The sequence below is a fragment of the Streptomyces sp. Qhu_M48 genome, assembly GCF_051305195.1.
Lineage (GTDB): Bacteria > Actinomycetota > Actinomycetes > Streptomycetales > Streptomycetaceae > Streptomyces.
The window spans coordinates 1,351,049-1,407,411 of record NZ_CP195432.1 but is presented as its reverse complement, the minus strand read 5'-3'; the positions used below and the strand labels follow the sequence as shown (position 1 = coordinate 1,407,411).

Below are 56,363 nucleotides of genomic sequence, written 5' to 3'. Positions count from 1 at the left end.
GACTCGCGCCCACGATCGCGACGGCTGAGGGAAGACTAACGGGTCACCGAGACGATCATCTTTCCGGTGTTGTCGCCGCGGAGCAGTCCGAGGAAGGCGTCGACTCCGTTCTCGATGCCGTCGACGAAGGTCTCGCGGTGCTTCAGCTCGCCGGAGGCGAGCCAGCCGCCGACCTCCTGGACGAACTGCTGCTGCAGCCCGTAGTGGTCGCCGACGAGGACGCCCTGGAGGCGCAGCCGCTTGCCGATGATCATCGCCATGTTGCGCGGACCGGGGACCGGCTCGGTGTCGTTGTACTGGGCGATCATGCCGCAGATGGTGGCGCGGCCGTGCACGTTGAGCGAGGAGATCGCGGCTTCGAGGTGCTCGCCGCCGACGTTGTCGAAGTAGACGTCGATGCCGTCCGGGGCGGCCTCGCGGAGCTGGTCCTTGACCGGGCCGTTCTTGTAGTTGAAGGCGGCGTCGAAGCCGAGCTCCTCGACGAGGAACTTCACCTTCTCGTCGGAGCCCGCCGAGCCGATGACGCGCGAGGCGCCCTTGAGGCGCGCCATCTGGCCGACCTGGCTGCCGACGGCCCCGGCGGCGCCGGAGACGAAGACCGCGTCGCCCTCCTTGAAGGAGGCGACGTCGAAGAGGCCGGCGTAGGCCGTGAGGCCGGTCATGCCGAGCACGCCGAGGTAGGCGGAGAGGGGGGCGAGCGCCGGGTCGACCTTGGTGGCGTGCTGGGCCGGGACGTCGGCGTACTCGCGCCAGCCGAGGCCGTGCAGGACGTGGTCGCCGACGGCGAAGCCCTCGGCGCCGGAGGCGATGACCTCGCCGACGGCGCCGCCGTCCATGGGGTGGTCGAGCTTGAACGGGGGGATGTAGGACTTCACGTCGTTCATGCGGCCGCGCATGTACGGGTCGACGGAGAAGTGCAGGTTGCGCACGAGGACGCGGCCCTCGGCCGGCTCGGTGACCGGGGTCTCGCGCAGGGCGAAGTCGGCAGGGGTCGGCCAGCCGTGCGGACGGGCGACGAGGTGCCACTCACGGCTGGACGCGGGAAGAACGGACATGAGCACGGCCTCCAGGGAAAGCTTGAGAAAGCGAAAGGTTCACTGACTCAAACAACCATGCGCATCGATATTTCATGTTGTCAAGTATTTGGGTAGGATGAACCCCATGGCCACCTCACGCACGGACCCCCTGACCCTCGAAGTCGTCGAGCTGATCGGCACGGTCGTCGCGCGCTACTACGAGGAGTACGAGCAGGCGGCCGCGCAGCACGCGCTGACCGGCGCCCAGGCCAGGGTCCTCGGCCTGCTCTCGCTCGACCCGCTGCCGATGCGCCGCATCGCCCAGAAGCTGAAGTGCGAGCCGTCCAACATCACGGGGATAGTCGACCGGCTGGAGGCCCGCGGCCTGGTCGAGCGCCGCCCCGACCCGGCCGACCGCCGCGTCAAGCTGGCCGTCCCCACGGACGAGGGCCGCGCCACGGCCCGCCGCCTCCGCGAGTCCCTGGACTTCGCCCGCGAGCCCCTCGGCGAACTGTCCGAGACGGAGCGCACCCTCCTGCGTGACCTCCTCAAGCGCATGCTCGGCGAGGACGTGACCGGCGGGCGCGTCTAGCCCCCCGGCGGCACGATCCTGAGGACGGACAGGCCCTGCTAGACGCACCACCAGAGGAAGCGGGTGCAGGTCGGGCTGGGCGTCGGGACGGGGGTCGCGCTCGGCGTGGGGCCCGTGGTCGACGGCGCGGGGCCGGTGGGCGTCGCCGTGGGGGTCTCGGTCGCCCCGCCGTCCGTGGCGGACGGGCTCGCGGTGGGTTCCGGGGGCCGCGTCTCCGGGTCGGTGGGCGCCGGCGGGTCCTGAGGGGCGTCCCCGCCGCCTTCGCCCGCGCCGGCGCCCGTGCCCTGCCCCGTATCGGATCCGGAGCCCGTTCCGGCGCCCGTACCCGAGCCCGTTCCGGGACCCGGGCCGCCGGCCTTGCCCGCGCCCGCCCCCCCTGCCCGCCTCCGCGCTCACCTGGCGGGACCGGGGCGGTGCCGACGCGACCGGGGACGGGTCCGTGCCGTCCGGTGCGGCCTCGGTCGTCTCCACCGGGTCGGGGTCGGGGTCGGCGTCCAGCGGGGCCGCGGTGACCTGCTGCTCCTCCACGACCGAGGCGGCGCCCAGCTTCTCCGGGTTCTCCAGGGCCAGGCGCGCCAGGCTCAGCATCCCGGCGGCGAGCACCAGGCCGAGGGTGCCCACCAGGACCGTACGGCCCCGGCGGCTCCGCGCCCGCCTGCCCTTGCGCGCGGCGGATCGGCCGCGGGCGGCGCGGCGCCCGCCGGCGGCCGGGCGTGGCCGCTCGACGACGTCGAGTTCGTAGACGTGCTCGGGCGCTTCGGGTGCGCGCTCGGGCCCGCGGGGGTCCTCGCTTCCGGCAGGCAGGACCGGCTCGTGAGCCTGGACCGGCTCGTAGGCCTGGACGGGCCGGGCGGGTATGTGGGGGGTCTCGTACCGCAGTTCCTCCACGGGAGTCCCGCACCCGGCACAGGCGAGGGCCCCGTTGAGATGCCGCCGGCACGCGTGGCAGTAGTCCATGGGGCCCGCAGGCTATGCGGCCGGGTACGGCCACAGGTAGGCGCGGAAGTGAGGATCCTGTGAGGAAACCGCAGGTCGGCGGCGGTGCGTCGCGATTCGCCCGCTTCGGGGTGTCCTGGCCGGCCCCCCGGACCGGGCCCCGGGCGGCTCAGCCCAACGCGCGCCGCGCCCCGGACGGCCGGACGATGCCAACAGGACCGCGAAACACCTCGCCCGTGCCAGCACCGCACTCCGGAGGATCCGCCATGACCGTCAGCCTTGAGCAGCTGCGTCGTTGCCATGTCGCCGTCGACCTGGGTGCCGCCCGCACCCGGGTCTTCGTCAAGGGCGCCGGACTCGTCGTCGACGAGCCGAGCGTCGCCGCCGTCAACACCCGCACCGGAGCGCTGATCGCCGTCGGCGCGCTGGCCGAGAAGATGACCGGCCGCACCCCCGACTACATCCGGGTCGTCCGCCCGGTCTCGGGTGGCACGGTCGTCGACATCGAGATGGCGCAGCGGATGCTCCGTCACCTCCTCGGCGAGAAGCTGCGCCGTCAGCTGCGCCGCAAGCCCCGGCTGCGCGCCGCCGCCTGCACCCCGCACGACAGCGACCCGCTCGCCCAGCGCGCCGCCGTGGAGACCCTCGTCGGTCTCGGGGCCCGCCGGGTCGAGCTGGTGGACACGCTGATCGCGGCGGCCGTGGGCTGCGGACTGCCGGTCGAGCAGCCGACCGCGACCATGATCCTGGTGTGCGGGGCGGCGACGACGCAGGTCGCGGTCCTGTCGCTCGGTTCGATCGTCACGGCGGAGCGGATGCCGGTCGGCGGGAACGCCATCGACCACGCCGTCATCCAGCACCTGCGCCACCACCACGAGCTGATGCTGCCGAGCCAGTCGGTGCGCCCGCTGCAACTGGCCCTCAGCGGGAACGGCCTGACGCCCCACGGACCGGCGTGGACCGAGATCCACGGCCGTGACGTCGCGACGGGGCTGGCCCGTTCGGTGACAGTCGACACCGCCGCCGTGCGGGAGGCGATCCACACCCCGCTGACGGCGGTCCTCGACGGCATCGGGAAGGTGCTGCGGGACTGCCCGCCGGATCTGGTGGCCGACCTCGCGGACCGCGGGATCATGATGGTGGGCGGCAGCGCCCTGCTGCCGGGGCTCGACCAGATGCTGCGCGAGGCGACCGGCATGCCGGTGCACATCGCCGAACGGCCCGACGTGTGCGCGGTCCTGGGCCTCGGCGCGATGCTGGAGGGCAAGGTCCAGCCGATGGTCCTCGACCCGCTGTCGGAGCGGAACCCGCTCGACGACGAGGACTGAGGCGCGGTGGGGCTGCGACCGGTCCCGGCCGACGCCCGACCCGACCCCCGACCGACTCCCGGCCACCCCCCGACCGACTCCCGGCCACCCCCCGGCCACCCCAAGCCGGCCCCCGGCCGACCCCCGGCCGGGAGCAAAAAGACGAAACAGCCTGATTCGTACGACAATGAGACCATGACGATCATGGACGAGGACGCTCCCCGCCTGCCCGCGCTGCTCGAAGCGGTCCTCGGCGTCGGCACGGACCTCGAACTCCGCACCACCCTCCAGCACCTGGTGGAGTCCGCCACCGCGCTGACCGGGGCCCGCTACGGCGCGCTCGGGGTCGTCGACCCCGAGCGCCACCGCGTCACCGAGTTCTTCACCTCGGGCATGACGGACGAGCAGCGGCGGCGGGCCGGCCGTCTCGCCGACGGCCGCGGCGGGCTGCCCGGCGTCCCGGCCGAGGACCCGCGCCCGCTGCCGCCCGACGCCCCGCCGGCCGGCCCCCGCTCCTCCGGCGTGCCCGAGGGGCTCCCGGGGACGCGCACGTACCTGGGCGTCCCGATCCGGGTCCACACCGAGGTCTTCGGCCATCTGCACCTCACCGAGAAGCGCGCGGGCGGCTTCACCGAGGAGGACCTCTCCCTGCTGCGGGTCCTCGCCTCGCAGGCCGGGATCGCCATCGGCAACGCCCGCCTGTACGAGACGGCCCGGCAACGGGAGCGCTGGATCGAGGGCGCGGCCGCGGTGACCACGGCCCTGCTGACCGGCGCGTCCGCCGAGAACGCGCTGATGACCGTCGCCGAGCAGGCCCGCATCCTCTCCGGTGCCTCGGCCGGGGTGGTGCTCCAGCCCACCGCGGAGGGCGGCATGGAGATCGTCGCCGCCTCGACCACGGACGACCCGGGCGATCTGGTCGGCACGACGATCGCGCCCGGCTCCCCCGTCCTCGTCCAGCTCCTCGGCGGGGAGCCGGTGTTCGTGGAGGACTCGGCGACCGATCCCCGGATGACCACCCATGTCCGGTCCCGTTTCGGCCCGTCGATGATGCTGCCGCTGCAGAGCGGCGGGAAGCTCATCGGCACCCTCGCCCTCCCCCGGCGGCGCGGCGACGAGCCGTACTCGGCGGTCGACCGGCTCCTCGCCTCGCAGTTCGCCTCGCAGGCGGCGCTCGCGCTGGTCCTCGCGGACGCACGGCACGACAGGGAGCGGCTCGCGGTGTACGAGGACCGGGACCGGATCGCGCGGGACCTGCACGACCTGGTCGTCCAGCGGCTCTTCGCCACCGAGATGATGCTGGAGTCCACCCGGCGGCGGGCGGCCGGCTCCTGCGCCGAGGACGCGTTGCTCGGGCGGGCGGTGGACGAGCTGGACTCGACGATCCAGGAGGTCCGTACGACCATCTTCGCGCTCCAGCAGCCGCCCGCGGACGCGCCGACCTCCTTCCGGGGGAAGGTGCTGCGGGAGACCGGCGGGGCGGCGGTCCTGCTCGGCTTCCAGCCGTCCGTGCACTTCGCCGGCGCCGTCGACACCCTCGTCGAGGAGGAGACGGCCGACAGGCTCCTCGCCACCCTGCGCGGGGCGCTCGCGGCGGCGCACCGGCGGTCCGGGATCGGCGCGATCACGGTCGAGGTGTCGGCGGGGGACGGGGGCGTCCGGCTGCGGGTCACGGACGACGGGACCCCGCCGACGACGGTGACCTGGCCGTAGGGGGCGGGGGCACGGACGGCGCCCCTCCCCGTACGGAGCAGCCCGGCGCGCCGCGTACCGCTCCCCGATCTTGACTGGAGGCGTGGACACCGAGACCAAGCCCCCGACAGCGGCGGCCTACCGCAATCTGGTGATGGCCACCATCGGCTTCACGCTCACCTTCTGGGCGTGGGACCTGATCGCGCCGATCGCGAGCTGGTACGGCGACCGGCTCGGGCTCAGCTCCTTCGAACAGTCCCTGCTGGTGGCGGTGCCCGTGCTGGTCGGCTCGCTGGGCCGCATCCCGGCCGGCGCGCTGACCGACCGGTACGGAGCGAAGCTGATGTTCCCGCTCGTCTCGGCGCTGACGATCATCCCCGTGCTGCTGCTCATCGTGGTCAAGGACAGTTACGGCCTGATGCTGGTCGTCGCCTTCTTCCTCGGTCTCGGCGGCACGACGTTCGCCATCGGCGTCCCGCTGGTCAACTCCTGGTTCCCGCCCGCCAAGCGCGGTCTGGCGCTCGGGGTGTTCGGCATGGGCATGGGCGGCGTCGCGCTCTCCGGCTACTTCACGCCCCGGATCGCGGAGCACGGCGAGAACCTGCCGTTCATCGTGGTGGCGGTCGCGCTGGCCGCGTACGCGGTGCTCGCCACGTTCCTCATCACGGACCGCCCCGACCGGCCCGTGCCGACCGAGTCCCTGGCGACGCGGCTCGGTGCGGCGGGCCGGCTGCGGGTGACCTGGGAGCTGTCGGCGCTGTACGCGATCGGCTTCGGCGGCATCGTCGCGTTCGGTGTCTACCTGCCGACGTACCTGAAGACCTGGTACGAGCTCGACCCGACGGACGCGGGCACCAAGGCGGCCGGGTTCGCGCTGGTCACCGTGGTCTTCCGGCCGATCGGCGGCTGGCTCTCGGACCGGGTCCACCCGGCGCTCGTGACGGCCGTCGCGCTCGGCGTGGTCGCCCTCCTGGCGATCGTGCAGGCCTTCGACCCGCCCCTGTACCCGGGCGGCACGACCGCGCTGCTCATCATGGCGGCCGGGCTCGGCACAGCGAGCGGTTCCGTCTTCGCCCTGGTCTCCCAGGTCACCCCGCAGGCGAAGGTCGGCAGCGTGACCGGCATCGTCGGCGCGATGGGCGGGCTCGGCGGCTTCCTCCCGCCGCTGGTGATGGGCGCGATCTACAGCGCCAAGGGCTCGTACTCGATCGGCTTCATGCTCCTCTCCGACCTGGCGCTCGCGGGCTGTGTGTACGCGTACGGGCGGATGCGCGGGATCCGCCCGGACGGCGAGGAGCCGGCGCCGGAGGCGACGAAGGTCACGGCGGGCCGTCCCTGACGGACCGGCAGAATGCCTCCCGGCGACCCTCGCCCTCGACGACCCGAGGAGTACGACCGGTGAGTGCCTTCTTCCCGGCCCTGGCGGCCGGATCCGATGCGGGGCGGCCCGCGCTGCGCTGCGGCGCGGACACCCTGACGTACGGCGCGCTGGCCCGGGCCGCCGGGGCCGTGGCGGCCCGGATCGGCGGCGCGCGGCGGGTCGCCGTCTGGGCCACGCCGAGCGCGCACACGGCCGTCGCGGTGGTGGGGGCCCTGCTCGCGGGCGTGCCCGTGGTACCGGTCAATCCGCGGACGGGCGAGCGGGAGCTGGCGCACATCCTGGGTGACAGCGGGCCCGACGCGGTGCTCGCCGGGCCCGGGGACGCGCTGCCCGCCGGGCCGGCCGGGCTCCCCCGGATCGACGTCGACCTCGCGGCGAGCGGCCCGGCGGTCGTGGAGCCGGGACCGGAGGCCGCGGAGTCCCCCGCCCTGATCGTCTACACCTCCGGCACCACCGGGCCCCCGAAGGGCGTCGTGCTCTCCCGCCGGGCGGTCGCCGCCTCGCTGGACGCGCTGGCCGGGGCCTGGTCCTGGACGGCGGACGACGTCCTCGTGCACGCGCTGCCGCTGTTCCACGTCCACGGGCTGGTCCTGGGGATCCTGGGCCCGCTGCGGCGGGGCGGCGAGGTCCGGCACCTGGGCACGTTCTCGGTGGAGGGCGTGGCGCGGGAGCTAGGTGCCGGGGGCGGCACGATGCTGTTCGGCGTACCGACGATGTACCACCGGCTCGCGGACGCGCTCGGCCGGGACACGGCCCTGGTCCGGGCGATGGCCGGGGCACGGCTCCTGGTGTCCGGTTCGGCGGCGCTGCCGGTCCACGACCACGAGCGGATCGCGGCGGCGACGGGCCGGACGGTCGTCGAGCGGTACGGGATGACGGAGACGCTGATGAACACGAGCGTCCTGCCGGGTGCGGGGCCGCGCCCGGGGACGGTCGGGCTGCCGCTGCCGGGGGTGGGGCTGCGCCTGGTCGAGGAGGACGGCTCGGTGCTCGGGGCGTACGACGGGGAGACGGTCGGCGAGGTGCAGGTGCGCGGCCCGAACCTGTTCTCCGGCTATCTGGGCCGGCCGGAGGCGACTGCGGCGGCCTTCGACGGCGACTGGTTCCGCACCGGCGACATGGCGGTGCGGGAGGCGGACGGCGCGGTGCGTCTGGTGGGCCGCAGGGCGACCGACCTGATCAAGAGCGGTGGCTACAAGATCGGGGCGGGCGAGATCGAGAACGCGCTCCTCGACCACCCCGGGGTGCGGGAGGCGGCCGTCACCGGCGAGCCGGACCCGGATCTGGGCGAGCGGATCGTGGCCTGGGTGGTGCCGGTGGACGCCGCGAAGCCCCCGACGGAGGCGGAGCTCGGCGATCACGTGGCGGGGCTGCTGGCGCCGCACAAGCGGCCCCGTGTGGTGCGCCATCTCGACGCGCTCCCCCGCAACGACATGGGGAAGGTCCTGAAGAAGGCGCTGCCCGGGGCGGGGTGAGCCGTACGGAGCCGGGCCCCCTCCGATCCGACGGAGGGGGCCCGGTCCCGTGCGGTGCCGGCCGCTACCTCACACCCACCGCGCGGATCAGTTCCTGGGTGACCGAGCCGCCCCGGTCGTCGCTCGCCCCGGCCCGCAGCGAGACGGAGGCCGCGCCGCGCGGGACGCGCAGTTCGCCGTTCCAGGCGGCGCCGTGCCGGTCCTTCCTGAGAGTGACCTTGCTCCAGGTCCTGCCCTCGTCGTAGGAGACCTCCAGGGTGCCGCCGGTGATGGTGCCGGTGCCGGTCGCGCCCTTCACGTACTCGGCGAAGATCCCGACGGGCAGCTTGTGTCCGGCGCGGACGTCACCGTCGAGGTCGGTGTCCAGGTCGAAGCCGAGGTTGAGCATCGGCAGGTAGGTGGTCCGGTCGGACGGGGTCTCGGCGGAGCGGAAGGTCCACTCGCTGTGGCCCCGGCCGGCCAGCCGCCAGCGCGCCGGGTCGAGCGCGGTGTCGGTGACGACCTTGTAGGTGGCCTCCTCGGCCGGGGCGTCCCAGGCGTAGGCGCCGGAGCTCATCTTGCGGTCGACGCGGGTCCCGTTGACGTACACCTCGGTGTACTGGGTCATCGTGTCGTCGCTCCACACGTTGCCGAAGCCGGTGTGGTCGGTGCCGGAGTCGCCCCAGCCGGGGGTGTTGAAGCGCAGGTCGTTGCCGCTGCGCTCCTGGCCCCAGCCGAGGCCGGTGCCCAGCCACGGGTGCCAGACGGGGCCGAACCAGTCGAGGTCGACGCGGCTGCCGCCCCGGTAGACGGACTGGCCGCCGCGCTCCTCCAGGGATTCGCCGAGGTCGACGGACTCGTGCCAGCGCTGGCCGGTGCCGGTGGAGACGTACTCGGTGCGCTCGGTCGGGAAGGCGATCCACTCCTTGAAGCCGAAGCCGATCCGGAAGGTGTCGGTGATCGAGAAGCGGAACTCGCCGCCCAGTTCCGGGCGCTTGGTGGGCGCGTGGAAGGTGGACGAGACGGTGGCCAGTTCGTCCCGGGCGGGGCGGAAGACCAGGTCCTTGCCGATGGCGCCGGGGTGCCCCTCGGAGAGGTCGTAGGTGAACGGGGTGAAGCGGGTGCCGGTCAGCTCCACGCGCTTGCCGCGGGCCGCGCCGGCGGCGAGCCGCCGGGCGTCGGCGGTGTTGACGGTGGCGACGGCGAGCGGCCGGTCCTCGTAGTCGGCGGTGCCGAACCACTTCATCAGCCGGCCGGGCCGGTCGTCGGTGACGAACAGGGCCTTGGCGCCCGCGTCCTGGGCGGTCTGGGCGAGCAGCGCCGGGTCGGCGCCCTCGGTCAGCCGGACCAGGACGGCCTTGCCCTTGGCGTCGCGGCCCGTGTACTCGGCGGGGGTTCCGGTGCCCGCGTCGAGGAGGCCGAGCCGGTGGTCGCCCTCCAGGAGGGTGCCGCCGGCCTGCGGGGTGGCGTCGGTGAGACGGGTGCCGTCGACGCCCGCTTCGAGCATCGGCTTGCCGAGGCGCCAGACGGTCCGGTACTCGAAGGTGCCGGTGGCGGGCTCGCGGGTGGGCGCCGCGAAGATCGAGTCGTACAGGGGCGGGACCTGGACGGCCCCGCCGTAGGAGGCGCCGTTCGCCTTGCGGTCGAACTCCATCAGGAGCTGGCGGGTCTCGGTCCGCTTCTCGACCTCGGCGCGGATCTCACGCAGCCGCCGCCCGTCGAGGGTGATCTCACGGTCGCGGTCGAGGGTGATCTCCGGCTCGGTGAGGAAGCCGAGGCCGAGGGAGTCCCCGCCCTTGGAGCCGCGCACGTCGAGGAAGCTGTCGACGGTGTACGTGCCGGGCTTGAGGCGCAGTTCGAGGGTGCCGGACTCGCCGACCGTGGCCGGGAAGGGGTCCGCTCCCCGGGTGAGCTGCTGGACGCCCAGGTAGGCGGGGGCGGGGGCGCCGTCGCGGTCCTTGACGTGGACGGTGAGGGTGTAGCGCTCCTCCTCCTTCACCAGGCCGAGCGCGGTGTGCGCGACGGGCGCGCCGCCGGCGGTGGCGGTGATCCGGCCGGAGGACTGGCCGACGGGGGCCTTGGTGCCGTCGCCGGTCACCGTGGTGCTCGCGGAGCCGTGGGCGGGGACGGTGAGGGCGGTGTCGGCGAGGGCGGCGACCCCGGCCGGCATGCCCTCGACGGCGAGGTCCAACGCGACCGGCGCGTCGGAGGAGTTGGTGTAGGTGACGGTCCTGGTGACCGGCCTGCCCGTCTCGTACGGCCAGGCGACGTAGCCGAGGTCGGCGGAGCCGGTCGCGGTGATGTTCGCGGCGATCGCGGCGGCGACGTCGACCCGTCCGGAGCCGAGCGCGTACGACGAGGCGTCGAGCGTCCTGGACGAGGACATCAGCGCGTCCTTGAGCCGCGCGCCGGTCCAGTCGGGGTGCTTCTCGGCGAGCAGGGCGGCGACACCGGCGATGTGCGGGGTCGCCATCGACGTACCGCTCATGGAGGTGTAGAGGCCGCTGCCGGGGGCGAGCTGGGAGCGGGCGGCGAGGATGTCCACGCCGGGCGCCGACAGGTCGGGCTTGAGGGCCTGGTCGCCGTGGCGGGGGCCCTGGCTGGTGAAGTACGCGGCGCGGTCGTCGGAGTCGACGGCGCCGACGGTGAGCGCGGAGTCGGCGGCGCCGGGCGAGCCGATGGAGCCGGGGGCGCCGGCGTTGCCGGCGGCGATGACGAAGAGGGCGCCGGTCTCGGCGGTGAGGGCGTTGACGGCCTGGGCCATCGGGTCGGTGCCGTCGCCGGGTTCGCCGGAGCCGAGGCTCATCGAGACGATCTTCGCGTCGATGTCCTTGGCGGCCCACTCCATGCCCGCGATGATCTCCGACTCCGAACCGGAGCCCGCGTCGCTGAGGACCTTGCCGACGGCGAGGGTGGCGCCGGGGGCGACACCCTTCTCCCTGCCCTCGGAGCCTGCGCCGCTGCCGCCGACGGTGGAGGCGACGTGGGTGCCGTGGCCGTTGCGGTCGGCGACCTCCTCGCCCGCGATGAAGGACCTGGACTCGGTGACGCGGCCCGCGAGGTCGGGGTGGGCGAGGTCGGCGCCGGTGTCGAGGACGGCGACCTTCACGCCCTTGCCGGTGAGCCCGGCCTCCCAGGCCTTCGGGGTGCCGATCTGGGCGTTGGAGTCGGCCATGCCGGCCTTGACGCGGCCGTCGAGCCAGACCTTGGCGGGGGCGGCCGCGCGGGAGTTCGGGGCGGTGCGCGCGGTGAAGTCCCGCCAGAAGGCGGCCGGGTCGGTGGCCGTGACGGCCGCGCCGCCGATGCTGGGCAGCGGGCGGACGGTCTCGGCGCCGCGCGGGGTCGCCGCCGCGGCGGCCCGCGCGCCCTTGCCGCCGTACGTGACGATCAGCGGCAGCTCGCCGGTGACGCCCTGCTCCACGAGGCCCGTGACGTCGAAGAGGCGCGGGTCGAGCGCGCCGGAGGCCAGGTGGGGGCGGGCCTCGTCGGGGATCACGGTGACCCGGCCGTCGGCGATCCGGCTCCGTATCGCGCCGGTGGCGCCCTCGGCCCGGTCGACGGTGACGGTCCGCTGTCCGCCCCCGAGGTCGGTGAGGGTGACGCGGTCGCCGGTGACGAGGGTGACGGTGCTGCTCGCCGCCGCGCCCTTGAAGGTGTCGGGTACGGCGGGGGCGGTGGTCCCGGCGGCGGCGGTCTGCCCGGCCGAGAGCATCACGAGGGAGACGCCCGCGGCGAGCAGCGCGATCCTCCCTCTGCCGAAGGGTGTGGTCCTCGACGTCATCGTTCGGACTCCTCGCGGACCCGGGGTCGGGGGGTGTTTCCGGGTGCCGCGAGGAGTCTTGGCCCTGGGGACGGTCGTTGACTCCCGTTGCTCCTGGCGGTTATGCGCCGTGGCGGTCAACCGCCAGAACAGGACGTGCCGTTCGGGGAGAATTGCTCACGGAGTCGGGTCGAGCGCGTCGTACCGGCGGAAACCGCGCCCGTACACGGCGAGGGCGCCGACCGCGAGGACGCAGGCGATTCCGCCGCCCGTGACGGCGACGGCGGGCGTGGTCAGGTCGGCCACCGATCCGGCGAGGAAGTCCCCGAGCCGGGGGCCGCCCGCGACCACCACGATGAAGACCCCCTGGAGCCGGCCGCGCATCTCGTCCGGGGCCGCGACCTGCATCATCGTGTTACGGAAGATCATCGAGACGGTGTCGGAGTACCCGGCGAGGGCGAGCAGGAGCAGCCCGAGCCAGAGGTTCCGGGTGAGCCCGAAGACGGCGATGGCGGTGCCCCAGCAGGCGACGGCGATCAGGATCGCCTGCCCGTGGTGGCGGATACGGCCCTGCCAGCCGGAGAGCACGCCCCCGAGCAGCGCCCCGAACGCGGGGGCGGCGACGAGGAGTCCGGTGGTCTTGGCGTCCCCTCCGTACCAGAGGACGGCGACGGCGGGGAACAGGGCACGGGGGTGGGCGAGGATCATCGCGCAGAAGTCCGAGAGGAACGTCATGCGCAGGTTGGGACGGGTGGTGAGGAAACGCAGCCCGTCGAGGACCGAGGCGCGTTTCCTCCCGGTCCGTTCCGGGAGCATGGACGGCAGCCGCCACATCGCGTAGAGGCTCGCGGAGAAGGCGACGGCGTCGACGAGGTACGCGGTCTGGTAGCCGGCGAGTCCGACGATCAGGCCGCCGAGGCTGGGCCCGACGAGGGTGCCGAAGGTCATGACCATCGAGTTCAGCGCGTTGGCGGCGCGCAGCTGCTCGGGCTGCAGGAGCCGGGGGATCATCGCGGTGCGGGCGGGCGAGTTGAGCGCGGTGCACGCCGACTGCAGGGCGACGATCCCGTACAGGAACCAGACCCGGTGGAAGCCGGCGAACGCGGCGGCGGCGAGCGCGATCGACAGGACGGCGGAGCCGCAGGCGCTGTAGAGCCCGAGCTTGCGGCGGTCGACGGTGTCGGCGATCGCGCCGCCGTACAGCCCGAAGACGACGAGCGGAACGAGGGAGAACAGGCCGACGAGCCCGACGGAGAAGGGCGATCCGGTGATGTCGTACACCTGGAGGGAGATCGCCAGGGCCGTCATGCCCTGCCCGACCCAGGAGACGGTGCCGCCGAACCAGAGGCGGCGGTAGTGCGCGGAGGTCCGCAGCGGGGTGAGGTCGGCGAAGAGCCTGCGGCGTTCGGGGGCCGGGGGTGCGGTCTCCGGCCGGGACGCGGGCTGGGGCTGGGGCTGGGGCTGGGGCTGGGGCTGGGGCTCGGTGGCGGTCACGCGATGTCGTACCGGAGCTCGGGGCGGGCCCAGTGGATGTGCCCGGTGGGCGGCACGGTCCCGGTGCGGACGGCGCCGGTCCGCAGGTAGAACTCCTCGGCGGGCGGATGCGCGACGACCCGCACGGCCTTGAGCCCGGCGGCCCGGGCCTGCCCGGTCATGTGCTCCATGAGCAGCCGTCCGACGCCCTGCCCCTGCGCGCTGTCGGCGACGAACGCGAGGTCGAGTTCGGCGTCGTCGACGAGGAGCGCGTAGAAGCCGAGCACGCGGTCGCTCGCGTCGACGGCGACGAAGACGGGATGGTGCTCGATGTACGCTCCACCGACCTGGTACCCCTCGACCATGGCGGCGTAGTCCCCCCGGTAGGCACGGGAGGTCCGGACGAGCCGGGTGAGCCGCTTGGCATCCTCGGCGGTGGCACGCCGGACGGTGAACTCGGACATGGGGCGAGTATAGGGGCGATCGGGGATATCGATCCTTACGTTTTCGTGAACGGGTGCGGGAGCGGGAGCGGCCCCGGCCCCGGCTGCGGCTGCGGCTGCGGCTGTGACTGCGGCTGCGGCTGCGGCTGTCGTTCCCGCGCCCGCACCGGCCCACCCCGCCCGTTCGGCCTCCGCCACCGCCGCCTCGCGGGTCGGCGAGGTGCCGTGGGGATGGGCCGCCGCGGAGGAGGGGCGCCCACCGCCGCCCCGGACGCCCTCCCCTTCAGCCGTCCGCCCCGCCCACCGCGAGGCGGGCGGGGCGCGTCGGGAGGTCGGCGACCCGGCGCGCGTGTCCGCCCTCCCCGGCCCGTCGTTCGGCCTCCGTCAGGGCCGTGAGCCACGCCTCCGCCAGTCGTTCGGCACCGGCGAGGGCGCTGTCGGTGAGGAAGGTGACGTGGAGGCGGCGGCGCTCACCGTGCTGTCGATCGAGGGGGAGGACCGAGAGGGAGGGAGGGCGGGTCGCGTCAGCGGCAGACGTCCAGGTCGTCCGGGTCGACGGCGTCGAGCCGGACGGCCAGGGCGTCGAGCCGTTCGCGCAGGTCACGGATGTCTTCGAGGGCGAGCCCGGTCGCGGCCGCGATCCGTCGCGGCACCGCGCGGGCCCGCTCCTTCAGCGCGGCCCCGTCGGCGGTGGGCCGCACGGTGACGGACCGCTCGTCCTCGGGGCTGCGGCGCCGCTCGACGTGTCCGGCCGCTTCCAGCCGCTTGAGCAGCGGGGAGAGGGTGCCGGAGTCGAGCCGCAGCCGCTCCCCGATCCCCTTCACGGGCAGTTCGCCGTGTTCCCAGAGGACGAGCATCACGAGGTACTGGGGATAGGTAAGCCCGAGCTCCTTGAGGGCCTCGCGGTAGACGCCGTTGAAGGCGCGGGTCGCCGCGTGCAGCGAGAAGCAGATCTGGTGGTCGAGCCGGAGGAAGTCCTCGTCCGGAACCGTGTCGAGCGTCTCCATGGCTCCAGGATACGCGAGGGCTCCTCACGCACGATTAAGTTGTGCACAACTGAATAGTGCGCTATTAATTGGAGGCGCCACCGCACCAAGGCCCAGAGCCCACAGCCCAAGCCCCACCGCGGCGCCCCCGCCCCTCCCGAGGACAGGAACGGAAACCATGGACGCGATCTACACCGCCGTCGCCACCGCCAACGGCCGCGAGGGCCGCGCCGTCAGCTCCGACGGCCACATCGACCTCCCCCTCGCCCACCCCCAGGCCCTCGGCGGCAACGGTCAGGGCACCAACCCCGAGCAGCTCTTCGCCGCCGGGTACGCGGCCTGCTTCGCCAGCGCCATGAACCTGGTCGCCCGCCAGGAGAAGATCGACATCTCCGACGCCTCGATCACCGCCGAGGTCTCCATCGGCAAGGACCCCGCGGACGGCGGCTTCGGCCTCGCGGTGATCATGCGCGCCGAGTTCCCGGACCACCTCCAGGGCGAGGCCGGCCGGACCCTCCTGGAGAAGACCCACGCCTTCTGCCCGTACTCCAAGGCGACCCGCGGCAACATCAAGGTCGACCTCGTCGTCGAGTAGTCACGGGACTCCTCCTGTGGGAAAGCCCCGGTGCGCCCGTGCGCACCGGGGCTTTCCCACAGCGGCACGAGGGGTTCGTCCGCCGTACGGCGGGCAGCCATGGGACGGCTGCCGGGCGGTGACCCGCGGGCGCTGTCCTTGGGGCGCTCGCCGGAAGGCCCGGCCGCTGCACGCGCACCCCCACCGTGCCCGTACCCACCCGGAGGAGAACTCCCCCCATGGTCGACATCGATCGCCGCCGGTTCCTTCAACTGACCGGCGGCGCCGCCGCGTTCACGCTGCTCTCGGAGAGCATCGCGCGCGCCGCCGCCATCCCGGCGCAAGGCGCCACCGGCACCATCCAGGACATCGAGCACATCGTCGTCCTGATGCAGGAGAATCGTTCGTTCGATCACTACTTCGGATCGTTGAAGGGCGTACGGGGCTTCGGCGACCCGCGCCCGGTGACCCTGCCCAGCGGGAAGCCGGTCTGGAACCAGTCGGACGGCTCCAAGGAGACCCTGCCCTTCCGGCCGACCAGCGCCAAGCTGGGCATGGAGTTCCTCCAGGGCCTCAACCACGACTGGGCGGGCGGCCAGAAGGCCTTCAACAAGGGCAGGTACGACCAGTGGGTGCCGGCCAAGACCAAGGCCACGATGGCGTACCTCACCCGTGAGGACATCCCGTTCCACTACGCGCTCGCCGACGCCTTCACGATCTGCGACGCGTACCACTGCTCGTTCATCGGCTCGACCGACCCGAACCGCTACTACCTGTGGAGCGGTCACACCGGCAACGACGGCACCGGCGGCGGACCGGTCCTCAACAACGCCGAGGCGGGGTACGGCTGGAAGACCTACCCCGAGCGTCTGGAGGCGGCCGGGGTCTCCTGGAAGGTCTACCAGGACATCGGCGACGGACTGAACGCGGCCGGTTCCTGGGGCTGGATCAACGACGCCTACCGCGGCAACTACGGCGACAACTCCCTGCTGTACTTCAACACCTACCGCAACGCCCAGCCGGGCAACCCGTTGTACGACAAGGCCCGCACGGGGACGAACGCCAAGGCGGGCGACGCCTACCTCGCCGACCTGCGCGCCGACGTCCAGGCCGGTCGGCTGCCCGCGATCTCCTGGATAGCCGCCCCCGAGGCCTTCACCGAGCACTCCAACTGGCCCTCCAACTACGGCGCCTGGTACATCGCGCAGGTCCTCGACGCGCTGACCGCGAACCCGGACGTGTGGGCCCGTACCGCCCTGTTCATCACGTACGACGAGAACGACGGCTTCTTCGACCACGTCGTCCCGCCGTACGTCCCCGCGTCCGCCGCGCAGGGCCTGTCCACCGTCGCGACCGCGCTCGACCACTTCCCGGGGAAGACCGGATACGTCGCAGGCCCCTACGGCCTCGGCCCCCGCGTCCCGATGCTCGTCGTCTCGCCCTGGTCCAAGGGCGGCTACACCTGCTCCGAGACCTTCGACCACACCTCGGTCATCCGCTTCATGGAGCAGCGCTTCGGGGTGACCGAGCCCCAGATCTCGCCCTGGCGGCGGGCCGTCTGCGGCGACCTGACCTCGGCCTTCGACTTCACGCGTACGGACACCTCGGCGGCGACGCTGCCGCCGACCGCCGGCTACTACCCGCCGGACCGCAACCGTCACCCCGACTTCCTCGCCACCGCCCCGGCGGCCGGCACGATGCCCCGCCAGGAGCCGGGCGGCAAGCGCACCCGCCCGCTGAAGTACGCGCCCCACGTGGACGGCGCCGCCGACACCGCGGCGGGCACGTTCCGCCTCACCTTCGCCGGCGGCCCCTCGGCGGGCGCCCAGTTCTACGTGACCTCGGCGAACCGCACCGACGCCCCGTGGACGTACACGACGGGCGCCGGCGCCTCGGTCTCCGACACCTGGAACACGACGTACTCGAAGGGCCTCACCGACCTCACGGTGCACGGCCCCAACGGCTTCGTCCGCCGCTTCCGCTCCCCCGGCAAGACGGCGACGCCCGAGGTCAGGGCCCGCCACAACGGCACCACGGGCAACCTGGACCTGACCTTCACCAACGCCACCGCGGCGGCCGTCACCCTGACGGTCACCAACGCCTACGCGGGCACCCCGCAGTCGGTGCAGGTCCCGAAGGGGGGAACGGTCACCCACACCGTCGCCCTGACGTCCTCGGCCCGCTGGTACGACGTGACGGTCACGACCCCGTCCGCCCCGGACTTCCTGCGCCGCCTCGCCGGCCACGTGGAGACGGGCGCCCCGGGCGTCTCGGACCCGGCGATCCTGACGTACTGAGGGCCGGGGACCGTCGTCAGGGGCGGGAGGGCGTCGACCCCGGGCCGGCGGCCCGGGGTCGAGGGACCTCGGTGCCGCCGGGAGGACGGGCCACCGGGCAAGCGGAGCGACGGTCAGGAACGGGCCTCGGCCGGGTGCTCGGCCGGGCGGTTCTCCACGGCGGGCGTGTCCCGCTTGCCGCCGGTGAGGCCGGCGGCCCGGGCGACGCCCGCCAGGAGCAGGGCGAGGGCGACGAGCGCGGCGCTCACCAGCAACGGCGAGCGGTAGCCGAACCGGGCGCTCAGGGCGAGGCCGCCCAGAGCGGGCCCGACCGCGGCGCCGACGTTCAGCGCGGCGGTGGCGAAGCCGCCGCCCAGGGTGGGGGCGTCGGACGCGGTGTACAGGGCCTGTGCGATCAGGGTGGAGCCCACGCAGAAGGAGAGCGCGCCCTGGAGGAAGACGAGGACCAGCGCCACGACCGGGTTCGCGGCGGTGAGGGCGAAGAGCAGCCAGCCCGCCAGCAGCGCCGCACCGCCGAACGCCAGCACCTGACCGGGCCGCGTGTCCGCCAGCCGGCCGCCGATGTTGACGCCGACGAAGGACCCGATGCCGACCAGCGCGAGCGCGGCGGGCACCCAGCCGGAACCGAGGTCCGTCACGTTGGTGATGACGGGAGTGAGGTACGTGAACGAGCAGAACGTCGCTCCGTTGACCAGCGCCCCGAGCATCAGGGTCACGATCAGCCGGGGGGTGCGCAGCGCGCCCAGTTCGTGGCGGACGCTGGGGGCAGCGGGGTCGACCGGCGCCGACGGCACGGACATCAGTACCGCGAAGACCGCGGGGGCGGAGATGATCGCGACGCCCCAGAAGGCGGAGCGCCAGCCCCAGGCCTCGCTCAGCACGGCGCCGAGGGGGACGCCCGCGATGCACGCGAGGGTGACTCCGCTCAGGAGCACCGAGGTCGCCCGGCCCTTGGCCTGGGGCCCGGCCATGCTCGCGGCGGTCGCGAGGCCGACGGCGAGGAAGCCGGCGTTGGCCAGGGCGGCGATCACCCGGGTCACGAAGAGGACTTCGAAGCTGTGGGTGAGCGCGCCCACGACGTGCGCGAGGAGGAAGGTGATCAGGAAGGCGAGCAGGGCGCGCCGACGGGGCCACCGGAGGCTCAGCATCGCGACCAGCGGTGCGCCGACGACCATGCCGACGGCGAAGGCCGAGGTGAGCGAGCCGACGGCCTGGAGGGAGACGCCGAAGTCGGCGGCCATGTCCTCCACGAGCCCGGAGAGCATGAATTCCGACGTTCCCTGGGCGAAGACGGCCAGCCCGAGAACGTAGATGGCGAATGGCATGAGGAAGCTCCAACTACATCGCAGAAAGGGGAGACGCGACGCATGGACGGCAGAGGTCATGCGGTCGCGTGGGAGCCGTCCCGGAGATGACCGGGGACGTGTTCCCGCGACGCGGTTGATCCGTGGCGGACGCGCGACACACCGCTCGGCCCGGGGGCCGTGGAGGAGCGGGGTCGCCGGAGGGCTACGCGATCAGCCACCGGATCACCGGTGGCTCGCCTCTCTCCGCCTCGGGGCTCGACATGCCTGCCACCATAGCAACGCCCGGATCGCCGTGTCTCACGCCTGGTACGGCCCCGGCGCCCCGGCTTCGAGCCGTCCCCGAACGGGACGGCACGGCCGCCGCGGATCCGACGATCCGCAGGACAAGGAGCGTTCATGACCACCCATCAGACAGGCATGATCATGGTCGGTCTGGCATCGATCCTCGCGCTCGCGCACGTGCTCGGGCGCCTCGCGCGACGGTGCGGCCAGCCGGCCGTCGTGGGCGAGATCCTCGCCGGCGTCCTGCTCGGTCCGACACTGTTCCACGGCGCCCTCTCGGACACGGTCTTCCCCGCGGACGTCCGGCCGATGCTCAGCGCCCTCGGCAACCTCGGCGTCGCGCTCTTCATGTTCCTCGTCGGGCTGGAACTCGACCGGCGGCTGCTGCGCGGGACCGGGCGCGCCGCGGCGGGGGTGTCCCTGGGGTCGGTCCTCTGCTCGTTCGGGCTCGGCGCGCTGTTGGCGCTGTGGCTGTGGAACGACCACGCGAGCGGCGACCGGCTCGCCTTCGTGCTCTTCATCGGCGCGGCCATGTCGATCACCGCCTTCCCGGTGCTGGCCCGCATCCTCACCGACCAGGGGATCCAGCGGACCAGGGTCGGGGCGCTGGCGATGGCGAGCGCGGCCGTCGGTGACGTGATCGCCTGGCTGCTGCTCGCGGCCGTCCTGACGTTCACCGGCAGCCGGAGTTCCTGGCAGGTGCTGCTGGTCGTGCCGTACGCCGTGGTCATGATCATGGTGGTGCGCCCGCTGCTCGGCCGGTTCCTGGCGGCTCGCGAGCCCCGGGGGGGGCGGACGGCGGCGAGCGGCACTCCGCGCCCCTGGGCGTGCTGGCGGTGCTGCTGCTCGTCTCGGGTGCGCTGAGCGAGTGGTTCGGACTGCACTTCGTCTTCGGCGCGTTCCTCGCCGGGGCGATCGTCCCGCGCCAGGGCACGGAGCGGCTGCGCGCGGCGGTCGTCGCCCGCTTCGAGTCGATCACCTGGATGCTGCTGCCCGCGTACTTCACGGTGGCCGGGCTGAAGGTGGACCTGAGCACCGTGGACGGGGACGCGTTCGGCCGGCTGGGCCTGATCCTGCTGGTGGCGGTCGCCGGGAAGTTCGGGGGCGCCTACCTCGGGGCGCGGGCCGCCGGTCAGTCCGGGCGGTCGGCGACGACGCTGGGCGTCCTGATGAACACCCGCGGCCTCACCGAACTCATCATCCTGGGCGTGGGACTGCAGGCGGGGCTGCTCGACGCCGACCTGTACTCGCTCATGGTGGTCATGGCCCTCGTCACCACCGCGATGACCGCGCCCCTGCTGCGCTGGGCGTACCCACGCCGGAGGGTCGACGCGGACCTGCGGGACCTGGCCGCGGAGTGGGAGGCGGCGGTCCGGCACACCGAGCCCGCCCGGCGCGGGGAGCGGAAGCCGTCGGAGGCGAAGCGCTGATGACCACGCTGCTGAGCGGTCCGATGCCTGTAGCGGAACATCGCGGGCTGTGGCCGGCCGTGCCACGGCGGGTCCGGCGATGACGCTCGCCCTTCCCGCCGTCACTGGTACGCCACCCTTCTCCTCGGCACCCGTCACACCGTCGGCATGAGGGTCCTCGGCCTCTCCGCACCGGCGCACACCGGCCATTCGGTGATCGCCGCCGGGGGCCGTCGCCGTCCTCCGCGTACGGGCTGACGCTCAGCTCCGTCGCCCCTCGCCCGGTCCGCCCGAAGGCGACCGGTTCGCCCCGCCGCCGTCATCCCCGGCGGCTCGGTCGTACAACTTTTCGACCTCCTCATGGGTCTGGCGGGTGTGACGGAACATCCGTCACACCGGCATCTTCTTTCACCGGACCCGTCCACGAGGACCACGCCATGACTCTCCCCCTCCGTCCGACCCGTCGCGCGCTCGCCGTCGCGGCCGGAACGGTGCTCGCCGTCACCGCCGGCATCGCCCTGACGCCACCGGCCGTCGCCGCCCCGACCGCCGCCTCCGCCCCGACCGCCACCGAGGCGACCGGGCAGTTCCTGCCGCTGCCGGGCATCCTCGCGGGGACGGGGACGAGCGGGTACCTGACCCGCGAGGACCTGGGACCCGAGGGCGTCCACTTCCGCTGGGTCCGCTACTCCGACGGCGCGGCGACCCTGATCCCCCACGACAACACCGTTTGGCACGTCAACGGCTCGGACAGCGTCGTCTCCGAGGACCGCGCGACCACGACGATCCGGGACATGACGACGGGCACGGTCCTCCGAACCTTCCCCCGCACCGCGCTGTACCAGGAGAACGTCCTGGGAGCCGTCGGCTCCACCCTCCTGTCCGTCTCCACGGACGGAACGACGGGCTTCCAGAAACTGCACGTGTACCGGCCCGACGCGACCACCCTCGCGATCGGCCTGCCCTCCGACGCGAAGAGGGTCGCGGTCGGGACAGCCCAGGGCGGCACCATCGCCGTCGGCTACGAGGTCGACCGCGTGCGGTACAAGGCCGTACTCGACCTCGCGACGAGCACGCTCAGCGGCGCCGAGCCCTCCCCGCTCCAGCTCGACGCCTGGGCCGGTGACCAGTCGGAGACCACCCGCGCCTGGCAGGCGGGCAACGACACGCCTCTCGTCATCCAGGACCTGAAGAGCGGCGCCCGGTCCTCCGTCGACCTCGGGACCACCTACCGCCCTGTGATCCGCGTCCTGAGTGACTGGGTGCTCTTCGCCGACGCGCGGAACTTCCACGAGCCGTCCCCGGTCCAGGCGCTCCGCGCGCGGACCGTGTCCGGCGAGGAGGTCCGCCTCCTCGACACCGTCACGAAGGCCGTCGACGAGCCCGACGGCTCGCTCCTCGTCCAGGGCGGCACCCTGGCCGACGGCCAGGGCCTCTACCGGATCCGCGTCGGCGCCGACGGCAGGCCCGCGGCGACCAGGATCGCCTCCAACGACAAGCCGGTGAAGCTCACCGTCGGACCGTCGAAGATCCCGGCGGTGCTCGACCTCGACAAGAACCGCACCGGGGTGAACCTCGACTGGCCGCTGTCCCGGCTCAACGCCGAGGTCACCGTCACCCTCCGCCACCAGCGCACCGGCAAGACGCGCACCACGGTCCTCCAGCCGTCGAGCAACGACTACGCCGCCGAGAACCTGCTCCGCTTCGCCTGGGACGGCACCCTCGACAGCGGCGAGCGCGCGTTCAACGGGGCCTACGACTGGACGCTGACCGCCACCCCGCAGGACGGGCTCGGTCCGGCGGCCACCGCCTCCGGCTCGTTCACCGTCGCCCGCAAGGCGAACGCGAGCGACCTGACGGACAACGGGTCCCCCGACCTGATCGTCCGGAACAACGGCAACCTCGACCGCCTGGACCTCACCCACTCCTCGGCGCTGCCGGGCTTCGGTGCCGTCCGCACCGAGATCGGCTACGGCTGGGACATCTACGACCGCGTCGAGACCACCCGGAACATCGCCGGCTCGGCGCTGCCCGACCTCGTCGCCCGCGACAAGAAGGGCGGCCTCTGGCTCTACCAGGGCAACAGCGCGGGCGGGTACGACGGCCGCGGCTGGATCGGCGGCGGCTGGCAGGTCTACGACCAGATCGCGGCCGGCTCCGACCTGAACCGCGACGGGCGCCCCGACCTCGTCGCCACCGACAGGACCGGCGCCCTCTGGCTCTACAAGGGCACCGGCGTCACCAAGGCCCCCTTCGCTCCCCGCACGAGGATCGGACACGGCTGGAACACCTATGACCGGATCGCCGCGACCGGGAACATCGGCGGCGACCCGTCCGGCGACCTCGTCGCCCGCGACCGGTCCGGCGTCCTCTGGCTGTACCTGGGCAGGGGAGACGGCACCTTCGCGGCTCGGACCAAGATCGGCGGCGGCTGGAACGCCTACGCCGACCTCACCTCGGTGGCGGACGCGAACGGCAACGGCGTCGACGACCTCGTCGGCATCAACAGCCTCGGCGACGCCAAGCTCTACCTCGGCACGGGCTACTGGACCGGGCCGTACACCCGTCCGCAGGAGCTCCGCGGCGGGGACTACGACGACTCACTGCTGGGCTGACCGTCCCGGCGCCGGCGCGGCCCCCGGGCCGCCCCGGCGCCGGCTCCTCCACCCGGACCCGGATGCCCCGGCCGTACGACTCGACGAGCCGGAGACGGATGCTCAGGGTTGACGCTCTACCTGGTCGGGTGGCGGCGTGGCTGCCGAGCACTTCCAGGACGTCCTGGTCGCCATCGCGCCCATGAGGGGCACCGCCGTCACCGATGCCGAGTTCCAGATCGAGGCGCAGGGCTGAGAACGGACGCCCACCCGGCATCGCTCGGCAAAGAGGCCCGGCGCAGCATGCTGCGATCATGACATCTGACCTGGCCGGCACCTCGCGCTCAGGACTCGATGCCCCACTGTGCTGAAACGCGCACATGTTGGACTTCCGTCTCCTCGCCTCATCGGAGAGACAGTTGATGTTCGACATCAACGACTTCGACGAAACCCTTCCGGGTCCCTGGGAGTGGGACGTGAAACGACTTTCGGCGAGTTTCGTGATCGCCGCCCGGGCGAATGGCTTCGACGACAAGGAGCGCGCCCGGATCGTCAGCTCGACAGTCCGTTCGTACCGCGAGGCGGTGATCCGCTTCGCGGGTATGCGCACCATCGACGTCTGGTACGCGAAGATCGGCGCGGGCCTCCTCGAGTCCCTGGCGCAGGCCGGCTCCACGCGACGAAGCACGGTCGGAGGAACCTGGCCCGCGCGATGGCGAAGGCCCGTACCCGCGACAGCCTGCGGGCTTTCGACAGGCTCACCGAGACGGTCGACCGAGCTGGTCTGCCGCCGTGCGGTGGCCGCCGTGCGGTGGCCGCCGTGGACGGCGGGCAGGTGGTTCCCCACCCCCGCGGGCCGCTGAACGGGGTGAGCCCACAGAAGGAGTGCGCCGAAGCCCTGAGCCGGTTGCCGGTGGGTGCTGCGCAGGAGTGGCGACAGGAGCGCGCCTGGTTCGACATCCGGCTGGGCCTGCTGTTGGACGGCATCGGTAGACCACCAGCAGGCCCGGTCCGCGGGCCTCTACTGGCGGGCCATGTGCATGCGCATCTCGCTTGGGGCGTCGAGGATCAGGTCGCCGGACATGTCGACCGTGACGCTGTGCAGGGTGCCGGTGAACCGGAACGGCGCCCGGTAGTCGGCGGTGATGGCCGATCCCGGGTTCGCGCCGCAGGTCATGCCGCCCGGGTTGAACGCGACCGGGGTGGTGAACGGCATCTCGACGTCGCCGACCAGGCGGTCGTCCACGTAGAGCTGGGCGCGGCCGGGGGAGCCCTTGCCGTGGGCGATGTCCGGTTCCCCGGTGGGTTCGAACTCGAAGCGCAGCGTGTGTCGGCCTTCGGGGACGGTTTCGTCCGAGGCGACGTGGTGCAGGGTGCGCTGGACGTAGTTGTGGGCGTAGTGCAGGTGGTTGTCCTTGACGTAGAAGGACCAGCCTCCGGCGTTGGTGCCCTGGCAGAGGAGCACGCCTTCGGCGCCGCCGGACGGAATCTCCACGTCGGCGGTGATGCTGTGCGGGCGGTTGAGGACCCGGGGAGCGACGGCGGCCGGCATCATCTGGGTGCCTGGACGGAAGGTGTGGCTGGTCCGGTCCTGGGTGATCTGGGGTCGCTCCGTCATCATCCGCTCGAGAACGCTGCTGTCGATCGGCAGGACGTTGTACTTGCCGGCCTCGACGTACCACAGGGCGATCATCTCGATCAGTTTGCTGCGGTGCTGCTCGGCGACGTTTCGGGTCTCGGCGACGTCCTCCTCGACGTGGTAGAGCTCCCAGTGGTGGGCGTCCAGGTCGTCCAGATCCGTCATCTTGATCGGGGCGCCGAAGGGCCGCCCGGCCTCGGCGAACGAAGGGCCGGGCCAAGGGCAGACCGCGCGCCAGCCGTCGTGGTCGATCGCGCGATGGCCGAACATCTCGTAGTACTGGGTGCGGTGGCGCGTCGGTGCCTCGGCATCGTCGAAGGTGTGCGCGAAGCTGACGCCGTGCAGAGGTGACTGTGTGACGCCCCGGATGTTCGCGGGCGGTTCGATCCCCACCACGTCGAGCACGGTGGGCACCATGTCGATGATGTGCGCGAACTGGCTCCGGACCTCGCCTCGGGCCTTGAAGCCCTGGGGCCAGTGGACCAGGAACGGGTCGCTGACCCCGCCCCTGTACGTCTCCCGCTTCCACCGCCGGAAGGGGGTGTTGCCCGCCCAGGTCCAGCCCCACGGGTAGTGGTTGAACGTCTCCGGGCCGCCGATCTCGTCGATCCGCGCCAGGCTCTCGTCCAGTGGCTCGGGCGCGTTGTTGAAGAACTGCAGCTCGTTGGTGGTGCCGGAGACCCCGCCCTCGGCACTTGCCCCGTTGTCGGAGACCACCATGATCAGCGTGTTGTCGAATTCGCCGATCTCCTTGAGGAAGTCGATCAGCCGTCCGATGTGGTGGTCGGTGTGGGAGAGGAACCCGGCGAACACCTCCATCATCCGGGCTGACAGGCGGCGCGCGTCCGGCGACAGGGACTCCCATGCGGGCACGTCCGGGTCGCGCGGGGACAGCCGGGCGTCCGGCGGCACGATGCCGAGCTGCTTCTGCCGGTCGAAGGCAACCGTGCGGTAGGCGTCCCAGCCGTCGTCGAACTCGCCCTGGTAGCGGTCCGCCCACTCCTTGGGCACATGGTGCGGGGCGTGCGTCGCGCCGGGGCAGAAGTGCAGGTGGAACGGCTTGTCCGGGGCGACCTGCTTGGCATCCGCGATGAACGACATCGCCCGGTCGGCCAGGTCCTCGGTGAGCTCGGTGATCGACGCCATGCCGTTCGCGTGGTGGTTACGGCCGGTCACGACGCACGAGCGGGACGGCGAGCACAACGCGGTGGTATGCATGTTGCTGTACAGAAGACCGCCCGAAGCCAGAGCGTCCAGGTTCGGCGTGGCGATCGGACTGCCGTAGCACCCGAGCTGGCCGTACCCGGTGTCGTCCAGCACGATGATCACCACGTTCGGCGAACCCGGCACCGCCCGTACCGGTCGCGGCCACGCCGGCGTCGACTCATCGGTCGTACGGCCGATCACCCCGGGGAACGACCGGCCCGGCCTGTATTCGTTCCAGGAAGTCTGCGACATACCCGGCCTCCGTTCCACCGGCGGGGGCGGTTCCCTCCGGCCGGCACTCGTTGTCTCTGAGGAATGAGGCAGACGGCGACACCGCGACCCGCTTGCGGGGCCGTCGGCGCCGCATGGTTCCTTTACGAAGTGCGTACGACCCGCGTCACCGCAGGCGCTGCCTTGCTGAACCGACGGGACCCGCTTCACGCTAGATCTCGGTCATGGGGGACGCCATTCGGACAGGCCATCCGGGCACAGCGCCCCTGAGTGGGGCCGGCGAGGTGCCTGCCGTGCAGGAGCCCCGGCCCATTCGGGGCCCGACCCTTCACACACCCTCCCCGGGCGGCGACGATGCGGCCCTCTTCGCAGCGGTGGTGACACGACCCGTCGAGTGGTTCCAGGGCACGAAGACCAGGGCCACGATCAGCAGCGTGGCCAGGGTGATCCACTTGCGGTGGGCCTGGGCGCGATGACCACGCACAGCACGATCGTCGTGCGAAGGCTGACGCGCAGGAAGTGCAGCAGGGTGTCGAAGATGGCTGCCGCGGCGGCCTCCCGGCCCGTTGCGCAACGGCTGCCAGTGCAGAGGTGACCTTGCCGTCGGATGTCGTGCGGTGGCTCACAGAGGGGCCTGGCGGGGGCGCCCCCGCGGCATCCGGGTGACTTGGGCGTGTCGGACCACTCGCGTCCGAACACTCTGTCCAAACAATGGGGAGACGCGAGGGCGAAGGCCGCGCGCGATCACGGTGAGAGTCGTCCGACCAGGAAGGTGCCTGGTCAGATCGATTCTGCTGCGTCACGCTGTGGTGGGGCGGGTGGGACTCGAACCCACGGCCGACGGATTATGAGTCCTTTGGGGATCTTGACGGCCCTTGCCTTTTGATGATCAGGATTGACGTTTTACCTGGTCAGTCGGGGTGACGTGGGTTCCTTCCCCTCAACCCTTGCCAGTCCTTTCCTGTCCTTGTGTCCATTCTCTGTCCAATCCCTGTCCCATCCGTGGCCATTCATCGGGCCGCCCGAGCGTCGCGCCAGCTCACCAGGCCACGGCGAACTCCCGCGCGGCGGATTCCCTTTCCAACGCGCAGAGGCTCCGCCCCTGTACTGGGGGCGGAGCCTCATGGGCCGTTTCGTCGACCCAACGTCTGTCTTCAGGGTATCGGCCCGCGGCCAGTCACCAAAGGGCTCCACACGGCATCTTGCTGACCGAAGACGACCACCTGCTACGCCGCCGGTGACTCATTCGCCTTGTTTGGCCATCTCAACGAGTGCGACGTGCAGTTTGTCCGCTGCCTCTATGTCCATGCCGGCCTCCTCCATGATCACCCTGCTGATGGCGGTCACCTCATCGCCGAGGTCAAGGAACGTTGCCGCATCGGAAGCCAGCTCCTTGATTAGCCTGCCCGTGGGCCGAGCAGCAAAGAGGTCCGACGCCCTGTGAAAGCAGAAGTCGTGCGCCAGATGATTCCGCCGGTGCTTCGCTTCAACCAGCCTGTCCTCAAGACCGGGATGCTGCTCCAAGCGAACCTTAATCTTCTTGATGTTCTCGTCAATCCCCGCCTTGGCCGCCTTCGCGAAGGGGTCACTGGTCAGCTCGCGGCCTTCCTTCTCGGCCACAGCAAGGCGATGAATGGCCGTCGCGTTCACCAAGGAGCGTTCCAACGTCGCCGCCGCGAACATGGCGTTCCCGAACCAGAGATAGGCCTCACGTATCAGGCCGGGGTCAACCTGCTCTGTTTCCATGCCTCAGTATGCGGCCCGTCCCGCTGGGCGCTGAAGCAGAGTTGCCACTCGCCAACTCCCTGCGGGGCGCGGCACGGGCTGTGGCCGCGCCCCTTGGTCGAGTTCTGGTCAGGGGGTGGTCGTCGGTCGGGGCTTCTTGGCGGAGGCGCGGTTGCGCGGGCGACGCTTCGCGGCCGGGAGTGGGGCGTCTCCGGCGGCGGCGCTGTCGGTAGTGGTCTCTTCCGCCCGGGGCTCCCGGGGCTCGGGGGTCGGGGCCCTGTCGGTGGGCTGCTGCGGGTCGGACGCCGTGGGGGTGGGGGTGGGGTCGTCTTCGCCCGGTGCCGTCGGGGTTTCGGAGGTGTCGGCCACGTCGACGTCGACCTCTGGGGCGGATTCGGGCGTCGGCTCGTCGTCGGGTTCGGCGGGCGGCTGGGTGTGGGCCTCGGGGCCGCAGTCGCGGAGGGACGTGCCGATCGGGGCGGCGGCCTCGTCGTTGTTCTCGGCCAGGACCTCGTCGAAGAGGTCGTCCCAAGGGCGGTGGCCGACGTAGAGGGGCTTGAGGGTGAAGGCGGGGAGGAGGTCGATCTCGACGGTGGACAGGATGAGGTCGGCGGGGTCTTCGTCGTCTTCGGTGAGGAGGGTGACGGCTCGGTTGTAGCGATGACCGGCGGAGAGACGGAGGGCGAGCTGTGCTTCGTGGGCGTCCTTTTCGGCCGGGGTGGCGTCGGCCGGGAGGGAGGGGGCGGGGGCGCCGGTGATCCAGATCTGCGCGATGGCGCCGCCGAAGACGGGGCGGAAGCTGACGCCGCGGCCGTCGTCGTGGATGAGGTGTGCGGCGCCGTCGGCGGGAGCCTGGGGGTCGATCGCCCAGGTGCCGGGGGCGGCGAGGGTGAGGCGTTGGGCAACAGTGAGGGCCGCTTCTTGGACTGCGGCGTCCGTGATGAGCATGGGGGTCTCCAAGAGGTCTGGTGGTACGGCCGCGGCCCCGCCCTTGAAGGGCGGGGCCGGCGGAGCAGGGGTCAGGCGGGGCGCACTTCGTCGCCGTCGTCGAGGAGCATCGAGAGTCTGGAGCCGTTGTCCCAGGCGATGTTGAGCTGGGCGAGGGTGGCGTCGTATCGGGTGACGGTGCCCTCGTCGTCGGGCTTGAGGTCGGTGTACTGGTCGGTGGTGGAGACGAGGGCGATGCGGTCGCCCTTCTTGTAGGTCACGTGGATTCCTGCCGTGTTCTGTGTCGAGGGAGTGATGACAAGTCGCTCACCGGCCCCGCGTAGTACGGGGCCAGGCCACGGTTGGAGTGGGTCACGCGGCGGGGGCCGTGGTGGGCGTGTGGACGGTGTGGGCGCAGACCACGCAGTAGGTGACGCTGAGCCAGGGCGGCTTGTTGGGTACTTGGGGTGCGGCAGGGGTGTTGTAGCTGTTCGGGGTCATGTGTCGGATGTAGGTCCGGTGGTTCCGGGCCTTGCTGCAGTTGGGGCAGTGCTTGGCGCTCATGGCGCTCCTCTCAGCTCGTGGGGGCTCACCCCTCCATTGCTATTATTCTATATGCATTCAGGGGAGGGTCAAGAATTTACCGCGAGATTTCCGCAGGTCAGGCGACCTTTCCGTCGAGGAGCGCCTCGACCTTTCGTATCGCCGCGAGCATGACCGCCTGGGAGTGCAGGCGGTCGCGGCGGTCGATCGACTCGCGGGCCTCCTGCGCGGCCTTGGCCGGCAGGTTGCCGTCGTGGAGGGTGTCGCCGCAAGCGATCAGGACGTGCGGGCCCAGGTCCCAAAGGATGGCGTTGACGGCGGCTCCAGCGGCGGCAAGCGGGTCGATGTCCGTGAGCGACCAGCCGAAGTCGTGGGGGTTGATGCCCCTTTCGCGCATGACCTGGACGGCGGGCCGATAGAGCCCGCCGGTTCCACTGGCCGGGTCGTCGAACTTCATGCCAGGCTCCAGTGGCCCGTCGAAGAGCATGCGGGCCATCAGTTCGGCAATGCCCGGCGGCGTGTGGATTTCCGCGAGCGCGTCGTGACTGCCCTTGGTCCGAAGGATCGCCAGGAGCGCACCCACGATGTCCGCCTCCGAGCGGACGTAGGCGTCGGCGCTGCTGGTGCGGTGGAGAAGCCCGCGGGTGAGCGCGGCCTCGACGACTGCGCGCACTGCGGGCGCCCGCCTGGCGGGGGGCTCCTCGTCGTCGAGCCACTTGTGCAGCGGAGCGGCGCGGTCGATGAGGTCGGGGCGGACGATCCACCAGCGGGCCCAGCACTCACGGAAGGCGGTCATCAGGTCCGTGTCGCTGAGGCTGAGCCACCAGTCGGCACCAAGGTAGGCGTCGGGGCCGCGGAGCGGCCACAGGGCGAGGGTGGCGACGGTTCCGATCGGCACGGCGATGCCCTCGCCGCCCTGGGCGTGGTGCCAGGCGTAGCTGACGTCCTCCGCGATCACGAAGGCGTGCTCGTGGGGGTCGCGCGTCGAGGGGCGGTAGCGGTTCAACGTGCGCTTGGCGGGAGGCGCGGGCACGGCGACGCCGCGCAGGGCGCGGGCCGCCGGCACGGGGGTGGGCGCGGGCGGGAGGTCGGTGAGGTATCGGCGGGCAGGGGCGGCCGCGGGGGCGGGCGGAGTGGGTGGCTCCTCCGGCTCGGTGGCGAAGAGGTCGAGCTGGCTCATATCGTTCTCCGGGATCAGAAGGTGCGCGGGCGGGTCTCGCCGCGCCCGCCCCGGGGGCGGGGTGGGTGCGGCAAGACGGGTTCAGCGGGCGTGCTTGAGTACGGCTCGCTGGAGTGCGTCGGCCTCGGCCCTGTGTCCGTTCTCGATGAGGACGGCGTGGAGCAGGTAGGTGTGCAACTCCTCGGCGTCGACCTGGGCGAGGCAGTCCGTGAGGCTGAGGTGGTCCATGTCGCGGGGGCGGTGCGCGTATCCGGCGGCGATCGTCAGGACGATGCCGGCAACCAGGCGCTCGGTCCGCTGGGGGCTGAGGTTGAGCGTTTCCCCACGTTGTGGATGGCCTCAAGGTTGCCGAGCAGGGCGGTGGGCGGGACGTCGAGGTGGGCCCGCTGCACGGCTTCGCGTTCCGCCTTGACATGCGCGTCCCACAACAGCTCGGCGTCGGCCTCGCGTCCGGCCAAGGCGAGCGCGGTGGAGTGAACGGCGGCCGTGAAACGGGGGCCGGGGAGGGCGGCGGCGAGGTACTCGGCCGGCGTGCGCCCCGCGCGGGCGATGGCCGGGTTCCGGGCTTCGGCCTGGAACTGCCACAGGACGCGTCGGACGGCGCTTTCGGCGACGCTCGGGGGGAGGCCGAAGCGCGTGATCGACGGTTGGGCGAGGAGGCGTATCGAGGTTGCGTGCATGGGGTGCTCCGGTTCTATTCGGCGGGCTGCTTGGGGGCGGGGTAGTGGGACAGGGCGTCGTCGAGCTGGGCGGCGATGTGGTCCATGAGGGTGCGGATCTGCGTGCGGTCGCCGCCCAGCTAGAGGGCGAGGTCGAAGACGTGGGGGGCGGCGACGTAGTCGAGGAGCTGGCGGTACTGCTCCTGAGTCAGGGGGACGAGGGCGTCGGGGCGCAGGGCCCAGGCGGCAATGGCGGCGTTGTCGATGAGGTTGGCGGCCGCGCGAAGTGCGGCGTCACCGGGCGCGCGGGTGAGCAGGATCAGGGCCATCTCCCCGAGGTGGTGCTCGGGGGTGTTGAAGGCGGGGGTTCTCGAGGGCTTGGGCACGTGGGTCTCCTGGTGGAGGGGAACGCCGACGTGATGCTGTCTTTCTATGTGCATATAGGGCATGGGTCGGCGTACACGAATGAATGGGAGGGGGTCAGTGATGAAGGTCGACGACGAGGGCGGTCCCGTTGCCGGGGTCGGGCCCGGTGGCCGCAACCGCCTCGCGCACGCACTGGGCGGCGGCGCCCTTCGCGTCTTCCGCACCGTCGAGGATCGGGCCCAGCCGGTCCCACCGCTGCAGCGGCGCGTAGACACCGTCGGTGCACAGGAGAAGTCGGGACATGTGGCGGTGCTCGACGAACCGCTGGGCGATCGGCCCGGCGGCGACGCTGGAGGCGGGCAGACCCCGCAGGGCGCGCCCACCGGCGGGCAAGCCATGGCGGTGTAGCTGAGCGGCCCTCACGTGGTCTGTGGTCAGGGGGATGGCGGCACCGAAGCGCGATACCCGGTAGGCGCGGGCGTCACCGCACCAGGCGATGTGGACGCAGGAGTGCCGCGGGTCCAGGACTGCGACGACGGCGGTTGCGGTCGCCGCTCGCGTCTGGGGATCGGCGTTGGCGGCGATCCGCGCAGCGACGAGTGCCTGATAGGGGTTGCCGGTCTCGGCGGCCCCCTGGGCAATGCGCGGGGCGTGCCGCCAGACGAAGTGGTGGACATCCGGCGTGGCGTCGATGCCGTCCAGGACGACGAAGGCCGATCTGCCGGTCCCCTTGTTGTGCCGGATCGCGTGGGCGTCGCACTGATAGGTCCGCTCGCCGATCGCCTGGGCCGCGCTGGCGGTGAACGGCGCCGTGTAGATGAGTCCGTTCATCAGTTCGGCGACGCGTTGGACGACGCTTGCGCTCTCGGCGGGAAGTGGGGCGAGGTTGCCGTCGCGGTCGGCGGGCCCGGTGAAGGCGACCGGGCCGCGCAGGACGGGGGGATGGCTTCCGCCGGTGAGGCTCATCCAGATCTGGCGGGCGGGGTTGTTGACGGGTCCCACGGCCAGGCCAGCGTGGACGGTCGCCTGTCGGCCGAGGGGGTAGGGTCGGGCGCCCTCGACGTAGAGGTCGACGTCCCAGCGTTGGGAGTCTCGGCGCAGGTGGGGGTGGAGCGGCTGGGTTCGGCCGCCGGGCCACAGGACTATGGCGGAGGTGGTCATGCCGGGGATCCGATCCGTCGGGGGGCGGGCCCGTGAGGGTGGGCGGGCAGGATGATGGTGAAGTCGCGGGGGTCTTCGAGCGGGAAGACGAAGTAGTAGCCGTGCGGGTGGGTGCGCAGGTCGGCGAGCCGGATGAGCTGCGTCATGTCGGCGGCGACCTTGCTCCAGGCGGGGTCCGGCCGCCCGAGGTCGAACCGCTTGATCTCCTTGCCGGCGGTGTCGCGGAGCTTCCACAGGTCGTACAGCCACGGTCCGCCGCCCATGGTGGCCACGATGCCCCTGGTGCGGGGCTCGATCGCGGTCGCGTTGACCGCGAGGCGGCGCAGAATGGCGCGGGCGAGATGGCGCGTGGCGGCGCAGACCTGCCGGTCCTCGTCGCCGCATGGGTCGTTCACGGGCACGTACACGGTCGTCCTCCTGAGCGTGAGTCCGCCCGGCGGCCGGGTGTGGATTCACCGGCCGCCGGGCGGGGTTCGGGTGGGGTTTCCCCCTCTTTCTGCTTCTATTCTATATGCATTAGGGGGGTTGGCAACATTTTCGGCGGATTTTCTCTGCTGGCCTGCGGCTAATTTCCCTGCTCAGAGGGCAGGTGGGGCGGTTCCACGGCACGGATGTGCAGGACGAGCCTCGCCCCCGCTACGACGTGGCCGAGCCTCATGTCCGGCCCGATGACTCGCGTGTGGTCGTCGTCGTCCAGCACTCCCTGGTCGACGAGCCCGTCCGTCGCCGCCTTGAAGCTCGGGTACCAGTTGGCCGGGTCCCGGCGCCCGCGGGTGGGAGGGTGCAGGACACCGACGATGTGCGCCCGGTCCAAGTGCGGAACGTGACGCGAGGCGAAGGCCGCAGCCCGCCTCAGGACCCGGGTGATCTCGGCCCGCTGGTGGTGGTGGGGCCGCTGGTTGGAGTTGAGCAGGATCAGCCGGGGCGGCAGCGCGACCCTGAACCTGCGCCCGGGTAGGCCATGGAACCAGTCCACCTCGCCGGCGGCCGCCTGCGGAGTCGCGTCCACGGCCGCGATGGTGTCCTCCTGCTGCACGGCGATGTGGTCGGTGCTCACGCTCGGCTCCCGTAGTCCGGCCGAATGCGAACGATCCTGAGCACCCCGGCCCGTGCCAGGCGCAAGGCGAGGGAGGTCAGGCGACCCACCGGGTGGAATTCGAAGCCCGCACAGATCGCCGGCGTGTCGCTGCCAAGCGTGGCGTGGCAGACGATGTGCCCTCCGTCGGCTACGGCCTGGTCGACCATGTCCTTCACGCGGCCCTCGGTCAGGTTCATGGGGTTGCCCGGCCGGAAGATGCAGGTCGTGCACCGCTCCAGGCAGATCCGCACGCTCCACGTCGCCGGGTCGGCGACGTCGTGGCGGAGGCCGTCCTCGGTGTAGGCGGCCCCCCTCATGCCTGCCCCGCCCTCTGTTGACTCTCGTGCTGGTGCACTTCGCGTCCCTTCCCTTCGTCCTTTGGTCTCGTGTCGGTGCCGCCCCGGGGTTTCCCCGGGGCGGCGATGTGGGCTGATCAGGCGGCGGACCCGCCCAACGCCAGCGCCAGGTGGCTGACGACGGGTTGCGCCGGCGGGACGTAGGCGATGACCTCGATGGGGATGTCCGCGTACGCGCCGAAGGTGCGGCGAATGACGTTGCCCCGGGTCGTGGGTGTGAAGTCGGTGTGGGAGTCGGGGTTGTCGCTTCCGATCAGGTGGGCCCACCGCTCGTAGGCGCCGTGATCGGGGTGGTGGAGGTGAAGGCGTACGCCCATGCCGAGCTCGCGGCCACCGTCAAAGATGGCCTCGAACGAGATGCTGGGCACGGGCAGGTCGCCGTTGAGTTCGGCGATGAGCGCGACGGCGGCCACGGGGCCGAGGAGGTCGCGCATCTGGCGGTCACGAAGCATGGGCTCTTCTCTCAGTCCGAGGTGGGAAGTTCGAGCTGTTCGGCGTCCGGTTCGGACGCCTGGCAGCGCGGGCACTGCTGCTCGACGGCTCGCCGGTGGGCACGCACTCCGGCCGCCGTGCCACACGCCTTGCGATGGACGGGCGCGGGCAGTTCGGTGGGGTCGGCGTCGGGAGGGCTGTAGATGATCTCCCCGTTGCTCCAGATCCGCCCGCCGCAGATGCCGGAGAACTCGGTCTTGGCGGGTCGGACCTGCCGGATGCATGCGGCACGGAAGGGGCAACCGCCGCAGACGTAGAGCACGGGTGTGCACAGCTTGATGAGGTCGCTGGAGGTCTTGAAGCGGTCGTCGGCCACGGCGAAGTCCTCGTCGCCCCAGCAGGGCGCGTGCTCGGTGACGTGGATGTCGGGCAGCGTGCGGGTTCCGGTCACAGCACAGCCTCCAGCTGGCGCCCGATCCACGCGGCCACGTTGACGGAGACCGCGTTTCCGGCCTGCATGGTCCTTTCGGCCTGGGTGCCGTAGACGATGTAGTCGGCGGGGAAACGCTGCCCTTCGAGCTGCTCGCGGGGCTTGAGCATCCGGAAGTAGCAGTCCTCGACGGCAGGGGCGCTGCGCACGAGGGCGGCCGAGTCGCGGGTGGACAGGGTGTGGACCGGCTCGGCGGCCGTCTTCACCGCGCTCTTCCGGTAGGGGATGACGAGGGTGTTCCGGGCCTGCTCGGGCACCCGGCCGGCGTGGGTGACCAGGCCGTGGTGGTTGCCCTGAGCGGTGACGCTGGCGAGCGGGTCGCGTGCGGCGCTGGCGGTGGAGTTCCTGCGGAACTCGACGATGAACGGGTCGACGACGAGGGCTTCGCTCTCGCGGGTGGTGCGGGTGCGAAGCGGCGCGTCGAGCGGCACGGCGTCGGTGTTCCACGAGCCGCCGGTGGGGACGAGGAGGGCGTCTCCCTGTTTGGCCGTACGGGTGGGGAGAGGGCGCTCGTCTACCGCGTACGCCCGGTCGCCTCCGTCCTTGCCGTGCGTGAGGGTGATGGAGCTGGGGCGGTGGGGGAACTTGAGGAGTCCCGCCGTGATCCGATCCATGGTGGTGGCGGCGAGAGGCCGCTTGCGGTCGCCGATCCGGGTGCCGAGGTCGCCCCAGTTGATGATGTCGCTGGCCGGGCGCACATACGGTTCGACCACGGCGTGGCGGCAGCGGGTGTTCGGGCACCGGTAGATGTAGTCCCGCCGGAACTTGCCGATCTGGGTGCCCTCGACGTGCCAGGCCTGCACTGCGGCCACGTCCTCGCCGCACTCAAGGCAGAACGCGAGCGGACGAGGCGCAAGGTCCGGCTTCCGCATCGTCTTGAGGGTGAAGGTGACGTACATGCGGTCGCGCCACTGCGGGGCCCGGAGGTTGGTCTCGTCGCCGACGTGGGCGCTGCTGACGCACGTGATCTGGTAGTCGTAGCCGAGCGTCACCATGGCCTGGATCCACGTGGGGAAGAGAACCCAGTCGAGGCCGAACTCGACCACGTTCTCCACGACGACGACCTTGAACTTCTTCGCCTCGGCGGCGCGCACGACGCACCAGCCGGTGACCCGGGTCCGCTCGAAGGCGTCCTTCGTCAGCGGCTCCCAGTCGTCCTTGTCCTCGACCATGGTGAGGAGGTCCATCTGGGCGGTCTGTCGCGGGCGCCCGCCCGCGGGGCTTATCTCGGTGCAGATGACTGAGGCCCACAGGATGTCGGCGGTGGGCAGGTGGCGCATGGGGAAGCCGCTGATGTCCATGCACGCGTGGTCGGCCTTGACGTGGTTGGCGGCGTGGGTCTCGATCGCGAGGGACCAGTGGTTGATGCCGAGGAGGAGTTCGTGTCCGGCTTCGACGAGGCCGGTACTGCTGCCGCCGGCGCCGCACAGCAGGTCAATGACGGTTGCCATGGTGGGTGTTCTCCAAGAGGTGGTGCCAGCACCCGGCCCCGCTGATGGCGGGGCCGGGTAGGGCGAGGTCAGTGGGTGCGCAGGCCGCCGTAGGTCTTGGCGCGGCGTAGGAAGGCGGTCCAGGTCCGCCACGTCGGATCGCCCAAGGGCATCTCCGCGATGTCCACGCTCGGGTGGGCCTCGTAGCTGCGCAGGGCGGCGGCGAGCTCGGGGACCGTCACGAGGAAGCCCGCGTTGAACGCGAGCTTGTACCTGGGGATGGCGGTCGGCTCCTCGTCGGCGGCGTCCTTGACGGCCTGGTACGCGTCCCTGAACGCGTCGATGCGCTCCTTCACCTCGGGGTGGCTCTCGCGCTCGATCCCGAAGTCCTCACGCGAGAGTTGGAAGTCCGCCAGCTTCGGGTAGGTGGGCTCGGCGACCTCGACGGTCATCCCGAAGTTGTCCATCGCGTCCAGGACGCCTGGCATCTGGAAGTAGGTGAATCGGATGTAGTTCTCCGGACCCAAGAGGCTCTTGCCGTCACGGCCCTGGATGTAGATGTCGTAACCCATGTGTCTGTCTCCAGGAGGGGGTGCTGTCCGGCCCGACAGGCCGGACAGCGGGGTCATCAGCGGTGGGCGGCGTGGCGGTGGTGGAGCCCGCCGCAGGTCATGCAGCGCGGGATGCGGCTGCGGGCGTCGCGGCGGAACTCGTCGAAGACGAGCGCGGCCAGACCGACGGCGAGCGCGGCGCCGAGCACGAGCAGCCCGTAGAGGACGGCGTCATCCATCAGGCCAGCGCCTGCCCCTCGTCCGCGACGAAGACGGTGATCACTTCACCGTTGGCGTCCCAGACGGACACGGGCCAGGTGGTGTCGTTCGACGTGTAGACGAGGCGCCAGCCCCCCTCGTGCTCGGCGCCGTGGGTGATGCGGCCGTACTCCTTGACGGCCTCTTCTCGGCTGGAGTGGTGGCGGGTCTGCATGGAGAGTGCGCGGTGCTTGCTTTTCACGCCCAAGGTCTGGACGGAGAACAGGTCGATGACGGGCAGCGCGAGGTGGTGCTCGGTGACGAACGCCGAGATCGCGGCGAGCAGGGGCACGACATTGTTGCCGTGCTCGGCCTGAGCACCGTCAGGGGTCGAGTTGTAGATCAGCTCGTCGACCGTGGGGGTGGCCGCGTGAGCCCGGCGGGCGTGGAAGCCCTTGAGCTCGGCCGGGTCCAGGGGAAGGTCTCCGACGGAAGCGATCCACAGGTGGGACTCGTCGGTGAGCTCGGCAGTGATTCCGAACTCTCCCCCGGTGATCTCGACGTCGGTGGGCAGCGGGAGGCGCCGCAGGCCGGTGATCAACGGCTCGTAGGCGTCCCACAGCCGCCGCCACAGCTGGTCCGTGATGTTGCGGTGCCGGGGCGGGGGAGCGATCAAGGGGTACTCGTTCACGTCTCTCCAAGAGGTCGTGGGCCAACAGTACAGAGTTGGGATCTATTTCGAAATGGATTGATGCCGGGGGGTTACGACGAGGGGGACTGCCCGGCCTCCTCGCGCACCTGGCGCTCCACGGCGGTGAGCGTGGCGAGTTCGTCGGCGCGGGCGCGCGCGACGTCCGCGATCGCCTGAGCCGCACCGGCGAGCCGGCGGGCCTGCATCAGCGCGTGGCGGTTGACGCGCGGGTCGAGGGGGGTTCGCGCTCCCCCCGTGTCGGCCATGAGGTCGTCGACGAGGACATCGCGGGCGCGTGCCGTGCAGTTGCAGCCACCGGAGCACTGGACCTCCTCCGCCGCGTCACCGAGGTCGGCGATGAGGATGAGGGTGTCGCCGACGGACTCGGGGTCCTCTCGATAGAAGTCCGCCAGGGTGCGCAGGTGGGCGCGGACAGAGGCGCTGTCATCGAGGACCAGGATCCCGTGGGCCTCCGGGAGGAGCGTGGGCAGCTTGAACATGTCGTCCTTTCGGTCTCGGAGGGGCACACCCCCTCCTTCTGCTTCTATTCTATATGCAATTGGCGGGATGTCCATATTTCGCGTGGAATTTTCCCAGCTACCTTCGCTGGCGCTTGAGGTCCTTGAAGTTGCGTACGGCAGCACGTGCCTCCTCGCGAGCCCTCTCCGCCTTCTCGGCCTGCTCGTCGGCCTGTTCGCGTCGACTGGCGGCCCCTTCCTTCCAGTCATCCCAGAACTGGCCAGCCGCGCGGCGCTCTTCCTCCTTGGCCCTCTCGTGCTCCCGAGCACGCCCTGCACGCGGGTTGGTGCCGCAGCCGCGACAGGAGGCAGCGGGGCGCCCCCTGTGCCTCTCGCAGCCCTCTTGGGGTGCTCCGCGCTCCTGCGCAGGGCTTTCAGCAGCAGGCGAAGCAGGCTCCCCTACGGCGTCAGCCGTGGGGGTAGGGGGGAAAGGAAGGACAGAGGAAGAACCAGGAAAGGAAGGGGTTCCCTCCGTGGAACCCACTGGGTTTCCCCCGGGGAACTCATCGGGTTCCGCCGGGGGAACCCTGCCCTCTTGGGCATCTGGGTTCCCCTCGTGGAACCCTGCATCGTCACCAGGGTTCCCCTCGTGGAACCCTGTCTCCACCTGGGCAGATTCGCCTCCCTGACGGCGCGCGGCCTCTCTCTTCTCCACGTCTTGGTAGGTCATGGCCGGCTTGTCGGGCGCCGGGCGCGACACCCCGGGGCGCGCCAAACGTGGATTCTTCGGCGCTGCCTTCCGCGCGGCAGCAGCCGCCTTGAGTTCTGGCGTGGTCGGCGTCGGCGGCACGCCGAGAGGGAAAACCCGGTAGACGGCGGCACGGCCCACCTTCCCGGTCTCCACGCGCTCGACGAGCCCCTTGGCGATCAGCTCGGTCACGATGGTGATGGCGCGCTTATCGGTCACGCCGACCCACGCAGCCAGTCGCGTCAGCCCCGGGCGCGACAGGCGCGTCTCGTCGTCGGCGGAGTCGGCGATCTTCATGAGGGCGAGCTTCTGCCCTTGGGTGACCACCTCGGGTGGCAGGTAGGACGCAGCGATCATCAGCTGGATGGACACGGCACGGCTTTCCTCGGACGGTGCAGGCAGGACGGGGTGCCCCGCCCGGTCGGTGCCGGGCGGGGCTCAAGTGGCTGTGCTCGTACGTCAGGCGGGTCCGACGTTGATGACCCGGGACGTCTTCCGTCCCGTCTTCCTGCGGGGCACAGGCAGTCCGGCCGCGGTGAGGTTCTTGATCATGCCGTTGGGGTCCGGAACCATCGGCACTGGCAGGCCCGCGATCTCGTGCAGGTCGACCATGGCCTCCAGGTCGTCTTCCTCGGCATCGTTGCCGCCGCGCCAGGACAGTCGGTTGGGCCCGTAGATCCCCTCCGGGGAGCGGTCGAGCTTCTTGCGGGCGAGCTTCTTGATTCGGTCGCCCTCTGTGGTGAGTTCGTGGCCCTTCACGTAGTCGATCAGGGCCTGTTCGCGGTCGGCGTCGTTGTGGATAAGCGCCGTCTGAACAGGGGCACCTGGCTCGACATCGGGCCAGCACAGGGACCGGAAGGGGCAGTAGTCGCAGATGGCGTCCAGCCCCGGCCCGTTGAAGTCTCTCGGCATCTGCTGCGGGTCGGACGTCTCGCGCACCCGTTCCACCCACCATCCGGCCTCAGCCGCGCGCTGGGGGTCGAAGTCGACCTCCTGGACGTGCTCGGCGCCGTTGTCCCGGTTGATGAAGCGGAAGCGGATTCGACCGATGTCCAGGGGGCCCAGGCGGGCGAGGTACCGCTGCCCTGGAACGTCCTCGAAGCCCACGCCGGCGAGCGCACCGGCGTACAGGAACACCTGCCGCAGTTCAGCGGCCGTGGCGCCGTAGCGGCGGACGTGGTCCCACAGATAGGTCGACTTGGTCTTGACGTCCTCCACGGTGAGCACGTCGGCTGCGACCGCGGGCCGATGGCGGGAGGGCAGCTGCGCAGCCGTCGCCGCGTCGAGCTGGACGACGTCGATGTGCCCCCGAATGCGGCTGTCCTGGATGCTGCGCTCGACGAGCCACCCGTACTCGGTTCGGGCCGACTCCAGGAGGCCCTGGTGGATGTAGGTACCGAGGATCGCGGCCCGCTTGTCGGACTCGTCGGTCGGGGCTATGCCGTGAAGGATGTACGCGGCTCGACGGCCACATACGGTGTCGGACGCTCCGAGCTGCGTCTGAAGGGAGCGGGGCCGGCGAGCGTCGACATCGTGCGCCGCGTCCCACAGGGAGGGCGCGGCCGTACCGGGGAGGGTTGCAACGGACATGAAGGTGTCTCCAGGGGACAGGTAGAGGCGTGTCACTGCTCGGCGTCCGCGTCCTGCTCGGCCGCCTTGCGGCGGGCGGCGGCTCGGAGCTTGTCGGCGTCGGACAGGGGGCCCGCCCCGATGTCCGCACGCGGGTTGTCCAGCTCGGCCGCCCGACGCTCGGCGGCGGCACGGATGGTGAGGATCTCCTCGCGGCCGAGACGGTTCGCCGGGTCCGGGACCGACCGCCACAGGGCCTGGAGAGCATCCTTGTCCTCCAGTTCCTCGATACGGCTCAGCCAGGGCTGCACGAGATCGCCGGCGAGGGCGGGCATGACTCGAGGCTGAGACTCGATGGAACAGCCGAGCTTGTTGAAGACCAGGTCCTCGATACTGAACTTCTGGAGGGTGATGGGCTTTCCGCGCTGCACCTGCACCCGGAGGGAGCGGACCTTGATGATCTGCGGGTCTACATCGCGCTTCATACGTATCCAGCAGGTGGCGTCGAAACCGAGGTCCTTCTGCGCGGCGACCTTCCATTCGGTCTTGTTCCGGATCGGCTGCCCGTTGTCGTCCGTCGCGCTCACTTCCTTGCCGCGCGCGAGAACGATGGCGATGCCGGGCAGGGTGCGCAGCAGGTAGATAACCCGGTTCCAACGTTCCAGGGCGTCGTTCCAGAGGTTGCGTCCGATGTCGTACGCGGCGTCCGGGTCCTCCTGGAGCAGTGCACGGTTCTTCGTGGTCCGACGGCCGCGCTCGTACGTCCAGTTCGTCAGCATCCGCCACAGGGCGGAGCCCGAGTCGATGACGAGGACGACCGGGGGTTCTCCGGCAGCCGCCGCGCGGCGGGCCTCGGCGTGGACGGCCTCGACCTGTTCGAGGATGTCGCGGTAGGTCCCGTCGTGCTCGATGATCAGGTAGTCCGCGCCCTCGATGGCCGCGTACTCGTCCGCGCTTCCTTCGTCGAGGTCGATCCAGTACATCTGACCGATTCGCTCACTGCCGGAGAACTGGGCGGCTGAGTAGGTCTTGCCGGCGCCCTCCTCTCCCTCGATGAGGAGAAGCGGCCACGGGACGATCCCGGTCGGCTTACGGGTCTTGATCTTGATGCCGGGCGCGTTGGGGGCGCCCGTTGGTGCGGTCACGATCTGGCTCCAAGAGGTCGTGTGGGTCAGTCCGCGCGCAGGGTGCGGACCTCGAAAAGCGGTGACCACTCCGGGTGGTCGTCCAGGAGAAGCCGGACGTACCGGGAGCGGTAGCTGTTGTTCAGCGCGAACTCGTCGCCGTGGGTGGCCGCGCCGTACTGGTAGCGCAGGAGCTCGAAGAGCATCCCGATGCCGATACGGCTGAACCCCTTGGCCACACAGTCGGCGGTGAGCCGTTCCAGCGCCCGGGCCACCCAGGGATTGAAGGCATGGAACGCCTCGAACCGCTCCTGAATCGTCTGGCCGGAGGTACCGGAGGGACGGCGAACGGGCTGGATGCCGAACAACGGCGGCTGCTCGATCGGCAAGACTCCCCCTCAGAGATAGACCAACGACTCTGGAGTGTTGGAATCTATCTTTGGAGGAGCGAATTGTCGATCACCAGCCACGTCGGCCACCCAGTGGCGGTCCCCTGATTCCGTACACGACCCTCCCTCGACACACAGAAGCGCACCCCTATGGATGCGCTTCCATTCTATATGCGATTGAGGGTGAATTCAAATCAAATAGCCTCCGATGGGCCCTAGTTGCCGGGCTTCGCCGCCGCCCTGCCTCGCGGAACAATCATGGATCCCGGCCCGTCGTACGACCCCGCGCGCAGGGCCGCCAGAACGCCCTCGTCCATCGACCAATCCGCCGTACGGGCGCCGGCCTTGAGCGTGGGCGCCTCGGCCACCACAGGTTCCAGGAGCCAGATCGGAGAGCCCGAGAGGGCGTAGTCGGCGGGACGGAGCCGGCCTGAGTCCAGGGCGTCACGCAGGAGCGGACGCGACACGCCGAACAGCGCGCTCAGCTCCGCCTGACCCACGAGCGGGGGAAGGTCACCCACCTCACTCACCCAGCGGCCAGGGTCCTGCTGCGCAACCAGCCGCGTGAGTACCGCCTCGTTCAGACGTCGCGGGCGCGGCGTCGTCTCACCGAATCCCCTGGCGAACTGCAGCAGCCAGTACGGGGAGCCGCTGATGATCTTGGCGTACCGATAGTCAAGCGTATGGTCCCGGCTGATCCACTGGCTGACCTGGAGCCGCTTCACGTCGTACAGCTCGGCGAACTCCGCCCCGCCGACCAGGTACGGCTTCCTCGCCGCCAGCCCCTGTCCCTCTACCACTTCGCCGCCTCCCGCTCCACAAAAGTATGCACATAGATTGTAACCAGTGAGCGCGGAGACTCGGCGCTGCCCAGAACGGCGATAGAGTGGGCGTCTCCAAGAGGTCGAAGGCCCCCGTCGCATGACGGGGGCCTTCTTCCCTTGCCTTCTACGCTTCCGCCGACCTGGCGAAGTGCTGACGCACTGCATGCTCCAGCTCCGCGCGGCTCGACTTCGCCGCCGCTTGGCGTTGAGCGTAGGGCCGCCCCGGATGCAGCTCATCCCACAGAGTTCGCGGGGACGAGTTCCTACTGAGACCTTGGAGATGGGTCCCGAAGCCATGGACTACGACGTTCCACACCGGACGGTGATCGCCGATCATGAGCCGCTCAGGGCCATCCATCCAGATCTCCTCCACTGGCAGGTAGCGCACCTGAAAGTCCTGAACCTCAAGGTCGTCCACAAACTCGATCGACCGCTCGAATACACGCATTCGCCGATTCATGACACCTGGCCGGCCGGTCTGTGAGCGGGAACTCCATCCCGGCCTGGCCATGCCGACGTACACAGGGACGTCACAGGCCGACGACGCCACCGGACGGTAGAGCGGATACGGTCCCGTGTAATACAGCGCGTATAGGCCGTCGACCGGCGCCTCGGGAAACGAGGCGAGAGAGACCGGTGGCGCACTCTCAAGCGCCCACTGGACCGCTCGCTCCAGATTCTCACGCCGAAGCGGGTTGAAGAGGCCAGTGATGCCAACGGGCCCCTCTGCCGCCTCGTCAGGCTCTCGAGTGAACTGCCTACTGCGATCCTCCGCTCGCGGTCCCGGAAGAGGGGTCCGATGATCCTCCTTGGCCTGCCTCAGCAGTTCAAGGAGAGGCGCCGAGTCAGCCCCGAGAGCTCGACAGATCCTGACGACCGTGCCCGCCGATGGAACCTTCCGCCCCTTACGGGCATTGAGGGCGTTGCTGATCACCGTGCGCCCCAGGGGGGTGCACCTGACGACAAGCTCGTTGACGTTCCAACCGCTCCTCAACCTCAACTCCGTGAGCAGAATGCCTAGTTGATTCAGTGGATCGTCGGCCGTCATGCGTCTCCCTGCACCCTTCCCTTGTTCACCTCTGTGCAGCATTGCACACGGTGCACAAACACTCTCGATCTTGGGGCGAAGGTAGGTCCGGACAACGACGAAGGAGGTTGTGGTGCCGTACGAGCACGTCGCCATCTGGGTGTTGGGCGCGGTAGTGGCCTTGGAGACAGCCGTGATCTGCGGAGGGATCACGGGCTTCCTGCATCACCTCGGCGGTAACCCTCTGCCTGCTGTTCTCATCAAAGCCGGTACCGCCTTCGGGGCCTGCCTGATGTTGAGCGCAGCGGTGGGTGCCCTCTTGATCGGCAAGTCGTGACGGCCGGAGCGGGAGGCAACCAGAGGGAGGGCCTGTCCAGGTCTCACTGGACAGGCCCTCATCTCACTGCAGGGAGCGTTGCCGGTCACCTCACCGGGTCGCGGGGAGCTCCTTCTTCGGAGGGCGGGCGTACCCCAGCAGCCATCCGAAGCGGGGAGACAGGTGGACCTCCGCGAGGCGGAACACCGTGTAGTAGAGGAAGATCGCCACCGGCGTGAGGACGCTGGTGACCGCGGCCTCGTCCAGGTGAAGTCCGTATCGCAGGGCCACGGCAACGAGCCAGCCAGCCACGGCCGGGACACCAGTGCGAATGAGAGATGCGTACAGGTTCACAGGAAGCTGCTCCTTGGTCGAATCGGTGGGGTCAGGCGAAGAGCCGATGCCAGGTCTCGGGGCCGGGCAGCCCGTCGGCGTCCGCGCCACTCCAGCCCTGGGCCTGCTGGAAGGTCGCGACGTTCAGGCGGTCCGCCTCGCCCCAGTCGCGGCTAGGGCCGACCCGGTAGTGCTTGCCGTAGCCCCGGCGGACGAGCTGCTGACCGAGCAGGAGGATCGAGCCGTTCGACTTGCCGGGGCCGAAGGCTGTCCGCCCAGGAAAGCGGGGTGGGCCCGGCTTGGGAGTCTCCGTGCCGGCCGCGGGCCACTTCGGCATCGGGCCAGGGTCCGTGTGCGTGTTCTCCGGCGTCTGGCTGTGCCCGTAGTGTCCACCGCGGGTCTCCCAGACGTCCTCGTTGCGGTTCGCGGACCACGAGGGGGAATCCATCGGCCACCCGTCGGGAACACCCCAGCTCCGGGCCCAGGACAGGATCTTGGCCAGCCCCTTCGCCGGGGTATCCCGGACGGTCGCATACGACTTCCCGTTGACGCGGCAGTGCGGGAAGAAGAGCGTCTCGATCTGGAGGCACACCTTCCCAGTGCGGTTCGTCCGCGTGCCGCCGGCGAGGTCCACGACCGACTTCGACCGGCTGTTGGCCGGGTAAAACTGGGCGATCCGGCCCGTGAAGGGGTCCCAGAGCAGGTGGGGGGCCGAGCTTCGTCCGGCGCCGGTGAAGTACGCAACGAGCCGGTCGAAGGGAACGATGTCGGCTGGCTTGGTGGCGCTGGCGTTCTTGTCCCAGGTGATGTGCCAGATCACGCGGGGGGCGTACTGGGTGTCGGTCGGTGCCGTGTCGCCGAGCGGGTGCCGCTCGGCACCGGGCAGCCAGAGGTCAGGCATGTGGCGCGTCCTGCTTCTCCCCCGCGCCAGAATGAGTTGTAGGTGGTGGCGTTGGTCCTACGGGCTACCGCGGGCGGCAAGTACCAGCTGCAGCACGGTCAGCAGCACCGGGGCGACGAACGCCGAGACGACGAGACGGCGGTTCGTGGTCGCCTGCTCCCGGTCCTGGCTACGCTCCCTCTTCATTTCCTCAAGCTCTCGTTCGAGGGAGTCGATCCGCTGAACGAGGTTGCGTTGGTCAGCTCGGTAGACGTCCACGGTGACCACCTCGTTGAGCCGATTCGCCAGCGCGGCGATATCGCCGCGCAGATCGTCGCGGAGCTGTGCGAGGTCGTCGCGCTGGTCCTCCCGCAGCTGGACAACGGCGCGGTGCAGCTCCCACAGCGTGGGCTCCGCACCAGGCGGGATGCTCACCACGAACTCCTTGCGATCGGTGGCCCCGCGCCACCTCCCGATCATAAAGGGGAACCCGAGAAACTCCGGCTCGCTCCGGCCGGCGTCAGTCCAGCGGAAAGCGAATGCTGCTCAGATTCACGTGGGCCGTCCCGGTCACCAGCGCCGTGGCCGCAGCAGCGGTGACATTGGTCAGGGTGACGATCCCTGTGGACGGGGCAAGGTTCAGGAACACCGAAGCCCCGGTCGAGACGAGGACCTGGAACTGCTGCGTGTAACTGACCTTAGGCCGCGCTGCGGCAGGAAGGACCATCACGATCTCACCCGCTCCGACAGCGTCCTTGGACGTTCGCTTGAGTACTCCGCGCAGCCCTACCGTCCTGTCAGGGAAGACCTTCCAGGCCACGCGATCCCAGCTCCCTCCGTACTGGGCCCACCCAGATCCGAGCGTCGGCTCTCTCCAGACCTCGTTGTACCGGCTGATCCATCCGTCGGGGTCGACCGCGAGCATGCCACCGATGAAGACCGGAGCGGCACCGCCCAGGTTCTCCGCCTTGATCTCGTTCCCCGCGATGACGAGGTGGGATCGGACTGCGTCACCGATGGCGACGGACTTCGCTTCGATGATCGCCTTGGTGGCCACCAACTCGAGATAGGAGGTGTCAGGCTCCGACCACATGGTGATCGCTGAACTCGGCCAAGTCGGCTCAGATGCCATGGCCTTCATGGCGCTGCCCGTCGTACTCGTCGCGCGCAGCACCGCCGACTGCAGCCTCAGGGTGGACCTGTTGCTGTCGGCGTCGTACAAGGAGTACACGGCCGCCGGTTCAACCTCGGCCGCCGAGCCCGACGGCAGCTGGACCCGACCGGACGCCGGCGTGGTGTCGGTGGCCGGCACGGACGTGATCTCCACACGGCTCCCTGAGTCGGCGGTGCGCAGAGTGACGCCGTTGATCTCCGCGCCGACGACCTTGATCCCCGTGATCGTCTTGCCGTTGAGCGCATCGGCCTTGATCATGTTGGCCGTGATGACGCCCGCCGTGAGGAGCGCGACCCGGACGCTGTTGACATCCATCTGGTCGGCGGTAAGAGATCGGAGCTTCACCTCCCGCGCCGTGATGCTCTGTGCCACAACCTTTTCAGCGGTGACGGAGTCTGCGGCCAGCTCGGGGGTTCCGATCGAGCCCGCCAGGACCATACCGGCCGTAACAACCGTGCGGACTTCGCCGTTGTCGAACGACAGGCGACCCTGGCTGGCCTGGACGGCTTCGGCCCACACCTCGGCACGCACCGTGTTGGCCGGTGCCTGGGCCTGGCCGCCCATCCGTGTCCAGGTGGTGCCGGGTGCAGCAGTCCGCTCAACGGCATCGAAACCGAGCGTGGCGCCGCTCGCATCACACCATCGCAAGGAGAGCCGGGCACCGACGCCGGACCAGTCCGTGCTGGTCTGGTAGTCCACCGCGAGGAAGAACCTGTCACCCGGCGAGGCAGGCAGAACCGTGAGTCGCTGACTACGGGATGTCGGCGACTCGGCAGTCACGGTCGCTGTCAGGCATCGGGCCGAGTTGTTTCCGGGTCCCGTCAGATGCCAGTCCGGGCTGTCGGCGATCAGCTTCTCGGAGTACACACCCTCGAATCCGCCGTCCGGCAGGAGATTGCCGGTTCCGATGGCAAGGCGGTCAGCGTCGACGGCGCCGACTGCGATCTTGGCGCGGCTGACTGCAGCGTCCGCGAGCGCCAGCTCACCCACGATGCCGTCGAGCACAGCTTCAGCGACGACCGGCAAGCGCCCCAGCGGCCCTACCATCGGGGAGGGCAGCGACGCGGTGCCGGAGGTGTTGCGCGCCACGAGACAAACGTACTGGGGTGTCTCGGCCTGGACGGTGAATGTGCCGCCCTGCGGGGACTCGATGGTCGCGCGCAGAGTCGAGGCGTCCGGCGTGAACTGCACTTCAGCGGAGTGGATCTCCAGCCGGGCCCAGTCCAGGGGCGTGGCACTTCCGTCGAGGAACCGGCCGTCCCAGCCCACGGTGACGCCCCCGATCGAGGGCGCCAGCGCGGGCGTGACCGGCTGCGGGGGCGGCGGTCCGTTGGTGACGGTCAGGCCGGTCGTACCGTCCGGCTGCTGGCCGATGATCGCGCGCAGAGAGCCGTCTCCGTCATAGACGCTGATCGCGCCGTCCTCGATGGAGGAGTAGGCGAGCTGGGCGGTCCGGCTCGTGCTGTCGAGCCGCCGCTCGACGCCAGCGAGGCGAGCGGCGAGAGCGGCTATGGGGTTGGCCATGTTCACGCTCCGTAGGTGAATCTGTCGGCCCGCGCCAGCTGGACTGTGATCTGCTCCGGCCCGGCGTCGGACGGCGGCTTGAGGAGCCAGCCGGTGATCCGAGCCCAGCCGTCGTACTGCGTCCACTCGTCGTTCAGTCGAACCCGGACGTCGTCGCCGATCTGGAAGGAGCCGATGCGCGCCGCAGGGTGGTCCCGGAGCACAACCTCGGTGACCTCGCCGATGACCGACCGGTTCACGCGCTCGGTGCGGGCACGCGCGGCCAGGCGGTCGGTCGCCTTCTCGTCCGGGAGCTCAAGCACGTGCTCCAAGCGCAGCCGCCCGTTCCGGGCCGCGTCCACGGCGCGACGCCGGGAACGTCCCTCGCCCGCACCGAGGCCGATGATCACCTGGGCATAGCTGTCGGCGTCGTACTGCACCGGCACGGAGGAGGCGATGTTGATGCCTGACGTGAAGCTGATGTCCTGCCGCCTGGTGCCCAGGCGCGGCCAGCCGATGCGGATGCGCTGGGTCGGAGAGTTGCCCGACCAGGCGACCGCCTCGGTCCACTCTGGGCCGCCGGCGACGGCGACCATGTCGTCGACGACCTTCGCTAGGGGTGGCGCCTCCCACCACGGGGTGGAGTACGGGTCGGCGGGAGTCCCGACCGTAGCCCGGGACGTCGTCCCATCCACTGCGACGCGGACGTTCCCGTCGGGCTGGGCCTGGCAGTACGCCCACGTGTCCCGGATTACGCGGCAGGGGTCAGCGTGCACCCACGGGCCACGGCCTCCCAAGTTGCCGTGCGTGTCAGTCCGCTTGGTGAGGTACGAACCGAAGCCGCTGGCCTCCAGACGGAGCTTCTGGCCTTCGGGTTCCGCTCTCCAGATCAGGCCGCCCCACAGCAGCGTACGGTCACGCTCCACGTAGATCGCTGTCGTCCCAGGGTCCACCTGGGAAGGCATGAGGCCGGCCAGCTTGGGTGCGAGGACGCCGGTGAAGGAGCCCGGCCCGCACAGCTCGGGGCCGAACTCCACCTCCGAAAGAGGTAGATCTACGCTCAGGGTCTGACCGGTGAGAGCGTGCGTGGTGAGGAAGCGGTACGCCATCAGATGACGCCCTCGTTGAACTCGACGTCGCAGATGAGCGATGTGGCACCGTCGACGGTCAGGTTGCCGGTCTCCGCCTTCGACATATAGGTCTGCACATACAGGACCTGGTTCGTGCCGCGCATGGCGGCCGAGACTCCCAGGCTGTCCGCGAGGATGACCGTTGTCCGCCGGACGTTCTTGCCCTGGTCGTCGTCGATGACCGTGTCCTGGCCCTTGATGGGTCCGATGACCTGCTGCATCGACGCGTAGACGTCGGCGCTGTCCATGCGGAGACCGGCGAATGTCGTGATGGCCTTGAGGGTCACGGCCCAGTCAGGAACCGGGATGGTCCACCGAGCCGCCGGCGGCCACGTGTGGTAGCGGTTGTCCGAGTAGGTCAGCTTCTGCGGGCTGCCCGGGAAGGCGGTGTAGAGGCGCCGCTCGCGCCGGGGGTTGGCGATGCGCCGCAGGTCCTTGATCATGGCGTCCGTGATGGTCGCCGTGTTCGAAGGGATGTCGATTCGGGCCAGGGGTATCGCGGTCATCCCGGCCGGAACTGCGGTCGCCGTCGATCCCACGTTGGGAACGACGTGGAAGTATCCGATGTCCTGTTCGGCCGGGTCGCGGTTGCCCTCGTACTCCGGGTCCTCCACACGGTGCACCAACAGGTCCGAGCGCGGCGACGCGCCCGTCGCCGCGATGGGGACGATGGTGTCGCCCACGTTGTACTGGGTGTAGGCGCCCTGGCCCCAGGAAGCGCCCCGGATGATGGACGAGCCGTCCCCGACGCGAACAGCGGAGCCCGGCGTCGACAACTGCCTGGTCTTGAGGTCGTTGGCCTCGGTGACGCCCTGGGAACCCCGGGCGAGGTCCCTGATCATCATCCGCATCGCGCGGGCAGGGTGCGTTCCGCCGTGGGTGAGCATGGGCGGCTGAATGAGTGGCACAGGAGGTTCTCCTTAAAGGGCCGTCCAGGCCGACCGCCACGAGACGGCCAGCCGGGTGGAGTTGGTGTAGTCGGTCGCCGTCCAGCGGATCTCGCTGCGGCCGGGAGGGATCTGGAAGAGGTCCAGGCGAGAGGCGTTGGAGAGTGCCGACGCGGCGTTGCCCGTCCCGTTCCGCAGAACCCAGCGGGTTCCAGGGCGGGTCTCGATGTCGATGCGCTCGCCGGCGCCGAGGGTGAGGCCGAGCTCGAGAACGCGGCCGCTCTCCACGTGCACGAGTCGGGGATTGGCGACGGGGCCGGTGATCCTGATGGACGGCCACGCGCCCACGTTGCCCTCGTTGATGACCCACCCGGGCCTGGTCTCAGGGGTGGCGATGCCGGTCGTGATGGGTGCCACGAGAGGTGCCTTGAAGCCCCCACTGCTGTGGCTGATGTCCAAGGAGAGGGCGATGCTGGATATGGAGTCGCCGTGCAGCCGCGGGTCGAGCGCCGTGAATTCCAAGTCCAGCGGGATCCACCCGTGGATGGCCTGCCCTGTGGAGACGGCTTCCGCCCGCCTGATGCGGCCGAAGAGGACCTTGGTGTCGCGCCCGGGCCAGCGCAGGCGCAGCTGCGCGAGGGCACCGGCCGTACGCCGGACCTTCGCGTTGGCGGCGACGGCTTCGATCTCCGCCAGCTTGTCCAAGGCGGCGGCCGGATCGCCCGGGGTCCGGATGCCGGCCTCGATCCGGACTGTGCGTGGCGCGTACAGGTCTACCCCGGGGAAGGCCCCGTCGTCGGCGGGGTTCAGCACATCCTGGGTGCGGAGCTCGGCGGCTCCGAGACCTTCCACGTTCGACACGGCTACAGGAGTGCCGTGCCCGATGACGACGCCAGCGAAGTCGATCTGCCAGTTGGCGAGGAGCGTCATCAGATCCGCCCTCCGCGCTGCGCGTTCCGTAGCCTCCGCATGATCTCCCCAGACAGTTCCTGCGGGGACGTATCCCGTCCGTGGACTGTGATGGGCATGGACTCCACCAGGGCCTTCGGCTGTTGCTGCACGACAGTGACCTTGATGGCGGCCGACGGCCGGGCGTCGACGAGCTTCGTCGCGGCCGGCACAGCGTCGGCGCTAGACAGGCGCATCCCGAACCGGTGGGCGACGTCCTGGAGCACAGCGAGCGCGCTGCTGCGCTTCGCCGCTCCGAGCGGGATGAACGCCTCGCCCTGCGTCGAGGGCTCGGCGAACCTCACCAACCCGTTGGAGGTGGCGTACAGCCCGGGCGTGAGGATGCCGCCGTCGGCGTACGAAAGTCCGCGGTTGGCCCGGTGCAGGTCGGAGAAGAACTTGTTGCCCTTCGTCCCCAGGGCCTTCTTCATGCGGTCGAGGGCGCGGTTGGCGATCTCAATAATCCGGTCTTCACCAAGGCCCGTGGTGTCGGCCACGGTGTGCAGGCCTGTCTTCTTGCTCTTCACCGCGCTGATGATCGCGATCAGGTCGGGGAGATCGTCCTCGGGCAGGGTCCGGTTGGCGCTTCGGGCGGTGTCGTTCGCCGCCTTCGCCTTCTTCGGGTTCTTGACCGCTTCGGCTGCCAGGTCGGCCGCGTCCTGGTCTCCCTGGCGGGCCAGGCGGGTGGCGAGGTCACCGAAGCCGTTCGCCGCGAGTTTCGCGAGATTCTGCTCGAACTGGCCCTGGTCCTTGACGGCCTGCCGCAGCTGTCCGGTGAACTCCCCCAGGCTCACCTTCGAGGCAGCCTCCAGCTCCCGGATGTTCTTTGCCATCGTCTTGAGGTAGCCGGAGCTTCCGGTGGCCATCTTTCTGGTGAGAGCGATCCCCTCTTCGCCCATCTCTGCCAGCGCGTCGGCTACGTCTCGGCCTGCGCGGCGGGCGATGGTGTCGAGGTCCTTGCGCCATTGCTTGGCGGTGGCGACGGAGGCGTTCAGCTTCTTGGCGAAGGTCTTGAGGCTGAAGTTGCCCTTCTTGTCGCGTGAGTCGCTGGCGATCCCCGACAGCGAGTACAGCGTCGCGGGGGTGGCGGGCTGATAGCTGAACCCGCTCAGCCCGCCGTCGGCGTAGTAGTTGACCTGGCCACCGAAGCGACGGGCGACCTCCTCCAGAACGCGCTTGGATCGCTCCCTCTTCGCCCCGGCCAGCGGGATGTACGCCTCGCCCTGCGTCTCCGGCTCCGCCCACACGCGCCAGGCGCCCGCCGGCGCGATCTGCGCAGTATGGTCCTCGCGCGGAGTACGCACGCCGCCGTCCGCGTAGAAGTCGAGCAGCCCACCATTGGCCTGCTTCACTGGGGCCTGGATGTCGTCAGGGACGCCGTTACCGTCCTTGTCCCACGCGCTGGCCTGGATCTTGGCAAAGAACGGGATCGTCACGCTCGCCGGCTTGTTCACGCTGACGGTGATTGTCTTCTGGCCTGGGATCCGGCCGACCGACGCCCCGATCTCGTCGAGCTGCGCCTGTACGGCTGCCATGTCGCCTGAGAGCAGGGCCGAGGTGAGGGCGCTCGCCGCCTCCGATCCCTTCGTCTGCGAGACGGACACGATCAGGCTGAGCATGCCGAGCCACTCGGAGTTCGACTGGCCTCCGGCCGTGCGGAAGGCCGCCACGACGGCCGAGAGGTCCGGTGCGTCGATAGGCATGTCCGCGCCGTACAGGAAGCCCAGCTGGGAGCGGATGTTCTCGATGTCGCCCGTAAGGAAGGACTGCGCGAGCGAGGTGGACGCTTCCTTGCCAAACTTCTCGGAGACGTCCGCCAGGACGGCCATGCCCTGTTCCATCTGTGCGGCAGCGGCCTTGGGGAGCTTCTTGGCGGCTTTCCCCATGTCGGCGACGGCCATGTCCTGCATGACCTTCGCGAACCTGCCCGGGTCGTTGGTGGCCGACGCGTCGGCCCACGCTTCGGCGACCTCCCTGCCGTACTTAGCGGAGATCGCGGGCAGCTGCTCCAGACCGGCACGGAACGCCGGCGTCGCCCGTGCGGACGACTCCTGGATGATCTTCTCCAGCTCGTCGGCGACCTCGCCCTTGCCCTTCTTGAGTTGCCCGACGAGCTCCCCAAGGAGGGGCGCCGAGTCGGGGCCGAGGGCGGCGAAGTGGTCAGCCAGGTCGAGGCGGCCGTTCGCGGCCAGCTCGCCCAGGTTCTTCTGGAACTCTCTCTGCGCCTTGAGCTGCTTGTTCAGCTCCTCCACGTAGTCCGATAGGGAGGCCTTGGACGCGTCGGCAGACAGGCCCGCCTTCTTGTTCGCCTCGGCGACCTTGTCCTGCGCGGCCTTCCACGCCTTGGCCGGGTCCACGATCGAGCCGAGGGCCTTGCCCATCGCCTCCATCTGCTCGGTGAACTTCGGGGAGCCGTTCTTGTCGGTCGGAAGCGACTGGGTGAGCTCCCAGGCACCAAGCATCTGCTGCCGGTTGGCCTTGATCTTGTTGTTCACGATCGCCATGGAGGCGGCGAGCTCGTTCTCCTTCTTGACGGCGTTCGACCAGACCTCGTGCTGCTGTTCCAGGACCTTCTTGGCCCGGTCGAAGCGGACGTCGTACACCCACCCGCTGCTCGTCCTCTCCCACGACATCGTCTTGCCGAAGTCGAGCTCTTCCTTGAGGCTTTGGAGCTTCGCCCCTCCGGAGGTCAGGGCATCAATGGCTTCCTCGACGCTCAGACCGGCGTCCTTAAGCTTGTCCAGGTCGCCGCTGTTGGTGAGCTGTTCGGTGAGGGCGCGGAGGCCCGCTCCCTGCTCGCCTTCCTCGCGCTCACGCCGCAGCGCGTCGACCAGTTCCTCGGTCGCGGCCTTGGCCTTCTGCTTGCTGGCGGAGTAGGCGGCGTACACGCCGACACCGATGGCCATCAGTGTTGTCAGCCCGGCCACAGCCATGCCGGCGCCGGTGAGTACCGCGGGCAGGGCCGAACCTCCGGCCCGCGCGGCGGCCAGCTGCGTCCGGAAGACGGTGAGCTGGGTCCCGAAGCGGAGGAAGGCCGCTTTCGCCAGGAGCACCGCTGCCGAGAGGGCGAGGATCCCGCCCAGGAGGGACTTCACCGGTCCGGGAAGGTCGTTGATGGCCCCGGCCACGATGTTCAGGACCTCGCCGACGCTCTCCAGGGCAGGCAGCAGGGCCCTTGCCATGGAGATGCCCAGGGCTTGGGCCTGGTTCTGGAACTGCGCCCATTGCCCAGCGGTGGTGTCGAGCTGGATCGCGTACGCCTTCTGGGTGGCTCCGGCCCGCTCGACCTCGATACTGATGCCCGCGTAGGTGTCCTGGTAGTTCCGGCCTTCGGCCGCCGACAGGGCGAGGGCAGCACGGACGGCGCGAATGTCCTTCAGCAGCGGAACAAGCTGGTCGGCGGAGCCGCCGGTGGCGATGCGGACCTTCTCCATGACGACGTACAGGCCATCCTGCTCCAGGGCAGCTGCGGCCGACTCGTACCCGAACCCCTTGATCATGTCGACAAGTTCGCGTCCAGGCTTCATCATGCGCGTCATCAGCATGTTGAGCGCGGTGACCGCTTCGGCCGCGGGGATGCCCGAGAGGGTGACGGCGGCGAGCGCCGAGCTGATGTCGTCGAACTCGACGCCGGCGGCCGCCGCCATCGGCACGACGTCACCGAGTTGCTGCGCCAGCTCGTCGAAGGAGACGACGCCGTAGTTCACGGTCTGGAACATGACGTCCATGACGTCGGCGGCTTGCGACGCGTCCATCCCATACGCCTTCAGGACGCCGAGCAGGGCGCGTGCGGAGGTCTCCGTCGTCGTCAGGCCGGCGGCCGCGCCTCGGGCCGAGACCCGCAGGATCGTCATCGCGTCCGCACCGTCGAAGCCCGTGGAGACGACCTGATACAGGCCCTCGGCGAGCTGGGAGGCCGACTGCGGGAGCTGCGTGCTCAGCTCCACGATCTGGTCCGTGAAGTTGCTGATGTTGGTGTTGCTGATCTCCTTGGAGATCGTCATCACGTTCGCCATCTGCTTTTCCAGCTCGATGGCGCCCCGAACCCCCATGACGAAGGCGCCGCCGAGCGCGACGCCCATCACGGCGAAGCCCGCGGCCATGGTCCGACGGGTCTGCTCAGACCTGCCAGCGAGCTGGTTCAGGTCGCTGTCGAGGCGGCGCACCTGGGTGCCGAATGCGGTCACCTGGCCTGCCGCCGTGCGCAGGCCGCCGACCAGGCCGGTGACGCCGGCCTGGACGTGGACGTAGAGGGTGTAGGCCCCGGCCACTGGCTACTTCTTCCTGGGCCGAAGCCCGACCTTCACCCCACGCCCCTCCGGACCCTCCGGGACCTGTTCCTGCTCCATGGCGATCAGCTCGCAGCCGATGCACCGGTGTGTGTCGGTGACGTACGCGAAGCGGTCGCCACCTGCGTTCTCGTCCCACTCATCCGGCCTGGTCCCGCACGAGTCACACACCGTCCGCGAGTAGGCGAGGTAGGCGATGGCCTTCGCGCGGTCGAGCGCCGACCACCGCCCGTCGCCTGCGCCGGTGAACTGGCTGTGCGGGATGCCGTACGAGGCACAGACCTCCATCTCCGCTCGGAACGCAGAGTCGGAGATCAGCCTTTTCCCAGGTCGGCCCTGAGCGTCTGGTTGACCAGAAGGGCCGTGGTGAAGAGCGCCTTCGCCTCCGAGTCCGGCCA

At 70.5% G+C, this 56,363-nt stretch carries 55 protein-coding genes and 2 pseudogenes (1 of these 57 cut by a window edge); 13 read left to right on the top strand and 44 right to left on the bottom strand.

The genetic code is table 11. The features are described from left to right. Window positions 1-35: 35 nt before the first annotated feature. A complete protein-coding gene (locus ACRRSS_RS06640) occupies window positions 36-1,055 on the bottom strand; it encodes an NADP-dependent oxidoreductase (protein WP_435970285.1) in 1,020 nt (339 codons plus the stop codon). Between the two features lie 106 nt (window positions 1,056-1,161). On the opposite strand from ACRRSS_RS06640, the gene ACRRSS_RS06635 reads away from it, so the two are divergent. Further along, complete coding sequence (locus ACRRSS_RS06635) at window positions 1,162-1,608, top strand: MarR family winged helix-turn-helix transcriptional regulator (protein ID WP_435970284.1); 447 nt, start codon at window positions 1,162-1,164, stop codon at window positions 1,606-1,608. 63 nt (window positions 1,609-1,671) lie between these two features. Further along, complete coding sequence (locus ACRRSS_RS06630; RefSeq protein WP_435970283.1) at window positions 1,672-1,851, top strand: hypothetical protein; 180 nt, start codon at window positions 1,672-1,674, stop codon at window positions 1,849-1,851. A 285-nt stretch (window positions 1,852-2,136) separates the two neighbouring features. On the opposite strand, the pseudogene ACRRSS_RS06625 reads toward ACRRSS_RS06630, so the two are convergent. Beyond that, window positions 2,137-2,565, bottom strand: a pseudogene (locus tag ACRRSS_RS06625) (SCO2400 family protein); the annotation flags it as partial. 245 nt (window positions 2,566-2,810) lie between these two features. Between ACRRSS_RS06625 and ACRRSS_RS06620 the strand changes: the two are divergent. The 4 genes from ACRRSS_RS06620 to ACRRSS_RS06605 all read left to right on the top strand — a co-directional run bounded on the left by ACRRSS_RS06620 (window position 2,811) and on the right by ACRRSS_RS06605 (window position 8,399). Continuing rightward, window positions 2,811-3,872 (top strand): rod shape-determining protein, encoded by a 1,062-nt coding sequence (locus ACRRSS_RS06620; protein WP_435970282.1) that lies wholly within the window; start codon window positions 2,811-2,813, stop codon window positions 3,870-3,872. 174 nt (window positions 3,873-4,046) lie between these two features. Next, entirely contained in the window at window positions 4,047-5,564 is a 1,518-nt protein-coding gene (locus ACRRSS_RS06615) for a GAF domain-containing protein (RefSeq protein WP_435970281.1), read from the top strand. Window positions 5,565-5,697: 133 nt separating this feature from the next. Then, the gene (locus ACRRSS_RS06610; protein WP_435975264.1) at window positions 5,698-6,882 is read left to right on the top strand and encodes an MFS transporter; all 1,185 of its coding nucleotides are present in this window, start codon (window positions 5,698-5,700) and stop codon (window positions 6,880-6,882) included. 59 nt (window positions 6,883-6,941) lie between these two features. Continuing rightward, the gene (locus ACRRSS_RS06605; protein ID WP_435970280.1) at window positions 6,942-8,399 is read left to right on the top strand and encodes an acyl-CoA synthetase; all 1,458 of its coding nucleotides are present in this window, start codon (window positions 6,942-6,944) and stop codon (window positions 8,397-8,399) included. 64 nt (window positions 8,400-8,463) lie between these two features. Here the strand turns inward: ACRRSS_RS06605 and ACRRSS_RS06600 are convergent, their stop codons facing one another. From ACRRSS_RS06600 to ACRRSS_RS06585, 4 genes are all read right to left on the bottom strand, one after another. Next, entirely contained in the window at window positions 8,464-12,159 is a 3,696-nt protein-coding gene (locus tag ACRRSS_RS06600; protein ID WP_435970279.1) for a S8 family serine peptidase, read from the bottom strand. 156 nt (window positions 12,160-12,315) lie between these two features. Continuing rightward, window positions 12,316-13,512, bottom strand: coding sequence for an MFS transporter (locus tag ACRRSS_RS06595; RefSeq protein ID WP_435975263.1), 1,197 nt, complete (start codon window positions 13,510-13,512; stop codon window positions 12,316-12,318). A gap of 116 nt (window positions 13,513-13,628) precedes the next feature. Further along, on the bottom strand, window positions 13,629-14,075 hold the full coding sequence (locus tag ACRRSS_RS06590; protein WP_435970278.1) for a GNAT family N-acetyltransferase: 447 nt from the start codon (window positions 14,073-14,075) through the stop codon (window positions 13,629-13,631). Window positions 14,076-14,578: 503 nt separating this feature from the next. After that, window positions 14,579-15,061 (bottom strand): MarR family winged helix-turn-helix transcriptional regulator, encoded by a 483-nt coding sequence (locus ACRRSS_RS06585; protein WP_435970277.1) that lies wholly within the window; start codon window positions 15,059-15,061, stop codon window positions 14,579-14,581. A gap of 157 nt (window positions 15,062-15,218) precedes the next feature. Here ACRRSS_RS06585 and ACRRSS_RS06580 point away from each other — a divergent pair, with 157 nt between their 5' ends. Both ACRRSS_RS06580 and ACRRSS_RS06575 read left to right on the top strand, forming a co-directional pair. After that, entirely contained in the window at window positions 15,219-15,635 is a 417-nt protein-coding gene (locus tag ACRRSS_RS06580; protein WP_351900185.1) for an organic hydroperoxide resistance protein, read from the top strand. 218 nt (window positions 15,636-15,853) lie between these two features. Next, window positions 15,854-17,911 carry a phosphocholine-specific phospholipase C gene (locus tag ACRRSS_RS06575; RefSeq protein ID WP_435970276.1) on the top strand — a complete coding sequence of 686 codons (2,058 nt, stop codon included), beginning with the start codon at window positions 15,854-15,856 and terminating at the stop codon, window positions 17,909-17,911. Between the two features lie 113 nt (window positions 17,912-18,024). Here the strand turns inward: ACRRSS_RS06575 and ACRRSS_RS06570 are convergent, their stop codons facing one another. Then, on the bottom strand, window positions 18,025-19,236 hold the full coding sequence (locus ACRRSS_RS06570) for a Cmx/CmrA family chloramphenicol efflux MFS transporter (protein WP_435970275.1): 1,212 nt from the start codon (window positions 19,234-19,236) through the stop codon (window positions 18,025-18,027). A gap of 378 nt (window positions 19,237-19,614) precedes the next feature. Between ACRRSS_RS06570 and ACRRSS_RS06565 the strand changes: the two genes are divergently transcribed. The 4 genes and pseudogenes from ACRRSS_RS06565 to ACRRSS_RS06550 form a co-directional block, all read left to right on the top strand. Further along, a complete protein-coding gene (locus ACRRSS_RS06565; protein WP_435970274.1) occupies window positions 19,615-20,364 on the top strand; it encodes a cation:proton antiporter in 750 nt (249 codons plus the stop codon). Then, complete coding sequence (locus ACRRSS_RS06560; protein ID WP_435970273.1) at window positions 20,328-20,930, top strand: cation:proton antiporter; 603 nt, start codon at window positions 20,328-20,330, stop codon at window positions 20,928-20,930. Before ACRRSS_RS06565 ends, ACRRSS_RS06560 begins: the two co-directional genes overlap by 37 nt. A gap of 416 nt (window positions 20,931-21,346) precedes the next feature. Continuing rightward, window positions 21,347-23,524: an FG-GAP repeat domain-containing protein gene (locus tag ACRRSS_RS06555; protein ID WP_435970272.1), complete on the top strand. Its 2,178-nt coding sequence runs from the start codon at window positions 21,347-21,349 to the stop codon at window positions 23,522-23,524. A 284-nt stretch (window positions 23,525-23,808) separates the two neighbouring features. Then, window positions 23,809-24,278, top strand: a pseudogene (locus ACRRSS_RS06550) (DUF2252 family protein); the annotation flags it as partial. A 246-nt stretch (window positions 24,279-24,524) separates the two neighbouring features. Here the strand turns inward: ACRRSS_RS06550 and ACRRSS_RS06545 are convergent. From ACRRSS_RS06545 to ACRRSS_RS06415, 27 genes are all read right to left on the bottom strand, one after another. After that, complete coding sequence (locus ACRRSS_RS06545) at window positions 24,525-26,600, bottom strand: arylsulfatase (RefSeq protein ID WP_435970271.1); 2,076 nt, start codon at window positions 26,598-26,600, stop codon at window positions 24,525-24,527. Window positions 26,601-26,907: 307 nt separating this feature from the next. Continuing rightward, window positions 26,908-27,063 (bottom strand): hypothetical protein, encoded by a 156-nt coding sequence (locus ACRRSS_RS06540; RefSeq protein ID WP_435970270.1) that lies wholly within the window; start codon window positions 27,061-27,063, stop codon window positions 26,908-26,910. A 758-nt stretch (window positions 27,064-27,821) separates the two neighbouring features. Next, the gene (locus tag ACRRSS_RS06535; RefSeq protein WP_435970269.1) at window positions 27,822-28,325 is read right to left on the bottom strand and encodes a hypothetical protein; all 504 of its coding nucleotides are present in this window, start codon (window positions 28,323-28,325) and stop codon (window positions 27,822-27,824) included. Window positions 28,326-28,433: 108 nt separating this feature from the next. Beyond that, the gene (locus tag ACRRSS_RS06530; protein WP_435970268.1) at window positions 28,434-29,252 is read right to left on the bottom strand and encodes a hypothetical protein; all 819 of its coding nucleotides are present in this window, start codon (window positions 29,250-29,252) and stop codon (window positions 28,434-28,436) included. A 71-nt stretch (window positions 29,253-29,323) separates the two neighbouring features. Then, entirely contained in the window at window positions 29,324-29,512 is a 189-nt protein-coding gene (locus ACRRSS_RS06525; protein ID WP_435970267.1) for a DUF4314 domain-containing protein, read from the bottom strand. A 91-nt stretch (window positions 29,513-29,603) separates the two neighbouring features. Next, window positions 29,604-29,795, bottom strand: coding sequence for a hypothetical protein (locus tag ACRRSS_RS06520; RefSeq protein WP_435970266.1), 192 nt, complete (start codon window positions 29,793-29,795; stop codon window positions 29,604-29,606). Window positions 29,796-29,892: 97 nt separating this feature from the next. Continuing rightward, the gene (locus tag ACRRSS_RS06515) at window positions 29,893-30,954 is read right to left on the bottom strand and encodes an N-6 DNA methylase (RefSeq protein ID WP_435970265.1); all 1,062 of its coding nucleotides are present in this window, start codon (window positions 30,952-30,954) and stop codon (window positions 29,893-29,895) included. 81 nt (window positions 30,955-31,035) lie between these two features. Then, window positions 31,036-31,182: a hypothetical protein gene (locus tag ACRRSS_RS06510; protein ID WP_435970264.1), complete on the bottom strand. Its 147-nt coding sequence runs from the start codon at window positions 31,180-31,182 to the stop codon at window positions 31,036-31,038. Window positions 31,183-31,217: 35 nt separating this feature from the next. Then, window positions 31,218-31,634, bottom strand: a complete 417-nt coding sequence (locus tag ACRRSS_RS06505; protein ID WP_435970263.1) for a hypothetical protein — start codon at window positions 31,632-31,634, stop codon at window positions 31,218-31,220. 119 nt (window positions 31,635-31,753) lie between these two features. Beyond that, window positions 31,754-31,999 (bottom strand): hypothetical protein, encoded by a 246-nt coding sequence (locus ACRRSS_RS06500; protein ID WP_435970262.1) that lies wholly within the window; start codon window positions 31,997-31,999, stop codon window positions 31,754-31,756. Window positions 32,000-32,093: 94 nt separating this feature from the next. Then, window positions 32,094-33,140 (bottom strand): hypothetical protein, encoded by a 1,047-nt coding sequence (locus ACRRSS_RS06495; protein ID WP_435970261.1) that lies wholly within the window; start codon window positions 33,138-33,140, stop codon window positions 32,094-32,096. Beyond that, window positions 33,137-33,547 (bottom strand): hypothetical protein, encoded by a 411-nt coding sequence (locus tag ACRRSS_RS06490; RefSeq protein ID WP_435970260.1) that lies wholly within the window; start codon window positions 33,545-33,547, stop codon window positions 33,137-33,139. Before ACRRSS_RS06490 ends, ACRRSS_RS06495 begins: the two co-directional genes overlap by 4 nt. Window positions 33,548-33,705: 158 nt before the next feature. Beyond that, entirely contained in the window at window positions 33,706-34,197 is a 492-nt protein-coding gene (locus ACRRSS_RS06485; RefSeq protein WP_435970259.1) for a hypothetical protein, read from the bottom strand. Further along, the gene (locus ACRRSS_RS06480; protein ID WP_435970258.1) at window positions 34,194-34,535 is read right to left on the bottom strand and encodes a hypothetical protein; all 342 of its coding nucleotides are present in this window, start codon (window positions 34,533-34,535) and stop codon (window positions 34,194-34,196) included. The genes ACRRSS_RS06485 and ACRRSS_RS06480 overlap by 4 nt, the downstream gene beginning before the upstream one ends. A 116-nt stretch (window positions 34,536-34,651) precedes the next feature. After that, on the bottom strand, window positions 34,652-35,026 hold the full coding sequence (locus tag ACRRSS_RS06475) for a hypothetical protein (RefSeq protein WP_435970257.1): 375 nt from the start codon (window positions 35,024-35,026) through the stop codon (window positions 34,652-34,654). An 11-nt stretch (window positions 35,027-35,037) separates the two neighbouring features. Next, entirely contained in the window at window positions 35,038-35,457 is a 420-nt protein-coding gene (locus ACRRSS_RS06470; RefSeq protein WP_435970256.1) for a hypothetical protein, read from the bottom strand. Next, on the bottom strand, window positions 35,454-36,947 hold the full coding sequence (locus ACRRSS_RS06465) for a DNA cytosine methyltransferase (RefSeq protein WP_435970255.1): 1,494 nt from the start codon (window positions 36,945-36,947) through the stop codon (window positions 35,454-35,456). The genes ACRRSS_RS06470 and ACRRSS_RS06465 overlap by 4 nt, the downstream gene beginning before the upstream one ends. A gap of 68 nt (window positions 36,948-37,015) precedes the next feature. Then, on the bottom strand, window positions 37,016-37,498 hold the full coding sequence (locus ACRRSS_RS06460) for a hypothetical protein (protein ID WP_435970254.1): 483 nt from the start codon (window positions 37,496-37,498) through the stop codon (window positions 37,016-37,018). 56 nt (window positions 37,499-37,554) lie between these two features. Further along, complete coding sequence (locus ACRRSS_RS06455) at window positions 37,555-37,716, bottom strand: hypothetical protein (RefSeq protein WP_435970253.1); 162 nt, start codon at window positions 37,714-37,716, stop codon at window positions 37,555-37,557. Further along, on the bottom strand, window positions 37,716-38,366 hold the full coding sequence (locus ACRRSS_RS06450; RefSeq protein WP_435970252.1) for a hypothetical protein: 651 nt from the start codon (window positions 38,364-38,366) through the stop codon (window positions 37,716-37,718). Before ACRRSS_RS06450 ends, ACRRSS_RS06455 begins: the two co-directional genes overlap by 1 nt. A gap of 71 nt (window positions 38,367-38,437) precedes the next feature. Continuing rightward, window positions 38,438-38,893 carry a hypothetical protein gene (locus tag ACRRSS_RS06445; protein WP_435970251.1) on the bottom strand — a complete coding sequence of 152 codons (456 nt, stop codon included), beginning with the start codon at window positions 38,891-38,893 and terminating at the stop codon, window positions 38,438-38,440. A gap of 70 nt (window positions 38,894-38,963) precedes the next feature. Continuing rightward, complete coding sequence (locus ACRRSS_RS06440; protein WP_435970250.1) at window positions 38,964-39,944, bottom strand: hypothetical protein; 981 nt, start codon at window positions 39,942-39,944, stop codon at window positions 38,964-38,966. 87 nt (window positions 39,945-40,031) lie between these two features. After that, window positions 40,032-41,162 (bottom strand): PD-(D/E)XK nuclease family protein, encoded by a 1,131-nt coding sequence (locus ACRRSS_RS06435; RefSeq protein ID WP_435970249.1) that lies wholly within the window; start codon window positions 41,160-41,162, stop codon window positions 40,032-40,034. 32 nt (window positions 41,163-41,194) lie between these two features. After that, the gene (locus tag ACRRSS_RS06430) at window positions 41,195-42,286 is read right to left on the bottom strand and encodes an AAA family ATPase (protein WP_435970248.1); all 1,092 of its coding nucleotides are present in this window, start codon (window positions 42,284-42,286) and stop codon (window positions 41,195-41,197) included. A gap of 26 nt (window positions 42,287-42,312) precedes the next feature. Next, window positions 42,313-42,654, bottom strand: a complete 342-nt coding sequence (locus ACRRSS_RS06425; RefSeq protein ID WP_435970247.1) for a hypothetical protein — start codon at window positions 42,652-42,654, stop codon at window positions 42,313-42,315. Between the two features lie 215 nt (window positions 42,655-42,869). Next, entirely contained in the window at window positions 42,870-43,454 is a 585-nt protein-coding gene (locus tag ACRRSS_RS06420; protein WP_435970246.1) for a hypothetical protein, read from the bottom strand. Window positions 43,455-43,602: 148 nt separating this feature from the next. Further along, a complete protein-coding gene (locus ACRRSS_RS06415; RefSeq protein WP_435970245.1) occupies window positions 43,603-44,526 on the bottom strand; it encodes an Eco29kI family restriction endonuclease in 924 nt (307 codons plus the stop codon). 112 nt (window positions 44,527-44,638) lie between these two features. Here ACRRSS_RS06415 and ACRRSS_RS06410 point away from each other — a divergent pair, with 112 nt between their 5' ends. Further along, window positions 44,639-44,842 (top strand): hypothetical protein, encoded by a 204-nt coding sequence (locus ACRRSS_RS06410; RefSeq protein WP_435970244.1) that lies wholly within the window; start codon window positions 44,639-44,641, stop codon window positions 44,840-44,842. Between the two features lie 90 nt (window positions 44,843-44,932). Here the strand turns inward: ACRRSS_RS06410 and ACRRSS_RS06405 are convergent, their stop codons facing one another. The 10 genes from ACRRSS_RS06405 to ACRRSS_RS06360 form a co-directional block, all read right to left on the bottom strand. Continuing rightward, on the bottom strand, window positions 44,933-45,133 hold the full coding sequence (locus ACRRSS_RS06405) for a hypothetical protein (protein ID WP_435970243.1): 201 nt from the start codon (window positions 45,131-45,133) through the stop codon (window positions 44,933-44,935). A gap of 73 nt (window positions 45,134-45,206) precedes the next feature. After that, complete coding sequence (locus ACRRSS_RS06400) at window positions 45,207-46,055, bottom strand: peptidoglycan-binding protein (RefSeq protein ID WP_435970242.1); 849 nt, start codon at window positions 46,053-46,055, stop codon at window positions 45,207-45,209. A 57-nt stretch (window positions 46,056-46,112) separates the two neighbouring features. Continuing rightward, window positions 46,113-46,469, bottom strand: a complete 357-nt coding sequence (locus ACRRSS_RS06395) for a hypothetical protein (RefSeq protein WP_435970241.1) — start codon at window positions 46,467-46,469, stop codon at window positions 46,113-46,115. Window positions 46,470-46,554: 85 nt separating this feature from the next. Further along, window positions 46,555-48,738, bottom strand: a complete 2,184-nt coding sequence (locus ACRRSS_RS06390) for a hypothetical protein (RefSeq protein ID WP_435970240.1) — start codon at window positions 48,736-48,738, stop codon at window positions 46,555-46,557. Then, window positions 48,735-49,820, bottom strand: coding sequence for a hypothetical protein (locus ACRRSS_RS06385; RefSeq protein ID WP_435970239.1), 1,086 nt, complete (start codon window positions 49,818-49,820; stop codon window positions 48,735-48,737). Before ACRRSS_RS06385 ends, ACRRSS_RS06390 begins: the two co-directional genes overlap by 4 nt. Continuing rightward, a complete protein-coding gene (locus ACRRSS_RS06380; protein WP_435970238.1) occupies window positions 49,820-50,749 on the bottom strand; it encodes a hypothetical protein in 930 nt (309 codons plus the stop codon). Before ACRRSS_RS06380 ends, ACRRSS_RS06385 begins: the two co-directional genes overlap by 1 nt. A 12-nt stretch (window positions 50,750-50,761) precedes the next feature. Continuing rightward, window positions 50,762-51,658 (bottom strand): phage distal tail protein, encoded by an 897-nt coding sequence (locus ACRRSS_RS06375; protein ID WP_435970237.1) that lies wholly within the window; start codon window positions 51,656-51,658, stop codon window positions 50,762-50,764. After that, window positions 51,658-55,947, bottom strand: coding sequence for a phage tail tape measure protein (locus ACRRSS_RS06370; RefSeq protein WP_435970236.1), 4,290 nt, complete (start codon window positions 55,945-55,947; stop codon window positions 51,658-51,660). The genes ACRRSS_RS06375 and ACRRSS_RS06370 overlap by 1 nt, the downstream gene beginning before the upstream one ends. 3 nt (window positions 55,948-55,950) lie before the next feature. After that, complete coding sequence (locus tag ACRRSS_RS06365) at window positions 55,951-56,253, bottom strand: hypothetical protein (RefSeq protein WP_435970235.1); 303 nt, start codon at window positions 56,251-56,253, stop codon at window positions 55,951-55,953. 26 nt (window positions 56,254-56,279) lie between these two features. Continuing rightward, window positions 56,280-56,363: the final stretch of a hypothetical protein gene (locus ACRRSS_RS06360; RefSeq protein WP_435970234.1), read on the bottom strand. 528 nt of this gene lie beyond the right edge of the window; only the last 84 of its 612 coding nucleotides appear in the window; its start codon lies off the right edge, out of view — the gene reads right to left on this strand; its stop codon occupies window positions 56,280-56,282.

Excerpts from the sequence above, each read along its gene's own strand:
- ACRRSS_RS06375 (WP_435970237.1), bottom strand. The coding sequence starts at position 51,658 with ATGACGCTCCTCGCCAACTGGCAGATCGACTTCGCTGGCGTCGTCATC.
- ACRRSS_RS06615 (WP_435970281.1), top strand. The coding sequence starts at position 4,047 with ATGACGATCATGGACGAGGACGCTCCCCGCCTGCCCGCGCTGCTCGAA.
- ACRRSS_RS06460 (WP_435970254.1), bottom strand. The coding sequence starts at position 37,498 with ATGGGTTACGACATCTACATCCAGGGCCGTGACGGCAAGAGCCTCTTG.
- ACRRSS_RS06365 (WP_435970235.1), bottom strand. The coding sequence starts at position 56,253 with ATGGAGGTCTGTGCCTCGTACGGCATCCCGCACAGCCAGTTCACCGGC.
- ACRRSS_RS06515 (WP_435970265.1), bottom strand. The coding sequence starts at position 30,954 with ATGAGCCAGCTCGACCTCTTCGCCACCGAGCCGGAGGAGCCACCCACT.
- ACRRSS_RS06520 (WP_435970266.1), bottom strand. The coding sequence starts at position 29,795 with ATGAGCGCCAAGCACTGCCCCAACTGCAGCAAGGCCCGGAACCACCGG.
- ACRRSS_RS06620 (WP_435970282.1), top strand. The coding sequence starts at position 2,811 with ATGACCGTCAGCCTTGAGCAGCTGCGTCGTTGCCATGTCGCCGTCGAC.
- ACRRSS_RS06570 (WP_435970275.1), bottom strand. The coding sequence starts at position 19,236 with ATGCCATTCGCCATCTACGTTCTCGGGCTGGCCGTCTTCGCCCAGGGA.
- ACRRSS_RS06590 (WP_435970278.1), bottom strand. The coding sequence starts at position 14,075 with ATGTCCGAGTTCACCGTCCGGCGTGCCACCGCCGAGGATGCCAAGCGG.
- ACRRSS_RS06530 (WP_435970268.1), bottom strand. The coding sequence starts at position 29,252 with ATGCTCATCACGGACGCCGCAGTCCAAGAAGCGGCCCTCACTGTTGCC.
- ACRRSS_RS06635 (WP_435970284.1), top strand. The coding sequence starts at position 1,162 with ATGGCCACCTCACGCACGGACCCCCTGACCCTCGAAGTCGTCGAGCTG.
- ACRRSS_RS06385 (WP_435970239.1), bottom strand. The coding sequence starts at position 49,820 with ATGGCGTACCGCTTCCTCACCACGCACGCTCTCACCGGTCAGACCCTG.
- ACRRSS_RS06415 (WP_435970245.1), bottom strand. The coding sequence starts at position 44,526 with ATGACGGCCGACGATCCACTGAATCAACTAGGCATTCTGCTCACGGAG.
- ACRRSS_RS06600 (WP_435970279.1), bottom strand. The coding sequence starts at position 12,159 with ATGACGTCGAGGACCACACCCTTCGGCAGAGGGAGGATCGCGCTGCTC.
- ACRRSS_RS06580 (WP_351900185.1), top strand. The coding sequence starts at position 15,219 with ATGGACGCGATCTACACCGCCGTCGCCACCGCCAACGGCCGCGAGGGC.
- ACRRSS_RS06575 (WP_435970276.1), top strand. The coding sequence starts at position 15,854 with ATGGTCGACATCGATCGCCGCCGGTTCCTTCAACTGACCGGCGGCGCC.
- ACRRSS_RS06465 (WP_435970255.1), bottom strand. The coding sequence starts at position 36,947 with ATGGCAACCGTCATTGACCTGCTGTGCGGCGCCGGCGGCAGCAGTACC.
- ACRRSS_RS06585 (WP_435970277.1), bottom strand. The coding sequence starts at position 15,061 with ATGGAGACGCTCGACACGGTTCCGGACGAGGACTTCCTCCGGCTCGAC.
- ACRRSS_RS06455 (WP_435970253.1), bottom strand. The coding sequence starts at position 37,716 with ATGGATGACGCCGTCCTCTACGGGCTGCTCGTGCTCGGCGCCGCGCTC.
- ACRRSS_RS06475 (WP_435970257.1), bottom strand. The coding sequence starts at position 35,026 with ATGCTTCGTGACCGCCAGATGCGCGACCTCCTCGGCCCCGTGGCCGCC.
- ACRRSS_RS06535 (WP_435970269.1), bottom strand. The coding sequence starts at position 28,325 with ATGGAAACAGAGCAGGTTGACCCCGGCCTGATACGTGAGGCCTATCTC.
- ACRRSS_RS06510 (WP_435970264.1), bottom strand. The coding sequence starts at position 31,182 with ATGGACCACCTCAGCCTCACGGACTGCCTCGCCCAGGTCGACGCCGAG.
- ACRRSS_RS06435 (WP_435970249.1), bottom strand. The coding sequence starts at position 41,162 with ATGTCCGTTGCAACCCTCCCCGGTACGGCCGCGCCCTCCCTGTGGGAC.
- ACRRSS_RS06480 (WP_435970258.1), bottom strand. The coding sequence starts at position 34,535 with ATGAGGGGGGCCGCCTACACCGAGGACGGCCTCCGCCACGACGTCGCC.
- ACRRSS_RS06610 (WP_435975264.1), top strand. The coding sequence starts at position 5,698 with ATGGCCACCATCGGCTTCACGCTCACCTTCTGGGCGTGGGACCTGATC.
- ACRRSS_RS06555 (WP_435970272.1), top strand. The coding sequence starts at position 21,347 with ATGACTCTCCCCCTCCGTCCGACCCGTCGCGCGCTCGCCGTCGCGGCC.
- ACRRSS_RS06400 (WP_435970242.1), bottom strand. The coding sequence starts at position 46,055 with ATGCCTGACCTCTGGCTGCCCGGTGCCGAGCGGCACCCGCTCGGCGAC.
- ACRRSS_RS06565 (WP_435970274.1), top strand. The coding sequence starts at position 19,615 with ATGACCACCCATCAGACAGGCATGATCATGGTCGGTCTGGCATCGATC.
- ACRRSS_RS06505 (WP_435970263.1), bottom strand. The coding sequence starts at position 31,634 with ATGCACGCAACCTCGATACGCCTCCTCGCCCAACCGTCGATCACGCGC.
- ACRRSS_RS06545 (WP_435970271.1), bottom strand. The coding sequence starts at position 26,600 with ATGTCGCAGACTTCCTGGAACGAATACAGGCCGGGCCGGTCGTTCCCC.
- ACRRSS_RS06495 (WP_435970261.1), bottom strand. The coding sequence starts at position 33,140 with ATGACCACCTCCGCCATAGTCCTGTGGCCCGGCGGCCGAACCCAGCCG.
- ACRRSS_RS06640 (WP_435970285.1), bottom strand. The coding sequence starts at position 1,055 with ATGTCCGTTCTTCCCGCGTCCAGCCGTGAGTGGCACCTCGTCGCCCGT.